This window comes from Bacteroides sp., from assembly GCA_036351255.1.
GTDB lineage: Bacteria > Bacteroidota > Bacteroidia > Bacteroidales > UBA7960 > UBA7960.
Map to the genome: position 1 here is coordinate 1 of JAZBOS010000104.1, position 52,180 is coordinate 52,180.

The 52,180-nt window shown below is 49.2% G+C and carries 52 protein-coding genes; 31 read left to right on the top strand and 21 right to left on the bottom strand.

Features of this window, described 5'->3' with window-relative positions; translation table 11 throughout:
• The 5 genes from V2I46_10175 to V2I46_10195 all read left to right on the top strand — a co-directional run.
• A partial coding sequence (locus V2I46_10175; GenBank protein MEE4177864.1) for a molybdopterin dinucleotide binding domain-containing protein occupies window positions 1-449 on the top strand: 449 nt, incomplete at its 5' end.
• 22 nt (window positions 450-471) lie between these two features.
• Window positions 472-1,092: a DMSO/selenate family reductase complex B subunit gene (locus tag V2I46_10180; GenBank protein MEE4177865.1), complete on the top strand. Its 621-nt coding sequence runs from the start codon at window positions 472-474 to the stop codon at window positions 1,090-1,092.
• Entirely contained in the window at window positions 1,093-1,956 is an 864-nt protein-coding gene (locus tag V2I46_10185) for a DmsC/YnfH family molybdoenzyme membrane anchor subunit (GenBank protein MEE4177866.1), read from the top strand.
• A gap of 3 nt (window positions 1,957-1,959) precedes the next feature.
• Entirely contained in the window at window positions 1,960-3,666 is a 1,707-nt protein-coding gene (locus V2I46_10190) for a nucleoside-triphosphatase (protein MEE4177867.1), read from the top strand.
• 11 nt (window positions 3,667-3,677) lie between these two features.
• The gene (locus V2I46_10195; GenBank protein ID MEE4177868.1) at window positions 3,678-4,259 is read left to right on the top strand and encodes a molybdenum cofactor guanylyltransferase; all 582 of its coding nucleotides are present in this window, start codon (window positions 3,678-3,680) and stop codon (window positions 4,257-4,259) included.
• Window positions 4,260-4,311: 52 nt separating this feature from the next.
• On the opposite strand, the gene V2I46_10200 is transcribed toward V2I46_10195, so the two are convergent.
• Window positions 4,312-5,193 carry a M15 family metallopeptidase gene (locus V2I46_10200; protein MEE4177869.1) on the bottom strand — a complete coding sequence of 294 codons (882 nt, stop codon included), beginning with the start codon at window positions 5,191-5,193 and terminating at the stop codon, window positions 4,312-4,314.
• A gap of 154 nt (window positions 5,194-5,347) precedes the next feature.
• Here V2I46_10200 and arfB point away from each other — a divergent pair, with 154 nt between their 5' ends.
• On the top strand, window positions 5,348-5,761 hold the full coding sequence (gene arfB, locus V2I46_10205) for an alternative ribosome rescue aminoacyl-tRNA hydrolase ArfB (GenBank protein ID MEE4177870.1): 414 nt from the start codon (window positions 5,348-5,350) through the stop codon (window positions 5,759-5,761).
• Here arfB and V2I46_10210 read toward each other — a convergent pair whose 3' ends face one another.
• The 6 genes from V2I46_10210 to rsmG all read right to left on the bottom strand — a co-directional run bounded on the left by V2I46_10210 (window position 5,762) and on the right by rsmG (window position 15,408).
• Window positions 5,762-7,783: a S9 family peptidase gene (locus tag V2I46_10210; GenBank protein ID MEE4177871.1), complete on the bottom strand. Its 2,022-nt coding sequence runs from the start codon at window positions 7,781-7,783 to the stop codon at window positions 5,762-5,764.
• A gap of 120 nt (window positions 7,784-7,903) precedes the next feature.
• Window positions 7,904-9,190 (bottom strand): hypothetical protein, encoded by a 1,287-nt coding sequence (locus tag V2I46_10215; GenBank protein ID MEE4177872.1) that lies wholly within the window; start codon window positions 9,188-9,190, stop codon window positions 7,904-7,906.
• 20 nt (window positions 9,191-9,210) lie between these two features.
• Entirely contained in the window at window positions 9,211-12,621 is a 3,411-nt protein-coding gene (locus tag V2I46_10220; protein ID MEE4177873.1) for a CHAT domain-containing tetratricopeptide repeat protein, read from the bottom strand.
• Window positions 12,614-13,486 (bottom strand): hypothetical protein, encoded by an 873-nt coding sequence (locus V2I46_10225; GenBank protein ID MEE4177874.1) that lies wholly within the window; start codon window positions 13,484-13,486, stop codon window positions 12,614-12,616. The genes V2I46_10220 and V2I46_10225 overlap by 8 nt, the downstream gene beginning before the upstream one ends.
• A 193-nt stretch (window positions 13,487-13,679) precedes the next feature.
• Window positions 13,680-14,696, bottom strand: coding sequence for a recombinase RecA (gene recA / locus V2I46_10230; protein MEE4177875.1), 1,017 nt, complete (start codon window positions 14,694-14,696; stop codon window positions 13,680-13,682).
• A gap of 88 nt (window positions 14,697-14,784) precedes the next feature.
• A complete protein-coding gene (rsmG, locus tag V2I46_10235) occupies window positions 14,785-15,408 on the bottom strand; it encodes a 16S rRNA (guanine(527)-N(7))-methyltransferase RsmG (GenBank protein ID MEE4177876.1) in 624 nt (207 codons plus the stop codon).
• A gap of 154 nt (window positions 15,409-15,562) precedes the next feature.
• Between rsmG and V2I46_10240 the strand changes: the two genes are divergently transcribed.
• The 3 genes from V2I46_10240 to V2I46_10250 all read left to right on the top strand — a co-directional run bounded on the left by V2I46_10240 (window position 15,563) and on the right by V2I46_10250 (window position 17,526).
• Entirely contained in the window at window positions 15,563-16,558 is a 996-nt protein-coding gene (locus V2I46_10240) for a glucosaminidase domain-containing protein (protein MEE4177877.1), read from the top strand.
• A 69-nt stretch (window positions 16,559-16,627) separates the two neighbouring features.
• A complete protein-coding gene (locus V2I46_10245) occupies window positions 16,628-16,912 on the top strand; it encodes a LysO family transporter (GenBank protein MEE4177878.1) in 285 nt (94 codons plus the stop codon).
• Window positions 16,909-17,526: a lysine exporter LysO family protein gene (locus V2I46_10250; protein MEE4177879.1), complete on the top strand. Its 618-nt coding sequence runs from the start codon at window positions 16,909-16,911 to the stop codon at window positions 17,524-17,526. The genes V2I46_10245 and V2I46_10250 overlap by 4 nt, the downstream gene beginning before the upstream one ends.
• Here V2I46_10250 and V2I46_10255 read toward each other — a convergent pair.
• The 5 genes from V2I46_10255 to V2I46_10275 all read right to left on the bottom strand — a co-directional run bounded on the left by V2I46_10255 (window position 17,518) and on the right by V2I46_10275 (window position 22,578).
• Window positions 17,518-19,695 (bottom strand): ComEC/Rec2 family competence protein, encoded by a 2,178-nt coding sequence (locus tag V2I46_10255; protein MEE4177880.1) that lies wholly within the window; start codon window positions 19,693-19,695, stop codon window positions 17,518-17,520. The two genes, V2I46_10250 and V2I46_10255, sit on opposite strands and share 9 nt — an antisense overlap.
• 47 nt (window positions 19,696-19,742) lie before the next feature.
• Complete coding sequence (gene lpxB, locus V2I46_10260) at window positions 19,743-20,867, bottom strand: lipid-A-disaccharide synthase (GenBank protein ID MEE4177881.1); 1,125 nt, start codon at window positions 20,865-20,867, stop codon at window positions 19,743-19,745.
• 18 nt (window positions 20,868-20,885) lie between these two features.
• Entirely contained in the window at window positions 20,886-21,158 is a 273-nt protein-coding gene (locus tag V2I46_10265) for a hypothetical protein (GenBank protein ID MEE4177882.1), read from the bottom strand.
• Window positions 21,151-21,921 (bottom strand): 5'/3'-nucleotidase SurE, encoded by a 771-nt coding sequence (gene surE / locus V2I46_10270; GenBank protein MEE4177883.1) that lies wholly within the window; start codon window positions 21,919-21,921, stop codon window positions 21,151-21,153. Before surE ends, V2I46_10265 begins: the two co-directional genes overlap by 8 nt.
• 78 nt (window positions 21,922-21,999) lie before the next feature.
• On the bottom strand, window positions 22,000-22,578 hold the full coding sequence (locus tag V2I46_10275; GenBank protein MEE4177884.1) for a DUF502 domain-containing protein: 579 nt from the start codon (window positions 22,576-22,578) through the stop codon (window positions 22,000-22,002).
• Window positions 22,579-22,743: 165 nt separating this feature from the next.
• Between V2I46_10275 and V2I46_10280 the strand changes: the two genes are divergently transcribed.
• From V2I46_10280 to V2I46_10290, 3 genes are all read left to right on the top strand, one after another.
• Window positions 22,744-23,421: a zinc metallopeptidase gene (locus V2I46_10280; protein MEE4177885.1), complete on the top strand. Its 678-nt coding sequence runs from the start codon at window positions 22,744-22,746 to the stop codon at window positions 23,419-23,421.
• Window positions 23,422-24,044: 623 nt separating this feature from the next.
• Window positions 24,045-24,305: a hypothetical protein gene (locus V2I46_10285; protein ID MEE4177886.1), complete on the top strand. Its 261-nt coding sequence runs from the start codon at window positions 24,045-24,047 to the stop codon at window positions 24,303-24,305.
• Window positions 24,306-24,534: 229 nt separating this feature from the next.
• Window positions 24,535-24,759, top strand: a complete 225-nt coding sequence (locus V2I46_10290) for a hypothetical protein (GenBank protein MEE4177887.1) — start codon at window positions 24,535-24,537, stop codon at window positions 24,757-24,759.
• Here the strand turns inward: V2I46_10290 and V2I46_10295 are convergent.
• The 8 genes from V2I46_10295 to V2I46_10330 form a co-directional block, all read right to left on the bottom strand.
• Window positions 24,725-25,324: a Maf family nucleotide pyrophosphatase gene (locus V2I46_10295; protein MEE4177888.1), complete on the bottom strand. Its 600-nt coding sequence runs from the start codon at window positions 25,322-25,324 to the stop codon at window positions 24,725-24,727. The genes V2I46_10290 and V2I46_10295 overlap by 35 nt on opposite strands.
• Window positions 25,311-26,267 carry a geranylgeranylglycerol-phosphate geranylgeranyltransferase gene (locus V2I46_10300; protein MEE4177889.1) on the bottom strand — a complete coding sequence of 319 codons (957 nt, stop codon included), beginning with the start codon at window positions 26,265-26,267 and terminating at the stop codon, window positions 25,311-25,313. The genes V2I46_10295 and V2I46_10300 overlap by 14 nt, the downstream gene beginning before the upstream one ends.
• A gap of 18 nt (window positions 26,268-26,285) precedes the next feature.
• Window positions 26,286-26,807, bottom strand: a complete 522-nt coding sequence (locus V2I46_10305) for an HAD-IIIA family hydrolase (GenBank protein MEE4177890.1) — start codon at window positions 26,805-26,807, stop codon at window positions 26,286-26,288.
• A 116-nt stretch (window positions 26,808-26,923) separates the two neighbouring features.
• The gene (gene ccsA, locus V2I46_10310; GenBank protein ID MEE4177891.1) at window positions 26,924-29,314 is read right to left on the bottom strand and encodes a cytochrome c biogenesis protein CcsA; all 2,391 of its coding nucleotides are present in this window, start codon (window positions 29,312-29,314) and stop codon (window positions 26,924-26,926) included.
• Between the two features lie 111 nt (window positions 29,315-29,425).
• Window positions 29,426-30,832, bottom strand: coding sequence for a DUF5723 family protein (locus V2I46_10315; GenBank protein MEE4177892.1), 1,407 nt, complete (start codon window positions 30,830-30,832; stop codon window positions 29,426-29,428).
• Between the two features lie 19 nt (window positions 30,833-30,851).
• Window positions 30,852-32,438 carry a hypothetical protein gene (locus V2I46_10320; protein MEE4177893.1) on the bottom strand — a complete coding sequence of 529 codons (1,587 nt, stop codon included), beginning with the start codon at window positions 32,436-32,438 and terminating at the stop codon, window positions 30,852-30,854.
• Between the two features lie 97 nt (window positions 32,439-32,535).
• Window positions 32,536-35,259: a hypothetical protein gene (locus V2I46_10325; protein ID MEE4177894.1), complete on the bottom strand. Its 2,724-nt coding sequence runs from the start codon at window positions 35,257-35,259 to the stop codon at window positions 32,536-32,538.
• A 23-nt stretch (window positions 35,260-35,282) separates the two neighbouring features.
• The gene (locus tag V2I46_10330; GenBank protein ID MEE4177895.1) at window positions 35,283-38,132 is read right to left on the bottom strand and encodes a S8 family peptidase; all 2,850 of its coding nucleotides are present in this window, start codon (window positions 38,130-38,132) and stop codon (window positions 35,283-35,285) included.
• Between the two features lie 119 nt (window positions 38,133-38,251).
• On the opposite strand from V2I46_10330, the gene V2I46_10335 reads away from it, so the two are divergent.
• Window positions 38,252-39,295 (top strand): anion permease, encoded by a 1,044-nt coding sequence (locus V2I46_10335; GenBank protein ID MEE4177896.1) that lies wholly within the window; start codon window positions 38,252-38,254, stop codon window positions 39,293-39,295.
• Window positions 39,296-39,313: 18 nt separating this feature from the next.
• Here the strand turns inward: V2I46_10335 and V2I46_10340 are convergent, their stop codons facing one another.
• Window positions 39,314-39,769 (bottom strand): type I restriction enzyme HsdR N-terminal domain-containing protein, encoded by a 456-nt coding sequence (locus V2I46_10340; protein MEE4177897.1) that lies wholly within the window; start codon window positions 39,767-39,769, stop codon window positions 39,314-39,316.
• Between the two features lie 91 nt (window positions 39,770-39,860).
• On the opposite strand from V2I46_10340, the gene V2I46_10345 reads away from it, so the two are divergent.
• From V2I46_10345 to V2I46_10430, 18 genes are all read left to right on the top strand, one after another.
• Window positions 39,861-40,643 carry an AMP nucleosidase gene (locus V2I46_10345; protein MEE4177898.1) on the top strand — a complete coding sequence of 261 codons (783 nt, stop codon included), beginning with the start codon at window positions 39,861-39,863 and terminating at the stop codon, window positions 40,641-40,643.
• Window positions 40,644-40,664: 21 nt separating this feature from the next.
• Complete coding sequence (gene holA / locus V2I46_10350) at window positions 40,665-41,711, top strand: DNA polymerase III subunit delta (protein ID MEE4177899.1); 1,047 nt, start codon at window positions 40,665-40,667, stop codon at window positions 41,709-41,711.
• A 1-nt stretch (window position 41,712) separates the two neighbouring features.
• Entirely contained in the window at window positions 41,713-42,120 is a 408-nt protein-coding gene (locus V2I46_10355; GenBank protein MEE4177900.1) for an EVE domain-containing protein, read from the top strand.
• Between the two features lie 5 nt (window positions 42,121-42,125).
• A complete protein-coding gene (locus V2I46_10360) occupies window positions 42,126-42,632 on the top strand; it encodes a CvpA family protein (protein MEE4177901.1) in 507 nt (168 codons plus the stop codon).
• A 44-nt stretch (window positions 42,633-42,676) separates the two neighbouring features.
• Entirely contained in the window at window positions 42,677-43,234 is a 558-nt protein-coding gene (locus V2I46_10365; GenBank protein ID MEE4177902.1) for a hypothetical protein, read from the top strand.
• 37 nt (window positions 43,235-43,271) lie between these two features.
• Entirely contained in the window at window positions 43,272-44,372 is a 1,101-nt protein-coding gene (locus V2I46_10370; GenBank protein ID MEE4177903.1) for a hypothetical protein, read from the top strand.
• Window positions 44,373-44,501: 129 nt separating this feature from the next.
• A complete protein-coding gene (locus tag V2I46_10375; protein MEE4177904.1) occupies window positions 44,502-44,933 on the top strand; it encodes an SRPBCC domain-containing protein in 432 nt (143 codons plus the stop codon).
• A 415-nt stretch (window positions 44,934-45,348) separates the two neighbouring features.
• Window positions 45,349-45,981, top strand: a complete 633-nt coding sequence (locus tag V2I46_10380; protein MEE4177905.1) for a DUF134 domain-containing protein — start codon at window positions 45,349-45,351, stop codon at window positions 45,979-45,981.
• Window positions 45,978-46,295 carry a NifB/NifX family molybdenum-iron cluster-binding protein gene (locus V2I46_10385; protein ID MEE4177906.1) on the top strand — a complete coding sequence of 106 codons (318 nt, stop codon included), beginning with the start codon at window positions 45,978-45,980 and terminating at the stop codon, window positions 46,293-46,295. Before V2I46_10380 ends, V2I46_10385 begins: the two co-directional genes overlap by 4 nt.
• Window positions 46,296-46,320: 25 nt before the next feature.
• Entirely contained in the window at window positions 46,321-46,737 is a 417-nt protein-coding gene (locus tag V2I46_10390) for a DUF5320 domain-containing protein (protein MEE4177907.1), read from the top strand.
• Between the two features lie 169 nt (window positions 46,738-46,906).
• The gene (locus V2I46_10395) at window positions 46,907-47,284 is read left to right on the top strand and encodes a NifB/NifX family molybdenum-iron cluster-binding protein (protein MEE4177908.1); all 378 of its coding nucleotides are present in this window, start codon (window positions 46,907-46,909) and stop codon (window positions 47,282-47,284) included.
• A gap of 35 nt (window positions 47,285-47,319) precedes the next feature.
• A complete protein-coding gene (locus tag V2I46_10400) occupies window positions 47,320-47,763 on the top strand; it encodes a CGGC domain-containing protein (GenBank protein ID MEE4177909.1) in 444 nt (147 codons plus the stop codon).
• The gene (locus V2I46_10405) at window positions 47,756-48,646 is read left to right on the top strand and encodes an ATP-binding protein (GenBank protein MEE4177910.1); all 891 of its coding nucleotides are present in this window, start codon (window positions 47,756-47,758) and stop codon (window positions 48,644-48,646) included. Before V2I46_10400 ends, V2I46_10405 begins: the two co-directional genes overlap by 8 nt.
• The gene (locus V2I46_10410) at window positions 48,621-49,490 is read left to right on the top strand and encodes a 4Fe-4S binding protein (GenBank protein MEE4177911.1); all 870 of its coding nucleotides are present in this window, start codon (window positions 48,621-48,623) and stop codon (window positions 49,488-49,490) included. The genes V2I46_10405 and V2I46_10410 overlap by 26 nt, the downstream gene beginning before the upstream one ends.
• Window positions 49,487-50,431 (top strand): radical SAM protein, encoded by a 945-nt coding sequence (locus V2I46_10415; GenBank protein ID MEE4177912.1) that lies wholly within the window; start codon window positions 49,487-49,489, stop codon window positions 50,429-50,431. The genes V2I46_10410 and V2I46_10415 overlap by 4 nt, the downstream gene beginning before the upstream one ends.
• Window positions 50,428-51,042, top strand: a complete 615-nt coding sequence (locus V2I46_10420) for a DUF169 domain-containing protein (protein MEE4177913.1) — start codon at window positions 50,428-50,430, stop codon at window positions 51,040-51,042. The genes V2I46_10415 and V2I46_10420 overlap by 4 nt, the downstream gene beginning before the upstream one ends.
• Before the next feature lie 22 nt (window positions 51,043-51,064).
• Window positions 51,065-51,871, top strand: a complete 807-nt coding sequence (locus tag V2I46_10425; GenBank protein ID MEE4177914.1) for an Mrp/NBP35 family ATP-binding protein — start codon at window positions 51,065-51,067, stop codon at window positions 51,869-51,871.
• A 26-nt stretch (window positions 51,872-51,897) separates the two neighbouring features.
• A partial coding sequence (locus V2I46_10430) for an FAD/NAD(P)-binding oxidoreductase (GenBank protein ID MEE4177915.1) occupies window positions 51,898-52,180 on the top strand: 283 nt, incomplete at its 3' end.

A 52,180-nucleotide genomic window follows, 5' to 3' on the forward strand; every position in this document is an offset into this window, starting at 1 on the left:
ATACCATTCCTGCCGTTCCGAAGTACATACAGGAATGGGAAAGCCCTTTCGGGGAAGAGGCCCAAAAGTTTCCGCTGCAGGCCCTTGGACATCATTATATGCCGCGGGTGCACTCTACCCACGATGGCATCGACTGGCTGGAAGAAGCCTTCCCGCAAAGGGTATTCATGAATCCTTTGGATGCCGAACCACGTGGCATTAAGGATGGGGATATGGTAATGGTATACAACGATCGCGGAAAACTGGCCATCCCCTGCCGGCTCACCAAAAAAATTATGCCCGGGGTAGTCAATATCCCCCAGGGCGCCTGGTGGGCGCCAGATGAGGATGGCGTCGATCGCCGCGGCAATGTCAATGTACTGACCAGCCACCGCTGGACGCCCCTGGCTTTTGGGAATGCACAGCATACGATCATGGTGGAAGCCCGGAAAATGAAAAGTAAAAAATGAAAAATGAAAAATTTTAAGGGGTATGGAAAAGCAGCTGGGTTTCTTTTTTGATGCGTCGGCTTGTTCGGGTTGTAAGACCTGCCAGGTGGCGTGCAAGGACAAGAACGACTCGCCGATGGGGGTGCGCTGGCGCAGGGTGTATGAGGTGAGCGGAGGCGAATGGGTACAGCAGGGTGCAGCCTGGGTGCCCGAAATCTTCTCGTGGCACGTCTCGATGGCCTGCAATCATTGCCAGGATGCCATTTGCCTGAAATCCTGTCCCAACAAGGCCATCACCCGGAATGAGCTGGGGGTAGTGCTGATCGATGCCCGGAAATGCATGGGCTGCCGCTATTGCGAATGGACCTGCCCCTATGGCGCACTTCAGTTCGATACGGATCAAAAGATTATGACCAAGTGCAACTTCTGCATCGACTACCTGGAACAAGGCCAGCCCCCTGCCTGCGTGGCGGCCTGCCCCATGCGCGCCATTGATTTCGGCGATTTGGAAACCCTCAGGGAGCGCTATGGGAGCGTCAACGAGGTTTTCCCCCTCCCAAATAATACCTATACTGATCCGGCTTTGGTGGTTAAACCCCATCCGGGGGTTAATATCTCAGAGAAACATAAAGCACATATCGCTAACATTGAGGAGGTCAGATAAATGCAAAGCAACGAATGGCCATTGATATTTTTCACCCTGCTTTCGCAATTAAGCATGGGGATCATTTTTTCTGGCCTGGTGATTTTCCTTTTCGTAAGGACCCAGGACCTTACCGCCGGGGGTGAGCTCAGGCGCCTGGTAAGTTTCACGGCCATGGCAGGTATGGGAGTTGCGCTGGTGCTTTCATTCCTTCATCTGGGCAGGCCCCTGCATTCGGTCTTCGCCCTCGGGAATTTTGGCAGCAGCTTCCTGAGCCGGGAGATCCTGCTGGTATCCCTGTTCCTCTTCAGCCTTGCCATGCTTTGGAGTTCGGCCCGTTTCGGCATCCCTTCCCCAGCTTCTTTTAAGATCCTTTACCTGGCTTCTCTCATCGCGGGCATCACCCTCATCTGGACAATGGCGCGCCTGTATATGATTCCTACAGTGCCAGCCTGGAACACGCCCCTGACGGTGGTGAAGTTTTTCAACAGCGGGCTGTTGCTGGGTGCAGGAGTAATGATCTGTATGGTTGTTTTCCTGCACGCCAAAGGCCTTGAGGTATTCCAGGTTCGGATGGTGGTCAGCATCCTGTTTTTCGTGGTGGCCCTTGGGGTTTTCATACATCTTCTCACCACCCTGATCCCCGCTGAGGTGCAGCAAGCTTCCTCCTTCCCTGCCCCGGTGGTCCCTTTTGCCTGGAAGGCTGCCCGACTGCTGTTTCTGATTCTGGGTTTCTCGCTGCTGGCCTGGTGGTACCCGGGTTTTTTGAATTTGAGTGCCCGGGGGGCTGCCGGATGGGCCTACCTGGCCTTTGCGCTGTTGGTCCTTTCGGAGATCTGCGGACGTTATATTTTTTATGCATCCTATTTCCGGGTGGGGGTATAGGCTTTGACAGATCAAAACCGTGACATATGGCTAAAAGCGGCCGTGGTAGGAAGCCTGTGGGGCGCCTCAGAGATCGTACTGGGCTCTTTCCTGCACAACTTGCGGATCCCATTCAGCAGCAACCTGCTCACGGCCATTGGCATCTTGCTGATGATAGCCGGTCACCGCCTGTGGCCACAGCGCGGACTGATCTGGCGGGCAGGCATCATTTGTGCTGCCCTTAAAACCTTATCCCCCAGCCACGCCATCTTTGGGCCGATGATCGCCATCAGCGCCCAGGCCTTACTGATGCAGGGAGCCGTAGTGCTGGGCGGACGCAACCCGGCAGCTTACCTGGCAGGCGGGGGACTGGCGATGAGCTGGAACCTGGTGCAACGCATCCTCACTGCCCTGATCGTTTATGGGGCATCGATGGTGGACCTGTATCAGCGAACGGTGGATTATCTCTTTGTGAATACCGGCCTTAGCTTCCCGGGATACTGGACCCCCTTGTGGGTTCTGGCGTCCTTGTTTTTTGCCGGCGGGATGCTGGCGGCCGTGCTGGGCATCATGGTGTCCAGGTCCACAAAAAAAACAAACCCCATTGCCTGGGACAGCCTTTCCCCTTCAGGTTTGCGGCAAAAGCACGAAGCAGATATCCCTAGCCATTCCTCCACCTGGACACCTCTGCTGATTCTGGCCATTCTCATTAGTGCCCTGCTCCTGCTGCAGAAACTGTCTGCCTTACCCTCCATCCTGATGGTGACTAGCCTGTTAACCATTGCGGCCTGGTATGACCGAACTTTACTGAGGGGGGTATTGCAGAAACCCGGTTTCTGGATTGGCCTGTTTATCCTGGCCCTGCTCTCAGGCCTGCTGCTTGGCAAGGAGCCCAGCCAGCACTGGCTGAGCGTTGAAGGACTGCAAACCGGCATGAATATGGGCCTGCGGGCCCTGGTAGTCATAACCGGCTTCAGGGCACTGGGGCGGGAGCTGCGCAATCCTGCCCTGACGCGATGGTTCAGGCAGCGAAACCTGGGCAATTTCCTGATGGCCTCACGCATTGCTTTTCAAACTACTCCCCTCTTGCTGGAGATCCTCCCAAAAAGGGAATCCTGGAAAAGGCCCGGAGATGCCCTGCAGCAACTGGCAGGCAATCTTGAACCTGCTCTTGAGTATATGAAAAGCCGGCAGCCGCAACCCGGGGTTGTCATCCTGACGGGCGGGCGGGGATCGGGCAAAACTACCACCGTACTGAACCTTGCGCAAAGGCTCCGGGAGGAAGGACACAGCATTGCAGGCATTGCTGCTCCGGCCGTTATGCTTGAAGGCAAAAGGACCGGCTACCTGATTCGTGACCTCTCAACAGGGCAGGAAGTACCTTACGCCACCCGAACAGGGGAAAGCCACCAGGACAACCCCATTCCCTTTTCCTTTTTGGAGGATGGACACGATTTTGGGATTCAGGTCCTGAAACGACCTGCGGCCTTAAAAAGCGACTTGCTGATCGTGGATGAAGCAGGCCCGCTGGAGCTGAAAGGGAAAGGCTGGGCAGAACCCCTGCGGGATCTATTATCCAGACGCATCGGGCCTACCCTGCTTGTGGTCAGGCCATCGCTCATAGACAGCATCACCAGCCTTTGGGCCCTGGGCGATCCTGTAATGCTTGAGGTTGAAGAAATGCCTGAAGAAGAAATACTTGGGAAGATCAGAGAAATCCTGACAAGCTAAAACATCCAGGAATGAAAATGCATAATCAGATAGAGGAACTCACGGGGGTGGTCCTTGCCGGGGGAAAAAGCAGCCGCTTTGGCACCGATAAGGGGTTGTTCCCTTACCACGGAAAGCCCTTGGTGCAGCGCGCCATCGAAATCCTGCAGCCTTTTTGCGGGGAGGTGCTGGTAAGCACCAACCAGCCTGAAGCCTATGCTTTTACAGGACTTAAAACCATTGTGGATTTTTATCCCGATTGTGGTCCGCTGGGTGGTATGCATAGCGGACTTTCGCACGCAAAGGGAAAGGTGGTTTTCTTCCTGGGCTGCGATATGCCCGGGGTGAAGGGCATAGTCTTTCCCTTCTTGTTGTCTCATCTTGGGAATTACCAAGCCGCCGTGCCATTGAATAATGGCTTTCGCGAGACCCTTTGCATGGCCATGAAAAAAGAATGCCTGATCACAGTAGAACAGGCCATTCAGCAGAAAAAATTCAGGATACTGGATATGCTTGAAGGGCTGAAGGTGTCCTACCCGGAACTAAGCAACCAGCCCTTTTACCATAAGGAAATGTTTCATAACATCAATTACCGGGAAGATCTGAAAGAGTAAATAGTGATGAATGGTGAGTGTATGAGAAGCTAATCATTAACTTTAATCATTTTTAATTTTTCATTTTACATTTTTCATCTATTCCTAATACATAATTTTCAATCACCTTGAGTTCTTCTGCGGTTTCCCATCCATCAAAACCTTTCAAATGATCGTATTGGACGCTTGCTTCAAAAGCTGAAAGATATTTTGCAGCTAAAGGCTTATATGACCAATGCCACTTTTCTTCTTCATAGCCCTCAGGGCGCTGTGCATTGCGGGCGGTATAGGGCTGGCAGAAGCCATAGCGGGAGGCATTGGCCAATAGCCAGTCGTAAACATTCTTGCCCTGCCCCAACTCAAAATAGCTGTTCACCAGGCTGTTCAGGTCGATATCGGTACCCCAATGGTGACGGGAAGTCCCTGGCATGGCGCTAAAGCGAAGGATCTCACGGGCACGCTCCACGGGGTCGGCGATACTGGTTGCACGGATGTTGCCTTCGAGTATTTGCCTGCCATTCCATTTGTCGTTCCATATGCGGCGCTGATGGCTGAAGGTACGCATGGCAGAAACGATGGTCAGGTTCACCCCATCAGCTTGAGCCGCTGAGTCCATTTTCACAAAGGCTTCATAGGCTTCACGGTGCATAAACATTCCTGAACGGTTTGCAAAACTTTCCTCAATCCGGACAAACTGGTCATTGGTGGCGGGATCAAGGTTTCCCAGCAAAAGCTCAAGGGGAATTGAAGGGATCTGACTTTCGGAAGGGGTTTCCATTTCACTATAGGTTTCTTCAGTTTGTAGAGAGGATTGATCAATGGTTTGGGTGGAAGCAAAGAAGCCAGGGTTTGGCATAGGCTTTTCCTGCTTAAAAAAGAGGAACACGGCAGCCAGGATTACTACCAGGGATATTGCCAGCCAGTCATAGAGCCTGTTGTTTTTATTTTTCTTCAAAATGTTCAAAGCTTTTGTTAAACAAATTTATCCAAATTCATCGGAAATGAACACCCGAAGCTTGTTGTTTCAATCTTTCAACTTGTTTTATCTTTGGTAATTGTTATTCCTATTGCCGGAGTTCGCAAATACCCCGGCCTTTAAAACCCGTTGAATGATGAACTTCCCTCCTGTTGCTGAGCGAAATTTTCTTCCCGAGCTCCGTTTTCAGACTGCACGCAGCAGTGGGCCGGGCGGGCAACATGTGAACAAGACTGAAACCCGCGTGGAGCTTTACTTTCATATTGAAAATTCTGCCTTACTCAATGAGGAAGAAAAGGAACGGATCCTGCAAAAACTCAAGAAGCGCATCAATGCGGAAGGTGAATTAATGGTCAGTTCCGAAAAGACCCGATCACAGGCGAAAAACAAGGAAGACTGCATTGCGAAGTTTTATGAATGGGTAGAAAAAGCCCTTCATATCCCCAAGAAACGGGTTCGCACCCGTCCCACGGGCGCCAGCGTAAAAAAAAGACTGGAGACCAAGCGCCTCCAGTCTGAGAAAAAAAACTTACGTAAAAAGCCCTGATTATTTAAGCCACTGATCAAGCCACTTGAAGAACTCACGTTGCCAGAGGATGCTGTTCTGGGGCTTGAGCACAAAATGGCTTTCTTCGGGGAAGAACATAAAGCGGCTGGGGATGCCCTGCAGCTGGGCTACATTGAAGGCCTGCATCCCCTCGGATTTGGGCACGCGGTAATCTCTGCCCCCGTGAATCACCAAGATGGGCGTATCCCAGTTACCCACGAAGTTGTGCGGAGAGAAATCGTAGCTATGCGGTTGGGGCTTCTCCCAGTAAGCGCCGCCCAAATCCCAGTTGGCAAAGAACATCTCCTCTGTACTGGCATACCAGCTCTCGAAGTTAAACATCCCGCAATGGGCGATGAAAGCCTTAAACCTCCCGTTGTGGTTGCCTGCCAGCCAGTAAACGGAGAATCCCCCATAGCTTGCCCCTACGGCACCCAGACGGTTCTCATCCACATAAGGCTCGGCCGCAACGGCATCGATGGCACTGAAATAATCTTTCATATTCTGCCCACCATAATCCTGGCTGATCTGGTCATTCCACTCCTGTCCGAAGGTAGGTAAGCCGCGACGGTTGGGGGCCACGACAATGTAGTCGTGGGCTGCCATGATCTGGAAATTCCAGCGGTAGGAGAAATACTGGCTCACTGCATTCTGGGGGCCTCCCCCGCAATACAGCAGGGCGGGGTATTTCTTATTGGGATCGAAGTTGGGTGGGTAGATCACATAAACAAGCATATCCTTGTCGTCGGTGGTTTTCACCCAGCGTTGTTCCACACGGCCCAATTCGATGCGATTCAGCACCTCCGCATTTACAGAAGTGATGGCTTCCTGTGCAGCGCCCCTCAGGCCTGTCTCTACGCGGTAGATCTCAGTGGGCATCGACATGCTCATGCGCTGGGCGATAAGGTATTTCCCTGCCAGGGCAACAGATTGATAATCGTGCATACCGCTAGTAATCTGGTTAATTCGACCACTGCCCATATCCAGGGAGTAAAGCTGATAGGTGGCATTTACCCCGCTCAGAAAATAAAGCATTCTGCTGTCAAGTGACCAAACGAAGTGGTCGGAGCTCTGGTCGAAGCCTTCTGAATAATCGTGCCAGTTGCCTGTCTGGAAGTCCATGATCAGGATGCGGTTCTTATCGGCTTCAAAGCCTGGCCGTTCCATGCTCTCCCAAGCCATATAGCGGCCATCGGGTGAGAAGACCGGGTTTTTATCGTAGCCCGGATTGAATTCCGTCAGGTTTTTAGTCAGCCCTCCAGCCAGTTCATAAAGGTAAACATCGGTATTGGTGCTTACAGCCCATTCCTTGCCTTCAAGCTTTTTGCAGGTATAAGCAATGGCTTTGCCGTCGGGAGTCCAGGCAATCTGTTCATTGCCTCCAAAGGGCGCCACGGGGGAGTCATAAGGTTGCCCTTCCATAATGTCCCAATGGCGGCCGATCATCCCGTCCATATAAGGAGCAAGGAAGATGTGGCTGTAATAGGCATCGGACCAGTCGTTCCAGTGCCTGTACATCAGGTCGTCGTAGATTAGGGCATTTGCCTTGGGAAGATCTGGATGGAGATCCTGAACAGTGGGAAGCATCTTCACTGGTTTGGTAAAGAAGATGTGCTTCATATCAGGCGAATACCCGAATCCGGTGATCCCGCCGGCAATCTCAGTAAGCTTCATGGGGTTGCTGCCATCGGGTTCCATTTCCCACAATTGCCCGTCGCGGATAAAACCGATCTTCAATCCGTCGGGCCTCCAAACGCCATTGGCCTCACTAGCCTCAGAACGGGTGATGTTGCGGGCTTGTCCACCCTCGACCGCCACGACAAAAAGGTCGCGGGTTCCGCTATTGGCTTCAATGTCATAAGAAGTCACCCCATACAGGACCTGGCTTCCGTCGGACGACACCTGCACATCGCTGATGCGGTTCAGCGCCCAGAGGTCTTCTGGAATCATGGCTTTGCGCTGAGCCGGCAGCGTGACCGAAAATGCCAGTAAGAGGCTGGCAAGTAGGAGAAGTCTCTTCATGTTGTTTTGGTTTTATGTGATGCGATTCAACGGGTTGATTTCCGACCATAAAAATAGCAATATAAAAAAGGCGAGGAAAGGATATTCACCGTAAATCTTGCAGTTCATGAGGGACCTGCCTTAAACTTCCTGCTGTTCACGTTTCTTGCGCAGAATGGCCCCTGTAGTCTCTATCAGGCCAAAATAACTGAGCAGAATCAGGATATGAATGTAATGATGAAAAAAAATCATCGAAACATACACCAGGGCCAGGATGACAAAATAGCTCCATTTCTCAAGGACGAAAAACCAAATGCGCTGAAACAGCGATTTGCCTTCCGGCAACTCCCTTTTATAAAAAAAGGTATGATAGGTTACATAAAAGAAGACCACAAAAAGCAGCAACAGGTATCCCAGGGCAATGATATTGTCACCATTCCTGAGGGATTCAAGGATATTGATCAATACTATGGGCCCGGCGGCAAAGGCAGAGATGGTCTGATGCACATCATAAACACCTTCAATATCGCCAATGACCACTACCTGCCCCTCGCCAATGAAATAATCTTCGAAAAGGCCCAAATGAAAATAGCTCAGCCCTTCCACAAAATCCGACTGGATGTATCTGAACTCCGGAATGATGGTGTTTAGCGCCCAACGGCCGCCAAGCGTATAATAGGGAATGAACCACAACTTCTTTTTTTCCATGGTTTTTCCGGAAATACCTTCGAAGGCTACCAGGGGAGCCTGCTTGTGCTTACCATAAAGGATGAAGGAATACTTCAGAAATTGTTCATTGAGATAAGAAGAGCGGTATTGAGAAAGCCCTGTGGTACCCTCAAATACCGGGGGCACCATCGTTCTTTCCTGGTCGTTGTAATAGGCAGGCATCACAAACTTTTGCTTAGCCGAAAGGCTCTGGATGACTTCCTGCAAAAGGCTGTCGGCTTCAACATCGGCTGAAGGAAATTCAAAAAACACATCACAGAGCACAAAAGCGATCTTGTCGGAATGTTCATCCAGGATCTTCAGTTTCTCAGCCAGCAGCCTCCTGTCGGTAATGACCGTGTTAATGGTATTATCGTTATCCAAAGGCATCAGGGCATTATTTTTGGATGTATTGATTACCAGGTATCGGTCAGAAATATTATCTGGAGGAGGCTTCCGCAAGACCACATCATTCACAAAGGCCCGCATGTTCATATGGTCGTTCATGAAGCCGAAGCCATCCATCACGTTCACATAGCCCAGCCAAAGCATCACCAGTGCAATCAACCATATGGAATGCAATGCCGACCAGGCAGCATGTTTCCAGTACATTCCCGGAAAGAAAAAATGAATGGCCTTACTCAGTCCGGCCTTCAGCAAACCTAAACGCCAAACAGAAGCTTTCTGTTTTGTTTTACCCGGGTTTCCTGTTTGCCTCATAGGAAAAAAATGGTTTATATTTAACGAATCAGCTCAAACCCAGCCCAGAGGCTAGGTTGATCCGGGTACTGGCTTTTCATCTCCTGCCTTGCCTTTTTTAAGGCTGTTTCGATGGAATCGCCCACCACCAGCCTGGCATAAAACAGGGTCATAAGCTCCATGGTCTCAAAATCGGGAACCTCCCAAAGCGATACAATCAGATTCCTGACCCCTGCCATAAACATGGCCCGTTGTAGACCAAACACGCCTTCATTTCCCTTGATGTCGCCCAGGCCCGTTTCACAGGCGGAAAGCACCACCAGCTGGGTTTTTTCCAGATCCATATTCGACAACTCATAGGCTGTCAGGATGCCATCCTCTGCACCTGTAGGAGGTACTCCCCTGACCCAGGACTGGTTGGCCCCGGAAAACAACAGACCGCTGCGCAGCAAGGGATGGTCCGCCAGACTAAACACCTGCTGGGTGCGAGGATCCAACATATCGCGATGGAAATTCTCATCCCCTTCCGGAGGGAAACTAAAGCCATGGCTGGCCACGTGAATGATAGCGGGTGAATGCCCGCTGAGGGCTTTAAAGGACTCTTCAGTTGCTTCCTGACCTGTAAGCGTCAATGAATAAATATGCCCGCGTGATAGCAATTGACTAATTTGTTCAGCTTCAGCATGTGTGCCGGGCAAGTAAGTCCATTCTGAACCCCTGAAGCTACGGGTGGTTGCTTCATCACCTGCCTCGGACAGCGTCCCATGCTCGTAATTCCCTGCTAATCGGGCCAGGGTAGCCGTATCGGTATTGTAATCAATGCCGCCGTAGAGAATACCTGTTTCCGCGCTGAATGAAGTCTGGGCATCAACAACGTTCCGAGTGGAGGCAAGGTTATGCAAAATAAATTTGTCAGACAACACACCACCTTTAGGCATAGGAATGGCAGCAAAGGAAAAGCGGTGCAGCAGTCCCGTTGGAGAGAAGTAAATGCTTTTCACTCCTTCCAGTAGCGGCTGCATAGGTTCAATCAGCAATTTATAAAGGCGATCGTTGCCGGGGGCATAGACCTGATCAGGATGTTGTGTGGTGAAAGGTTCCAGCTCACGTCCCACCGTCAGGAAGACCATTCGCGGGTATTCGTAATCGGGGCGCAGCACCAATCCACAATAGAAAATGGAATCCGTTGGCCGTAAAAGGTCATAATACCGGAAGCTCAGGAATTCAATGGTTGCTTCTCCCTGGCTTAGGGCCTCGCGAATCTGCCGGAAGGAAACAGCCTCTGCTTCCATCCCGGGAAAAGAATTAGCGCCTGTTTCCGACACCTCCGCAAGTCTTCTCTTGATCCGCTTTTGCAAGGAATCGTATGTTGCTTCCAATTCTTCAGGATCCTCAACCCGCTGATCCACAGGCAGGGCATACAAAGCCTCAATCTCTTCCCGCAGGTTTTTCTGACTGTTAGAAAGATCATTCAGCAAACTGTCCTGGCTCTGAGCCACCATTTGCTGTACCTTTTGTGCTGACTGAAGAAGCAAACCCTTCAGGAAAAGCTGATTGTCATATGCCTGACCAGCAAGAGAAGGATGTTCTTCCCCCTGATGCAGATACAGCCTGTGGTAGAAGTCAAAATACCTGCTGATGTTCAGTTCAATATATGATTCAAGCTCCCTTTCCGACCAATGGAGCAGATTTCGGTCCACCTGAGTCAACAGGCCGGCATTGCCTTTCAGCGCCAAATCAACAGAGGCGTCCATCTGCCCGTCGCCTTCCAGGTATAAAGCAAGGTTATGTAAATTGGCCAGGTAATCAGGATGGTGGCTTTCCTTACGCAGCGCATAACGGTCCAGACTCTTTCGGGACCAATCAATGGCTTCTTCATAATGACCTGTTTTGGCATAGACCATCGAGAGGTTACCCATCAAATTGGAATATTCCCTCATTTGATCGAAACCGGATTCCTCCATCAAGCGGATGGCTTCCAGGTAATGTTTTTCAGCCAGTTCCATCTTTTCCTGATACCAATAGTTGGTAGCCAGGGTACCCAGCCCGATGGCATAATCAACTTCATTATAACCACCTCTGGGTAAAGTTGCCTGGCCTCGCAGCAAGTATTCTTCAGACCTTTCATATTCCTCCTGAAGCATAAGGGCAATGCCCAGGGTACTCAAACCAGAGCCATAGGCTGGATGATTGGTTTTCCCAGATCGCTCTAACCTGCCTACGCCTTCTTCCGCCCTTTTGGTGGCACGTTCAATATTATACATCTTCAAATCAATCCCTGCAAGGGTGATCAGCGTGGATCCGATTTCCTCATCCGATTCAGGTTGGGTCTTCAATAAACTCTTCAGGTATTCCGACAGGTGGTCTTCAGCCTGATGAAATTCTCCCACCTGGCTATAAATACTCCCCAAAGAAGAAATTATGCTCAGATAAATGGAATTGTCTTCACCTAAAGGCTCGAGGAGAACCTTTAAACGCTCGTGAACCATAATAAGCTTTTGCCAGTTAAGATACCCAAAGTAAAATTCCAATAACTTTCCAAGGATCTCCATTTCCCCTTCCAGGGTTCCGGGGGTGTTCAGTGCCAGCAATTCACTGTAGAGGGGTTCTGCTTCTTTGTGGTAGCCCAGATCCCAGAACTGTTTGGCAAATGTAAGGATCACCTGTTGATACTCTTTTGAGTCAGCACCATAATGTTCACGGGAAAAAGGTACAGCTCCCAGGTAGCTCTGCACCGCCTGCTCTTTGAGTCCGGCATTCCAGTAAAGGTCACCCAGCTGAACCTGAAGGGATATTTTTTCCTCCACGACCCGGTCGCCATGGGTCAGGTAAAGCGCTGCGAGAGCCTCCATGTATGGAATGGCCTGCTGATACTCTCTTTCGTTATTATATTTCTGGAAAATGTGATTGAGTGCAGTGGCATATCCACTTTCATAAGGATCAGGCAGCGTTTTGTAAACCTCCAGAGCCTTGCTGTAATAGCTCCTGGCTGCCTCGGGGTGATTAAAGTCGTGATAAAGCAAACCCAGGTAAAAATACATATACCCTGCCCTTTGGGTATTTCCCAATTCCTCAAGGATATAGGTAGCCGCCAGGTAGAACTTCTCTGTATTTTCAAAATCATTATAGACATCTAGGTAGTTATCGCCAATGCGCTCCAGGCAAATGGAGGTGGACAGGGAAATATTCAGTTTGATATCCAAGGCCTTGTTCAGGTAATCCAGAACCCTTTGCGCAGGCCAGTGACCTTCAAATTGAGTCACATCGCCAGTCTGGACCCAGTAGGTCAGGGGTTGACCGTCCTTGTAATACATCGCTTGGTTGATAGTACCGGACGCATCATAACCTACCTGCATTCCTTCCTTCTTGTCCTGCCCTTTAACTGTTGCCGGAAGGAGAAACAAGAAGGGGATAAAGGTTGTCAGAAAACCTTTCATAATCGGATTAGTCATACTGTAAATAGGCCTTTTCAATCTTTTCTTTAAGCCATTCACGGGCTTCTTCAGGAGTAAAAATACCAAAGGCCTGTTGTATTTGACGCAAGGTTATCAGGTTAGAAACCAGCATTTGATAAACAGCATCCTTGTCCATCACCAGGCCTTCAAAGCGTGCCGAGGCAAAAAAGGCAATGATATCATCCAGAAAATACAGCCTGAAAGGGGCAATATCAGGTTCAAGCGGGGTGACCTCACCATTAGTGACATCGACAAGAAATAGCCTGATTTCATTCATTTCAAAAGAGTTCAGGGTTTCATTCCCATCCGGGCCAATTCCACCAAACAGATGGCTGCGGGTCAGGAAAAGGGTATCATTCTGCCCCAAAACCTGCTGGCAGGTTTCCCCCTCAAGGTCATACTGTGCAACCAATTGGATTGGTCCACTGAACCGGTATTGTTCAAGACCGCGACACAGTACAGTATCTTCCGTAAGGAGGACAAGTGCAGACTCCCCGGGCGAAAAGGCTCTTTGGAATTCAAAGTCACTGCGAATGTATTTCACTCCACGGGTGGCAAGCATCAGGTCACGACCCGGCTTCACGGCCTGGGCAGGGATTACTACGATCTTACGACGACTGGCATCAAGCAACTGCAAAAAATCCTGGTCAGCGCCAAAGTCAAGCTGACCTGCCTCCTCCTGCATATTGGAGGCGACATCAAGATCCGGAAGCTCCAGCCGGTCTCCTCGTTTAAGTTCCTGCCCCTTGTATGAAACCTTGCCCCTGACCATCACCACCTCATAAGGAAGTTGGGCAATCACAAGACCATGAAGGCTTAAGGCAATGAACAGGAAGAACAATCGATAAAGCGTGGTTTTCATTTTGGAAAATGATTTGAAATCCCTTTGAAACGCAAGTATTGCGCGCTAAAAACGTCAAATATACTAATTAATGAATTCCTCCACTGAAACTACCCATACAAATCAACAGCAAGCCAGCTAATTTAAATCAAATCTAAATAATAAATAAAAAGGGGCCACCGGGGCCCCTTAGTCAGTTTTTTCGAAAATAAACCTATGCAGTTTCCTTTATCGCCTCCCTGATTTTATTTTCTATCTCTTCTGAGAGTTCGGGATTGTCAAGGAGCAGTTGTTTTACGGCATCCCTGCCCTGCCCCAGCTTGGTCTCCCCATAGCTGAACCAGGAACCGGACTTTTTCACAATGTTGTGATCCACGGCAAGGTCCACAATCTCACCCACTTTCGAGATGCCCTGGCCATAAATGATATCGAACTCGGCCTGACGGAAGGGCGGAGCTAGTTTGTTCTTCACCACCTTCACACGCGTTCGGTTGCCCACTGCGGTATCGCCTTCCTTGATCTGGGATATGCGACGGATATCAAGACGCACGGAGGCATAAAACTTCAAGGCATTCCCACCGGTAGTGGTTTCGGGATTACCAAACATGATGCCGATCTTTTCGCGCAGCTGGTTGATGAAGATGCAGCAGCAACCGGTTTTGTTGATGGTACCGGTAAGCTTTCGCAAGGCCTGCGACATCAGCCTGGCTTGTAAACCCATCTTCGAGTCACCCATTTCCCCTTCGATTTCGCTCTTTGGGGTCAAGGCAGCAACCGAGTCAATGACGATGATGTCAATGGCCCCTGAGCGGATCAGGTTCTCAGCAATCTCGAGGGCTTGTTCACCATTGTCGGGCTGGCTCACCAGCAGGTTTTCAATATCCACGCCCAGTTTCTTGGCATAGTTGCTGTCGAAGGCGTTTTCGGCATCAATAAAAGCGGCAATGCCCCCGGCCTTTTGTGCTTCCGCAATGGCGTGAATGGCCAAAGTGGTCTTCCCCGAAGATTCAGGGCCGTAGATCTCTACCACGCGTCCACGTGGAAGGCCTCCGGTGCCCAAGGCCAAATCCAGTGTCAGAGAGCCTGTGCTGATGGCCTCAACGGGCACAACCGCCGAATCTCCAAGTTTCATAATGGTGCCCTTACCGTAAGACTTCTCGATCTTATCCAGTGTCAACTGAAGGGCTTTTAGCTTCTCGGCGTTCACGCCATTCCCCTTTTCTTTACTCATACAAATGTTTATATTTCAATAAGTTACTGCAATTATTCTGAACCTCCAAATATATTAAAATTTTTCCTTTCCCGAAACTTTTTTTCCATTAGGGCCTTCCAATATGAACGACTTTCTTGGTTTCAAAGAAGGGTTCGTCAAACCATTGGCTCAAGGCAAACACCTGTGAAGGCCAGGCTAGCTGTTTCAATTCTTCCTCAAAATCGCCCCCTTTCAGGTAGAGTATCCCATTGGAAAGACTCTGTTCCTTGCCCGGACGGATCAACTGTTTCACCCAATCCAAAAAAACAGGCAAGGCTGTAACGGCACGACTCACCACAAAATCGACCTTCTCGCTAAGTGTCTCGGCCCTTGTCTGAAGAGCTCTCACGTTTTTAAGTTCCAAGGCATTGGCCACTTCATTCACAACCCTGATCTTCTTTCCAATGCTATCCACAAGCAAAAACTCAGACTGTGGAAACAGAATTGCCAGTGGTATCCCGGGAAAACCTCCCCCAGTCCCCACATCAAGCACTTTGGTTCCCTCCTTGAAACGGATCACTTTAGCGATTCCAAGTGAATGCAGGACATGATGCATCCAGAAATGTTCCATATCCTTGCGCGAGATCACATTGATCCGGTCATTCCACGACTTATACAAGGGCAATAAAGCCCTAAATTGATCATATTGAACGGATTCCAGATCCGGAAAATATGTCCTGAAAATTTCCATTGCTTGCCAAGTGCTTTGATCAGATGCCTGACGGCCTTAAAAACACAAAGCTAATGAAAGCAAAGGAGCCTTTAGCCACAAAAAAAATATTATTTTCAATGAAACGTTGATTAATGAAATGCCGTATCATTACTAAACACTAATCTGCCGTTCAATGCGATATCCGACAAAAGCCCTGTTTCAAAAGCTTTTCGTGTTTTCCATATTGTTTTGCCTGTTGTTTGGAGCCCATGCTGAAGGTCAGCGAAGCATGACCCGTGACGAATACATCGCCACCTACCGCGACATTGCCATCGATGAAATGCGGCGCAACGGCATTCCTGCCAGCATCAAGCTCGCCCAAGGCATCCTCGAATCGGGCTTTGGCAACAGCGAGTTGGCGCGTATAGCCAACAATCACTTTGGCATCAAATGCAACGGCTGGACCGGTCGCACCATGCATCAGGATGATGACCGCAAAAACGAATGCTTCCGCGCCTACGAGGACCCCTTCGACTCCTACCGCGACCATTCCCAGTTTTTGCGCACGCGCCCCTGGTATGCTTCCCTTTTTGAGCTCGACCCTACAGATTATAAAGCCTGGGCTTATGGCCTGCGCCGCGCCGGATATGCCACCAACCCCCGCTATGCCCAACTGCTGATTCGCGTAATTGAGGAAAACGACCTGAGCCAATACGATAAAATGGCCTTGAGCATGGTTAACCAATTGCCCGAAGTTCCTAATCTCCGCACGGCTGGAAGCCGCCCTGCAAGCCCGGCACCCACCCAGACTGCTGAAGATTTTGCGCCCCTTACCTTTGAGACTTACCGGGTGATTAAAACCAACAACCGCATCAAATACGTGGAAGCCCGCCCCGGCGACACGCCCGAAAGCCTCGCCCAAGAACTGGATATACGTCCCTGGCAAATCCTCCGCTACAATGAACTGGAAGAAGGTCAGCAAATTAAACCCGGCCAGATCTTATACCTGCAACCCAAACGTAAGCAGGGCGCCAAAGCGACACATATCGTCCAACCCGGTGAAACCATGTACGACATTTCCCAACTGCACGGCATCAGGTTGGATCACCTCCTCAGCCGAAACAACATGGAGGACTGGCAACAACCCGCAGTTGGCCAGAAGATATTGCTGAGGGGAAGAGCAAGATAAAACGTCCCTGAATAAAAAGCGCTCCAAGCGCTTTTTTTTATTTCCTTTGCAGGGCAATCCGAAATTCTTATGCTTGAAATTCTCCTTTTAATGGCCCTTGGAATGCTGGTGGGATATTCCCTTCGCGGGAAACAAAAAGCCATTTCGCGAATAGAAACAGCTATCCTCTGGAGCATTTTCCTGCTTTTATTCTTCCTTGGTTTATCCATTGGGGGCAATGAAGTGATCGTGGCCAGCCTGCCAAAGCTGGGCCTCAACGCCCTGATCATCACCCTGGGCGGAGTAGCCGGAAGCCTGCTCGCAGCCTGGGTAGTCTGGAAACTGGTCTTTGCCAGGGAAAGGAGGAAAGATTGAGGGCCAGCCTGATCATCCTTGCCTTTTTCGCTACCGGATTATTGGCGGGCGTTCTGGGCCTTTTGCCTGCCAGCCTCAATGGGCAGGATCTGAGCACTTGGGCCCTTTACCTGCTGATGTTCCTGGTGGGCATCAGCATCGGCGCCGACCATCGCGCCCTCGATGCCCTGAAGTCGCACGGTTTAAAATTATTCCTGGTACCCCTGGCGACAATCATTGGAACCTTTGCAGGCGTAACAGTCATCCATATCCTCACCACCAACCTGTTGCTGGGCGAGAGTCTGGCTGTGGGCGCAGGCTTTGGCTATTACAGCCTGTCGAGCATCATCATCGGCGAACTGCACAGCGAGGCACTGGGCGTCACTGCCTTGCTGGCCAATGTGATGCGCGAGATCATCACCCTGCTAATGGCACCGTTCTTTATGATATGGTTCGGAAAGCTCGCCCCCATCACCGCCGGAGGCGCCACCAGCATGGACACCACCCTGCCCATCATCACCAGAGCCTCGGGTAAAGACTTCGCCATCGTTTCCCTCTTCCATGGCATGGTGCTGACCATACTGGTGCCCTTGCTGGTCACATTCATTGTCTCCCTAATCCCAGGCTTACAATGAAGTGTAATCCTTCCTTCTTTTCTTTTTAAAAGGATTACCCCTGCTAAGGTCTGCCTGATAAGCCCCTTTATCCCAAACATTCCAGCATTCTATACCTGCCAGTTTGCATGCCTCTTCCCAGCGCAGGTTCATCCAGTGATAGTTCGAGCCATCCACGATAACCAGGCCAGGCAGCAGGCATTCCAGGATCTTTTGGGGATCGTGACGGGGATTATTGTTAATGATCAGGTAATCGATTGGAAAGCCCGGTGCAGGAAACTCTTTCGGACATTCCTGATTGAGTACAAATAAATTCTTTTCTCCAAAATGAATGAATGGTCCCTTGCAGGAAAACTGATCAGCTGCAATAAGGGAAGCTTCCTTTCCGGAAACATGCACCGGTAAAACATTACGCACACCCAGCCTTAAACGGTTCCCTTCCGTCTGATAAACCATTTGCTCAGATGAGATCTCCTGATCCGCGCAAATTAAACAAATCGCCAGTTTTCCCCCGATGAAATCGATGGCTCCCGCACGGTTCACGGCATATACAACCAGGCTTTGCTGCTTCAGGTTAAGGATACTTCGAACCGAGAACGAGGTCATTACAAGCAGAATCGTGATCAAGGCCAGGGGAAGCATTTTCCTTCGTCCTTCTACCAGGAACAAGCCCAGGAAAAACAACAGCAGGAGCAAAACCATCACTTCGGGCAGGTTGATGTACACCCCATTCAGGGTGGAATGCGGCAGGCCCTCAATGAAATGCACTGCATGCTGTACGAGGAACACCAAACCAAAAAGCAGCTTTCCCGAAAGCGCGCCCAGCAGCGGGATGACCGAAAACACCAGGGCGCCAAGAGCTGCATAAATTATCAGCCCTGCCAGGGGCACCACGATCAGGTTGGTGATCAGGAAATAATTGGGAAACTGGTGAAAGTAATACAGGCTAAGGGGGCCAGTGGCAAGTTGGGCGGCTAAAGAAACGCAAAGCAAAGCCCAGGCCTTGTCGAGCAAGAAGTTCTTAAAACTGAGCAACCTGTAAAAGAAGGGCTGCAGCGCCACAATGCTGAACACGGCGAGATAGGACATCTGAAATCCCACCTGTGTAACGATCCAGGGGTTAACAATCATCAGCAGCAAGGCAGATGCCGCCAGGTTGTTATACACGCTGGTAGTCCGTCCAAGGCCCTGTCCCACCGCCACAAAGCTGAACATAATGGTGGCACGCAGCACCGAAGGAGAAAAGCCGGTGATAGCTGCATAAAACCATAGCATAAGAAGCAAGAGCGCTGTCTGAATGCTTCTCCCCTGCCTGAACCTGCGCAGAAACCCGAGCAAAAATTTCATCACCAGGTAAATGATCCCCACGTGCAGGCCCGAAACACAGAGCACGTGCATGGCGCCGGCACCGGCAAATTCACGCTGCAGGTCTTCGTCAAGATATTCCCGGTAGCCCAGCACCAGGGCGGAAACCACTGCAAATTCCCTGTCACCCAGGCCTTGCTTCCTGAAGACTTCCAGGGCTTGCTCCCGCAAAGCCAGTGCTCCCTTCACAACAAAAAAGCCCTTGCTTTCCCCAGTCTTCTGCCAGGTTCCCTTAGGCCGCCAGCACTGATGGAAGATATTTCGGTGAGCAAGAAACTGCTGGAAGTTGAATTCACCCGGGTTCCGGGGTGCCTGCACTTCCCTAAAGTCATTTTTCACAAGCAAGTAATCTCCATAGCGAAGACCTGCTGCCAGGCTGTCCTTCTCAAGGTATAGCATCAGTTTTCCCGAAACGTTCTGCTGAAGGCTGTCACCCATCACCCGCTCAACTCCGGCAATGACCTGGAAAGAATTGGCTTTCTCCGCAACAGGGTGCTGAACCCTTAACAAAAGTAAACCACCGGCATCTGCGAAACGGCTGAAATGATCCGGACGCCTGAGTTGATGATGATTTTGTGAAATATGATAGCCTGCCGTGAAAAGAAACACAAAAGCCCAGGCACCGAACACCCATCGTCCAGAAAAAATGGAGGAAAATACTTTACGGGCCAGTATCCCCGATATGAATAAAAGAAGATAGGTATATAAGAATGTTTGTGAGGGGAAACCACAGGATGCCGTCAGGTAAGCAAGAATTCCGGCGGTAAAGGGCACGATCAGTCTGGCCAGGGGGATATGTGCTCCCACGCTCATCTCACCCCGCAAAATTAAGGCGTTTTTACATATACCGCAAGAGCATTCTGTACTGATTTTTAATTACCTGCCTGGAGGAAATCGATAATATGGGAGGCAGCGTCTTCGCTGGCGCCTTTATCTCCCAACTTATGCCTCAGTTCGCTGTATCCGGAAAGGATTTTCCCGACATAATCCTGGTCATTTAGCAAACGGTTGAGTTCCTGCTTCAGGTCACGGGCATTAAAGTCATCCTGGATCATTTCGCGTACCAGCGGGCGATCCATTACCAGGTTTACCAAGGAGATATACTTCACCTTTACCAGCCTGCGGGCAATGAGGTAGGAGATTCGGCCGGCACGATAACAAACGGCCTGGGGCACTCCAAACAAGGCTGTCTCAAGGGTAGCAGTGCCAGATGTGACCAGGGCAGCACGGGCATGCGCCAGCAGGCGGTAAGTCTGGCCAAAAAGAATCCTGATATTGGTCCCTGCCGTCAGCTCCTGATAATAGCTTTCGGGATGGGCCTTCACCCCTGCCACCACGAACTGGTATGCGGGAAAATGCCTGACCATAGAAGCCATCAGCTTCAGCGATGCCGACAGCTCCTGCTTGCGGCTGCCGGGAAGCAATGCCACAATGGGCCTTTCGGCAAGTTGATTTTCCTGAAGGAAATCCCCCAGGCTGTCATCGCCTGTGTATTCTTCCAGGGCATCGAGCAAAGGATGCCCCACATAGTGGACCTCCACCCCGAAACGCTCATAAAAAGTCTTTTCAAAGGGCAGGATCACCAGCATCCGGTCCACATCGCGCCTGATCTGTTTTACGCGCGACTGTTTCCAGGCCCAGATCTGGGGCGAGATATAATACACCACCCGGATGCCCTGTTCCCTGGCAAACTTGGCCATCCTGAGGTTGAAGCCAGGATAATCTATCAGGATCAGCACATCGGGTTTCCACTTCAACAGGTCTTTCTTACACAGGGCGATGTTACGCAGAATGGTGCGAAGGTTCAGCAACACCTCCAGAAATCCCATGAAGGCCAGCTCGGTGATATGCTTCACCAGCTCACCCCCTTGGGCCACCATACGATCGCCGCCCCAGATGCGAAATCGGGCATCGCCGTCACGGGCCATCAGCGCCCTCATTAGGTTGCTGGCGTGCAGATCGCCCGAAGCCTCTCCGGCAATGAGGTAGTATTTCATAAGAATTGCTTGCTGAGCTTACATGAACAAGAAAATAGCCAGGAAAATCAGGAAGGTCACAAGGATAATGCCCCTGCCCGTGCGGTCATACTTCAGTTTCACCATATAATACCTGAACACCAGCAGGTTGGCGGCAATGCCCACCAAGCCAGGAACCTGCGGATTAGGGGGGTACAACAGGCCCTCTGTCCTGCCCCAGAAACCCAGGATCAGGATCGTCAGTCCGTATAACACCAGCGGAAGCAGGACTCCAATGAGGATTCCCAGGATCCAGTCGTCTTTTTTAAACATCGAATTGCCAGGTTTTTATTTCCGGAATGATTTGATGCGCGGTAAAGTCAAACTGCGTAGGCACAAGCGAAATATAATTGTTCTTCAGCGCCCACTCATCGGTTTCGTTGCTGTTCTCGTGAAGCTCAAAGCGTCCGGTGAGCCAGAAATAATCTCTCCCCCGGGGATCCTGGCGATGGTCGAATTCCTCATCCCAGTTGGCATTCGCCTGACGGCACACCCTGATACCACGAATCTGGTCTTCGGGTATTGCAGGAATGTTCACATTCAGGCAGATCCCCGATGGCAGGCCTTTTTTCAGCACGTTGCGGGCAATCTCCTGTACATACTTTTTGGCGGCATTGAAATCGGCGTCAAAGCGATAGTCGAGCAAGGAAAAGCCAATGGAAGGAATGCCTTCCATGGCCCCTTCAATGGTGGCCGACATCGTTCCGCTATATATAACGTTGATGGATGAATTCGAGCCGTGGTTGATGCCCGACACAATCAGGTCAGGCTTGCGATGCAAGACCTTGTTGACCGCGATCTTCACACAGTCAACGGGAGTGCCGCTACAACTGTACTCTTTATGGTCGCCATCCACGCTGATCTTCTCAAGGCGCAGGGGGCTTTCGAGGGTCACCGCATGCCCCATCCCGCTCTGTGGACGGTCGGGGGCAACCACCACCACATCACCCAGTTCCAGCATAAAATGCACCAGGTGCCTGATGCCCGGGGCCATCACCCCATCGTCGTTGGTAACAAGAATAATCGGTTTCTGCATATATAAATTTTTCTTAGGCAAAGCTAATCAAAACCGGGGGTTTTTCAAGGCAAAATCCCTGGCAAAACCCAAAGAAAACTACACCCTGGTCACCCCTCCCGAGACGATGAACTTCATCGCCTCAGTGGAAGGAACATTTAGCGGAGTCACCTGATCAGCGGGGACCAGGAACAATTCGCCCGAGAAGTTATAGGAATGCGGCATGTAAACCGCCACCATCCCGGCTCCCAGCCCAAGAGCCGACAAGTCCTCCTCCGTAAGGAAACCCATCTTCACCACCTGGTTCTCCTTGTTCATCATCACCAGAACAGGGCGCGTGAACTTCTTTTTCTTGCCCATAAAGGCTGACAATAAGTCCTGGAGGGAGGAATAAAGAATGCGGATCAATGGCACCCGGTCCAGTAAGCTGTTTACCAGCTTCGAAAGCCGGGTACGAAGCAGCAGCGACCCCACCGCTCCGGCCAGGGTGATAAAAGCCAACACCAGTAGCAGTCCCAGACCCGGTATTTTCAGCGGAATCAAACCATCAAAAAAGAGAAGCACTCCCCATATAACATAAAGCGTAATGGAAATAGGGGCCACCAAAAGCAGGCCCTGCAAAAAGAACCCAAGAAGTTTACGAAAAAACTTTCGGGATGTTGAAGTTTGTGATTGCATAGAATGGTTTTTTATTTCAAAGGTAACCCTGAAACAAATGATGAGTTCACAGGGTTTAACGATTTTTAACGCAGGTCAAAATGGCAGTAAATACGCTGTGGCCTGTTTTTTGACTAATTTTGATTAAGAAAATCCTCAAAAGTAACTCATTAAAACTGAAACAAGATGCCGGGAATTTATATCCTTTTCTTTGTGTTCATGCTGCTTAGCTGGCTTGTGTCGGCCCGCTTGCAATCCCGTTTCAAAAAATACTCAAAGGTGGGTTTGCGCTCCGGCCTTTCGGGCCGTGAAGTAGCTGAAAAAATGCTTCACGAAAGCGGTGTTGAAGGCGTGCGGGTAATCTCCACGCCTGGGCGGCTTTCCGACCACTATAACCCCCTCGATAAGACCGTGAACCTGAGTCCTGAAGTGTTTAGCGGACGAAGCGTAGCAGCCGCCGCCGTGGCAGCCCACGAATGCGGCCACGCCATACAACACGACAGGGCTTATGCTTTCCTTCAAATGCGCTCGGCTTTAGTGCCCATTATCAGCGTCAGCTCGAAGTATATGCAGTGGGTATTGCTCGCGGGTATTCTCCTGATCCAGACCTTTCCCGCCGTGTTGCTGGCCGGTATCATTATGTTTGCCCTCACCACCCTCTTCAGCTTCATCACCCTGCCCGTCGAATTTGATGCCACCCGCCGTGCACTAGGCTGGCTCACCGACTCGGGGATGGCCGTTGGTGAAGAATACAGCAACGCCAAAGACGCCCTCAAGTGGGCTGCCCTTACCTATGTGGTCGCAGCACTGGCCTCACTCGGAACCCTGCTGTATTACATCATGATCTTTAGCCGGAGAAATTAATCAAATCCGGAATAACCTATTAAACCGCCCTGGTCTTTTTGCCCGGGCGGTTTTCTTTTTTCTTGACCCCATTTTCTTTAATATATTGACCTTATCCCCTGCCCGACCCTTACCAAAGACCTACCATGGTCGTGTCAGGTAAGGCCCCGTATGACCCAGGTAAGACCATTACAAGAGGATGGTACGACGATGGTGTCATCATATATTGTTTTTTTAAACCAAATCATTAATTTTTTACAACAAAAATTCTGTTTTGCTTAGATCGGGACCCCATTCATGCCCATCAGGGAATTATGACCCTGAGGTAAAAAACTATTCATTATCAATGTATTATGATCCACAAGAAAGCAGCTCTTCCTACCCCCACATGTTCAGAAGGCCCCATGAAAATTTTCCAAAGCAATGATCCAAAACATTTGATGTATCAGCCTTTGAATTATCCAGAGAATGGAGTAAATTGCATGTAATTAATTGTCTTCTTCCAGTGATTTAATTTCCAGATGTTGCAATCAAGAGAGTGGATGATTCTATATGGCATGCGGAAGATTTCTCTGCCAAGGGTCTGAAGAATGACCATCTTTTTGAAAGGATTTCCAGAAAAAGTAGAACAAAATTCAAGGATCATGGAAAATGTGCTTATTGTTATTGCCATTATCGGGGTCACCGTTTATGTCGTTTCAAGCATGATGATGGTTGATTACCTAAAAAAAAGAGGGGAAAAGATTAACTATATCTGGATCAGGTTGTTCCTTTTTTCCTATGCAGACAAGTACCAGAAAATGACAAAAGAAGAGACTGGCAAAATAGGCCCCCTGTTTTATGTCTGGATCACTTCGATCAATGCGGCCCTTGTTTGTGTTATCCTGATAGCGTTTGTAATTTAGGTAAATCCTTTAAATCAGCCCAAACCAAAGCGTTTTTAATGGATTTCCTGGTATTTGCCACATCCCAGAAAAATCCATTGAAGGCCTTTATGCAATCCTATTTTTTCCGAAAAACAAAACGGAAAGAATCCTTTTCAAAACTTCGTGTCCGGTTTAAACTATTATCAATCTGAAAAAAAATCCAAATGCCAAATAATGCCTCGAAAAAAAACGTTAGCCTATAAAAACCATGAAAAAGATTATCCGTTTCTTACGTGTTTTCCTGACAATCTTATTGATTCCGGGTGCTTTTTTTGCTTTTCTAGCGGGCACCGATATTTTCCATGGAATAGAACCCGATCTGACCTTGGAATGGACTATTTTCAGCAGTTTTTTCTACTTGTGCTGTTTCTTTTTTTTGGTCAACCTGGCAGATTTAATTATTGGTGCCCGAGAAGAGCCTTTAGTTCGGTAAACACCCTTTCAACGGGTAATCCGACCACATTGAGGTAGGAGCCTTCGATGTGGTGAATACCCACGTGGCCGATCCATTCCTGGATGCCGTAAGCGCCGGCCTTGTCGAAGGGTTTGTAGGTCGTTACGTAATACTGAATTTCTTCCTCTTTCAGCACCCTGAAAAAGACGCGGGTGGTCTCAAAAAACGATTTTTCTTTTTCCCGGTGGCGGATGCATACCCCCGTGATCACCTGGTGGTCCTTGCCCGAAAGGCTGCGCAGCATCCGGACTGCGTGTTCGTGATCACCAGGCTTGTTGATGATCTTGCCATCATCGACCACGATGGTATCGGCAGCCATAATCACAATGTTCTCCGATTTCAGTTCTTCGGCGAAAGCACCTGCCTTTTCACGGCTTAATCGCAAGGCCACGTCCTGGGGGCAAAGGCCGACAGGAAAATCTTCGGAAATGGGTTTCACCAACACCCGGAAAGGAATGCCAGTTTGGGCCAGCAGATCGCGCCGCCGGGGCGACTGGGAGGCCAGGATGATATCAAAGGATTTCAGGCTTTCAAAAAATTGCATCAGACCCGATAAAGAAATATTGAACGATCATTGACAACACCCCTGCCAGCATGATCAGTTTCAGGATTTGCTGAATATTACCAAAATCAAGGACCCCCAAGGCTTTGCTTACGTGGTAAAAAACAAGGGAGAACGGGATTACCACAAGAACCAGAAAATAGGAGACAATAGTAAAACGGCCCTGATAACCCAGGTAAACCATATATGCAACGATCATCAGGATTGTAAAAGCCATAAGAGCCATGACCACCATACGGGTGGTTTCAAGCCCGGAAACGACAGCCAGCGAGCGGCAGCCTGTTTTTTTATCGCCTACATAATCTTCCATATCCTTCACGATCTCGCGAATAAGTGAAGTCAAGAATGCAAAAAATGAATAAAACCTGACGAAGAAATTCACCTGCATCATCTCGCTGGTAATGGTTAATTGCAAGCTAGCGGCGCGGTATTCGACCAGCCATACCAGCGGGATGACCATTGCCGAGAGCAGGGCAATAGTGATATTTCCCGTAAGAAAACTGCGTTTGAAACGAACGCTGTATAACCAGAGGGCCATTGGCACCGCAAGGAATATAAAGGCCAGGGGCCAGTAACGTATCTTCCACGAGAGGTAAAGAGCCAGCGCAACTCCCATGACATTAAGGAGCGTATGGAGCAGGATGGTGGTGCGGCGGGTAATCAGGCGCCCCACGATGACCTTGTTGGGCTTGTTGATGCGGTCGACCCTCAGGTCAAAATAGTCGTTGATGGCATAGCCCGCAGCACTGATGAGCATGGTAGCCAGCACGAGCAGAAAAAAATCAGTGTTGGAAAGGGGTAATGCATGGTCTGCAGTGCGGAAAACCGGCAAGATGATACAATACCTGAAAAGGACCTGGGTAAGGGCTACCATAACCAAGTTGTACCACCGCACCAGGATAAGAAAAGCGCCAAGTTTCTGCATAACTCAGAAAATCCTTTTTTACCAGTGGAAGCCGTCGTCGTTAAACCAGGTACCATGTACTTTCATCACCTGCTCGATGACATCGCGCACGCAACCTTCGCCCCCTTTAAAGGCCGAAATATATTTAGAGATGCCTTTGATCTCTTCAGCAGCATCGGCCGGACAAGCAGGCACCCCAACCATTTGCATGACCTCGTAATCGGGGATGTCGTCGCCCATATACAAAATTTGTTCTGGCTTTATCTTCTTTTCGTTGAGGAATCTTTTAAACACTTCCAGTTTATTGCTCACGCCGAGGAAGATATCTTCCACACCAAGCAGGGCAAAGCGAGCCCTGACGGCCTTGCAGTTGCCGCCCGAGATGATCATGATCTGGTACCCTTTGCGAATGGCCAGCTGAAGGGCATAACCGTCCTTGACATGCATACTGCGCAGCATCTCATTGTCGAGGGTCAGCAACACGGTGCCGCTGGTCATAACGCCGTCCACGTCAAACACGAAGGTCTTTACGGAAGAAAGCAGTTGCTTGTAATTTGTCATAGTGTTTGTGTTTTTAAGATCTGCAGGCTAATACACTGGAGACATTAAAGTTAAAACAATTTATTGGTTTATGCATAAGCGCTTCCCTGAAGGAGAACACTTTGCCTGATTTCAGACTATTCCTTTGCATCGCGGTTTTTCCAGCGGTGACGGAAGGCTATTAAAAAGCCCAGGAGCATGACAATTATACTGAACCACAAGAGGTTGATGAATGGAAAAATGACTGTTTTGATGATGACAAAATCGGGGCGTGCTTCAAATACCTCAAGGATAATGTTCAATGGTTTTTCGCTCACTTCCCTGAAACGGAACTTCAGGCCGAGGTCAAAAACTTCGGCATCCTGATGGAGCATGACTCCTTCACGGACCATAAAAACCGGATTCACCTCATAGCGTTGCCCGAAGAGGGTGATCAGTTCCATCCTGGCAGTGATGCTGATGTTATCGGGATCCAGGACACCCCCCGGGGCTTCCACTCCCCAGAGCACCAATTGGTGGTTTTGTACCTGTAAAGTATCGTTGATAGCTACTTCGGCTTCCTGCAGCAGGCTCTGCCCGGCAAGCTGTTGTCCTTCAACAGGCAGATCCGCAAAGGTCACATACGTGAAGATATCGCGCGTCAGGCTATAGCGCGAATAAGGTTCATACACATTGCCCATCCGCTCGTTGAGCAGGACAGAGGGGTAAGAACTGAATACCTGGTAAAATTCCCCTTCGCGGTTTTTCTTCAGGAAATCGATCTGGTAAACGATCCTGTCTCCTGACTGCGTCTTGTCAGTATAGGTCACGTGAAATTCACCCATAGGCAATATCTCGTCGCGCACCAGCAACAGGTTCTCGCTTGAAGGGAATCCGGCACCCAGGTCATAACCGGAAGTATTCTCAGAGATGACCTCCTTTTTTGAGAAGGTCAGCATCAGGGCAAGCAGGAACAGGGCTACGCCCAGATGGCTGATCACAGCGCCATTGGTGACATATTGCCGGTAAAAGCGCAGCACCAGGTCGAGGGCAGAGAACAGGGCAAACAAGGCCGAAAAAGTATATAGGACATAACCTGCCAGGGTAATCTCATAAAACACCACAAGAAGGATGGTACATACTAGGGCCAGTGCAGCGGAAAGCACAACGGAACGCAGGAATTTCCTCAGGTCATTCTTGCCCCATTTGATGAAATGGGTCACACCGATAAGGAGTGCCAGCACAATGGCAAAGGGCAACTGCCAGGCATTGTAATGGGCCACTACATCGGAGGGGGGTGCCAGATTCGTTCCAATCAGACGGTTCAGCACAGGAATGGAGGTGGTGAAAATAATTTGAAAGGCAGAAAGCACCAACACAAGAGCACCAATAAACAACCAGAACTCGCGGGTAAAAGGCTCATCGCTGTCCTTGGAGGGCAGGTGGCGGAAGTTCTTAATGAGCAATACCAAGCCCAGAATCAGAAAGGTGAAAATATACACCAGCAACTGTTTTCCCATACCATCATTGCCAAAGGAATGCACAGAGGTGTCTGACAGGACACCGCTGCGTGTCAGAAAAGTGGAATAGATGACAAGGATAAGCGCCAGGATGGTAAACAGAAAGGTCGGGAACAGATTGTTTTTCCTTTTAGAGGCAATGAGCATGGTGTGGAGGGCAGCCACCAACACCAGCCAGGGCACCAATGAAGCATTTTCGACAGGGTCCCAGGCCCAGAAGCCACCAAAGGTAAGGGATTCATAGGCCCAGACACCACCCAGCAGCAAGCCTGCCCCAAGGAAGAGTACCCCCAGCAGGGTCCAGGGCAGGGCCGGACGGATCCATTCGTGATATTGTTTTTTCCAGAGGCCTGCCAGGGCATAACCGAAGGGTACGAGGATGGCAGCAAAACCAATGAAAAGAATAGGGGGGTGCGAGAGCATCCAGAAGTTACGCAGCAAGGGATTTAATCCATTGCCATCTAATATCATTGAAACATAATTGGGGTTTTGGAAGAGTGGGTCGCTGGCAAACTCAGGTAAGCTGCGCAGAAGGGCAAAGGGATCCATACCGATTTGAATGCTTCCGAAGCGCCAGCCCAACATCATGGAAACCATGAAACCCTGGGCAAGGGAGAAAAAGGTCATCACTGAATTCTCCCAATTTTTGGCATACCGGATCAAAAGGTTCCCAAACAGGGCCTGACATAGGGTCCAAAACAGGAAGCTCCCCTCTTGCCCCGCCCAAAAGCTTGAGATCATATAACCAAACCCGAGGTCGTTCTCGACATGGGCCCAAACGTAACGATACTCATAAAAGCGATTCAGGAGGATGTAAAACAGGAAAAAAGAAGCTACCAATACGAGGACACTATGGACGCGAAAAACAATCCTGCCCCAGTGTCTCCACTGGCGGCTGTCGCTGCGTTGTGAAGAGGCAGCCTGAAGATATGCAAATGCTGCAATGAGTGCGGAAAAGAATGCAAGCACAAGGGCAAAACGGCCCATATTGCCTGGAAACAAATGTTCACCCAGGTATTGAATATCCATATTGAAATTGAATTATGTTGGGAGCAAATATACCCAAATATTCCAAAAACCGTTACGCAATAACCAAAAAGGGTCATTCCCGGCAATGGCTCTTAGAAATTAAAGGGTTTTTTACAAGGATAAGAAAGGCATCACCTGTTCTTTCCGTGGGCGATACCCAAATACCCAATTGAGTCCCGCATGCAGGGTAGTCACCTGAAGTGTATGTGGCTGTATTGCCCCGAAGAAGTTGTTGCTAATCAGGTATACCTGCAAGGGCCCAAGGTTAACGTTGAACCCAAGGCCCACATTCGCATAATTCCATTGAATCACGGAATATGACAAGGCCAGGCTAAAAGCATGAATGGGCCTAACATTGTAGGAAAACGTAAAGGAAGGAAGAAACTGTCCATTATATATCTCGGTTCGGTTCAGCAGGGCCAGCTTGTGACGTGGACTCAGGTCGAAAGCCACAGATGCATAAATTTTAGGCGACAGTACCTGGCGAAAACTATTTGTAGTTTCTGTAATATCGAAAACGCTTTTCAGGGAATCGAGCAGCTGGTCAAAACCATCGCCCTCCTCCCCTTCATCCGAGAAAAATTCCTCCAGGTCAATGCCCCCAAATTCGAATTCGCCCTGCATCTCAAAATTCTCGACACCCTGTTGCCAGTTGATGGCACCAATATCGGTGGCACTTAAGGCCAGCGTGAGACGCTCGGTAGCCATAAAGGAAACCCCCAGGTCGATGGCTCCCCCGCGATTCCCGGTATTGGAAAAATAATCGTAAAGATCAGGTTGGAACTCAAAATTCTCGTCAAGGGAATCCAGGGGGCTGAAGGGAACGGGCGAGGATACGTTAACAAGCAAATTGGCATTCAGCAGCAATTCATAAGTTTCGGCCGCGGTATTCAGGCTGAGATCGCTGCGTTCAAACGAGATGCTTGATAATCCCTGAAGAGCCTTTAGCCGGATGCCTGCATGAAGCCGGTCGGTAATCTCCCGTGAGTAGCTCAGGGCATATTCCCGATAATGCGCATAATCAAATCCCAAACCCGAAAAATTTCCCGGGCGGCTCTCCTGAAGAAAATGGTCATTGCCCTTTAAAAGGAGGGTAAAGAAATCCTGAGGAAAGCCAAAGCGGGCACCTGTATTTTCAGTGATAGAAAAGGTAAGATAGTTCCGTTGAGCACGGAATCCGAAGGCTAGAATCTCAGCGCGTGCCTCACCATCCAGAAATTCGTGATTCCCCAATTTACCAATAAGATGGTCCTCATCCCAGTAAAAATCATCGTTGTCATTCTTGCGGAGAAAATCACGCAGGGCAAAGCCGCTGTTTCCTGCCCCGACATATATCGATGACAGCCCGGGCATGCCTATGAAAAAACGCGGTTGCGGCATGAGATCAGGATTGCTGTAAGTCGATTGCGGAATGCCCTGAAGCCAGTACAGGGTATTGTAATACTGCCCGTAAACATTGCCCTGAGCTATAAAAAATACAAACAATGGAAACGCCAGTTTAAGCAAATATCGTTTCATATTTTCTTATCCTATTGAATTAAAACTCAACAACCACTTTTCCTTTTACCCTGGCACCAATGCTTACCTCCAGGGTCTGATCATCATAGATTCTTACCGTGTTTTCACCCTGATTGGCCGTTGACACCCTGGCCGATAGTATGAGATGCTCACTGTTCAAAAAAGCAAGGGTCTGAGCTTCACTAAGCATAATTTTCGTATAGGTACGTTCCGAGGCAATCACATTGCCCTGGGAATCGGTTTGTGCGGACTCAATCAGCTTATAATCTATCATGCCTTCAAAAAGAATGGCGTTGACCTGATTAAGGGAATCTGCAAATTCAACCTGGAGAAAAAGTTCTGCCGGCAGCCCATTGATCACATCCACGGCAAGTTCTATCCATTCCACCTCGGAAATGGAGTCATTGCGCGAAAGCTCCAGGGTATCCTTCAAACTGAAGCCGCTGGCAGTGCCATTCAGGGGAAGTTCAAGTTCAACCTGAACATCAAGCTGACTCTGATCGAGGACAAAGGCTGTTACCTGGTCAGGGTTTAACTGTGCGGTAAAACTGGAATAAAGGGTTTCGGGTTGATAGGCCACTCCTTCCACCACATTGGAATTATCCTTATCCAGAATCAACTCAGAATAGGCTTGTTGTCCCATCTGGCTGAGGTCAGGTCCCCATATCGTCCAGGGGTTGGGATAACCTGTCAAGGTGAATTCATTGTCATCATAGCGCAGCAAAAGATCATTGGCCTGAACTTCAATATCAAAGCCAAAAGAGTTGAGTGCATGTAACCGAACTTTGGGGTCAACAAATTCAACCTCTCCCTCCATATCGCTATCAAAAAGGCCAATGTTCACCCCAAGACCTCCAAGGTTAAGTATCCTGGTGGCCAGTATCCCGACTATCTTTTGAATTTGCATGTCCAGAAAATCCTGGCTCACCTGAAACGTATAAGGCGCATTGTTGGGGTTACCTGATCCGGTGAAAACCACCTCATAGTGGACATCAAAGCGATTGAATTCAGAACCTGAAGAATAGAACTGAAAGGTATAACCGGCAAGGCTTTCCTGTGTGCTTGAGCCCGCCTCAATCGTCATGGAAAAAGGCTGACCGTCCTGATTATAGGATTCCGGGATGGTGAGCGTTATTAAGGCCTGATAACCATCCGCTGCCAGTCCTTCGGCAGATACCCCGGCCATTAGCATCCCGCCTTTGAAAACGATGGAATCCAGTTGGTCGTCATGCCCCGTATTATAGCTAAAGGAACGGGTGATGCTCTGAGCGGCATTTTTCCCAGGGGGAGAAGCAGCAAAATTGGCAGAAAACTGGGCATTGGGAATCTGAAGGAACATCCCCCCATTGCCAGATACCAGGTGGTCGCTGTATACCAGGCTGATCAGGTTGTCTTCTCCAACCTCTATCAGGTCATCATCCTCCTCAGGGATCATATCAGAAATGGTCAGGGTGGAATGAACCAGCGGAACTGCAAATACCGGCTGGTATGTATAGTCGGGCAACTGATCCATTTCAAAATAGCTATAATCGCAGGAGGGCAAGAGCCCAATAAGAACCCCTGCAATATGCAGCCACGATCTGGTCTTCAAAAAATTCCGTTTCATATTGAATGGTTTTTGAAAGATATCCTTTCCATTCGCGAAAGTATAAAAAAATTGCAGTTTGCAGGTCAATAGATACCAACAGTTTGACAATAAGCCCTTAATTCCCTCCGAAGCCTGAGAGCAGGTAGACCATCAGACGGTCACCCTCCACGGTAACCAAGTTCCAGGACTGATCCTGCAGAAGGGATTCTAGAAAAAATCCCTTTTCTCCACGGATCGGGAAAGGGGCTACCAGCTCACCCTCCCTGTCAAAAAGGTACAATTGTCCTTGTTCAGTAGTTGTCAGGCCAATATAATCCTCCTCCCTTGCCCTGATAACCTTTAAAGGCAAGGAAGCCCCGCCTGAAAGCTCCTGAGAGAACAAAGGGGTTCCCAGCCGGTCAAAAGCCAGCAGCTTGTTGTCGTAAGTAAAGATATAGGCTGGGGGCTCCCCGCTTCCGCGATCCAGAAATAGAAATCCTGCCCCACCCTGAAGGCTGTCGAGCGCAAAAGCCTCCAACTCTCCTTTCTCGTCCATTTGGAGCACATTCCCTTCTATTCCAAGCGCAACAAAACGATTTTCATTATCCCTCTGCAAAGTAAAAATGGGATTTTGGGGCACCAGGCGAAAAGCCTGGGGAACATTTAACCGGACCTTACCACGGCGGTCAAAGAAATAGGCTTTGCCCGCTTCGTCCAATACCAAAAGGTAATCGCGACTACCCAGTTTCAGGTATTGAAGCGGGGCGCCTGCAGGTTCTTTCAGTTTAGGAAGGGACCAACCGCTCAACCGCCTGCCATCAATGTCCAGGTTATATACCCTAAGATCGTCTCCAGTAAACAGGATGCGGTAATTTCTGTCGCCATCATAATCCAGAACGGTAATGCCCCAAGTAGCTTTAACTGGAAGGCGCCTGGGATATCCCTCGACATCCTTTCCATTGCGGTCAATCAGGTGTATATGGCTTGGTGTGCTGAACAAGTATTGTAAGCGCCCGTTTTTATAACGGTCCACCTGGTATATGGAAGAACTCGCAAGTCCGTTGATTGGCTTCTTCCACAAAGCTTGTCCGAAACGATCCACCAGGTATAAGTTCCCATCCATATCCTGGATAATTATTTCTTTTGACCCGTCCACGTGATTCTTAACGCTGAAGGGGGAAGTATGGGCTACCGTATCGAGCTTAAGCTCCCACAGGTGACGGTGAAGCGTGTTCAGCCCTGCAGAATGGCTGTGCAGGGAAACATTGGAGAAAAACAAACCATCCCGGTGTGAAGCAAACTGGGCAGTCAGTCGATCAAGCGGGAATGCTCCGCCTCCGATCTGAGCAAGCAACCGACTCACCCCTGTCTGCCAATCCGCTTTCAGCATGCCTGCCAGATAAGGGACATTGACCATATACAGCACATTGGATGCTGGCTGCTGAAAAATGAAATCTTCTGACAAACGGGGTTCCTTCCCGATCACCTGCCCGTAATGGATTTGCATCAGGGCTTGTTTGACGGCATTCGAACTTGTCCCTGCCAGCAGAACTGAATCGCGCAAGGCAACAAAGGGTCTTTCGGCAGGCAACAGACCCCGGGTCAGGGATTGAATCAGACCAAGGTGACTAAACTGCCAGATCACCTGGTCAAAAACCGTATCTGCAGGAACAAGTGTTGCATCCTTCCCTCCCCATAATTGAAGGTCGCTAAGGCTATCCCAGAGCCTCTGCGGCTCGTTCACCTGAACCAGCGAAAGACAGCTTTCCTCAGGCTTCATTCCGGGTGCGTAAAGCATAACGGAAGCCATCGATCGGCCCAGAAAGGGAAAAAGCCTGGCGAACATTGCAGAATCCATTGGTTCTTGCCCGTTCGGCATGGAATGGATAGCCCTTAATGAGTCAGCCAGGGCTTTCGGTTTTCCCTGGTTCAGGATGGCAAAACCCGCAGTGGCCGAAGGGATGTATTGCAGCAAAAAGGGATCAGAAGGAGTTTGTCCCTGGAGGTGTTCCAGGAAGCCGTTTTGGTCTTTGCCATTGCGGGCAAAGCCTGTAAGACGGATCTCCTCGCCCAACAGGACCAAATCCCATCCCATCCAGCCAGAAAAAGCCTCGCAGGGCATCAGGGAAGGAGAATCGAGGGTCAGGAACAACTCAAATACTTCACACAGGCGATGACCATCAAAGAAAACATTGTTTGCCCGCTTTCCTGACACCTCACGGATATGCTCCAGGTCAGACGATGTCACCAGTGCGCTGCCCGAGATATCCTGTGTAATAGCATGTTCAATGAGTCTTTTTCCCGGGCTAAGCAATAAAGAACCTTTATAAAATGTAGCATAAACAGGCTTCTCATCCTCTTGGTCCAAAAGAAATACGGAAACCCCAAGAAAATCAGATGCTTTTTGTCCGGAGCCTTGTTCCCACCTGCCCTCAATCATTCGCTGAAAAGGCCTGAGGCGAACATCCGGGTTAAACCTTACCTGCAACAAAACCGGCATTTCTCCGCGCATGGTGGTGTGGACAGATACCAACACACGGGCTTTCTTAAAAGCAACCTCAAGATCAGGACTTATTGAAATCAATGAATCCAGCATGCTAAGTTTTTCACTGAACCAGTACACCTCCTGCAATGACTTTAATTCATTCCAGGCCAGAGAATCGGAAAGAAAAAAAGAAGCGATTTCATTTGTTTCCCTCACATCAACGACCAGCCAGGCATCGGAAGGAATCAGTGCAAAAGGATCCAGGTTGCTGATCTCGCTGCGACGCTCAAAATGCAGAAGTAACCCCCAAAGGATGGCGACAATAAAGATGACTGCAATGAAAATGGCCCAGGCATCAAACTGAAATTTCCTCATAATCGAGCCGTTGGAGGGATGGTTTATTCGAGCCTCATCAGAATCAATTGTTCTTTTTGCAATTTGTTTTCCAATTGAAGCACATAGCTGCCGGGCTCAAGGGAAGACAAATGAAAACGAAATTCCTGCAAGCGCCCGGCTTCCGTGTGGATCTTTTTTTGCCAGACCTTACGCCCTTCCAGCGTTGAAAGGGACACACCGGCTTCACCAGAAAAGTCAGAAAGCAATTCCATTGTAAAGCCTTCCCTAAAGGGATTGGGGTAGACCCGTCTGATCTGCTGTGTCGAATTGCTTACAAGAGGAGATGGAATTCCTACCTGGTCAAGCCCGTGGTATCTGTCGTAGGCGGCCTCGGCACTGGCCTGTAAATCCATCAGGTGGTCGCCAGCCAAAATGGCAAAGGCAACCAGCAGGGTATCACCTGCAGACAGATAATGCGGCCCGCTCGATACCAGCGTGGAAACCTCGTTGTCGGTATCAAAAATTCCTGCCGTATTCCTGTTGGTGCGCAAGGCATTATATTTTTCAAAATTAGTAAAGCCATCACTGAGGTTGATGCTCCCATTGGCACCCTTGTTGTCGAAGGCATAATGCCTCATTTCCCCTTCAGTGAGCAGGCTGACCCCGGAATAATGCCCCCCCTCGGCCGAGAAAGCGTAACCCATCCGGTTGACTGGGTCAAAGGCAGCCCTGTGGTTTTTAGGGTCATTGTTTAGCCAGTTGGCAAAAAACCCTGCATAAAAATTAGATAAGTCCTGGCCACTTTGATTGATCAACTGGTATTCAATAATCAGGAACTTGTCCCTGGGGGCTTCTTGCCAGGCAAGTAAATGGTAATTTACATCGAGGCCAATGGTGCTCAGGCCGCCATCACTATCGTTAAAGCTACCTTCCACTTCCACATCCGCTTCCTGGGGATCCTCCAAAAGCTCCGCCGCTTGCACCGTGACCAGAAACTGGTTGAAGGTACCCGAGGCGGCCCCATAAAGGTTATCGACAACTTTATTGGTATTAAGGCCGGCCATAAATCCTGCAGCCCTGATCCTATTGAGCCCGTTGCGATACACAAAGCCAAGTCCCTGGCTGTAACTGGGATAGTTGAACCCCAGGGTTCCACGGGATGTAATGGTGGTACTCAATTGGTTGACGCGCAGGTTAATAAAATCAACATTAAAAAGCAGGCTGAAAAACTGGCGCCCGGCATAATCCCCTTCCGCATTGAAAAATTCGACCATAAAAAACACCCTTTGGTTCAATGGCATCCCCAACTGGAGCTGGAGTAAAAAAGGCTCGGCCTCATTGGCAATGATTTCGCCCGTCTCCATGGCTCCAAGGCTGATCTCGGGGTTCTGAACCACCACCCAATTGGAAAGGGAGGTCAGGCGGGCACTGATATTACCAGAGGGAGCCAAGAGGTTTTCAAAGCGGGAAGCAAGGGTTGCATTCTGTCCACCCTGGTATTCACCATAACTTTCAGGATCCTGCAGTGGACCAAGCAGTTCAACATAAGAATGGCCGGTTTCGGTAAGCGCCCGGTACATATTGAGGCGCCCTCTTCCCAACAACCCCGCATAGGATTCATTTCCCGCAAGGGTATCTATGTTATCGGCGGTGACCTTTAACTGTGCCCCAATTTGGCGGGCACTGTAATCCGGGAAATGATGCCTGAGAATGGCAGCAGCTCCCGCAACCGCTGGTGTAGCCATGGAGGTTCCGCTGGAAGTAATGTAGGTGGCATTGACAAAGGTTGACAGAATGGTCGCTCCGGGCGCGGAAAGATCTACAAAGACATTGTAGGAAGAGCCACTCCACTTGAGGTCACTGCTGTTGGTGGCTGCCACACTCAGCACATTTTCATAGGTTGCAGGGTAAAAGGGAATCTGGTTATTATCGTTCCCGGCCGCAGCCACCACGAGTGCATCCCGGTTAAAGGTGGCATAATTCACGATATCCTGACCGTATTGACCAGCTCCTGAAGTCCCACCCCAGGAGCAATTGATCACCGAAGCCCCACGATCGGCCGCGTAAACGATTCCTTCGTACGACATGATGAGGCGACCCAACTCGTCATCTATCTTAACGGTCATAAACCGTGAATGATATCCTGTACCGGCAATCCCTGTGCCATTATCGGCCGAGGCCGCGGCAATGCCTGCCACGTGCACCCCATGACCGCTGTAAGAATATTGCGGATCGTTGTTGTTTAATGCCAGGTCCCATCCGTAAAAGTTATCCACAAAACCATCGTTATCGCTATCCTCACCATTGATGGTATCATTGTAATTATAGGCAATGGCGTTGATCAGGTCGGGGTGAAAGCGGTCGTTACCCGTATCGACAATGGCGATGACCACCGTAGTGTCGCCTTTCGAAATATCCCAGGCATCAAAAGCCTTAATGCGCTCCAAACTGTATTGCGAGCCAATCATGGGATCATCGGGAACGTAAAGCAGGCTGGGAAGCACCTTTGGCTCGGCATATTCCACCAGGCCCGTGGCATACAAGGCGTCAATGGCCTCCCAAAGACCTTGGCCATCACCAAGCTCAAGATGATAAATCCGCGAGAGGTCGGTCAGAGGCTCACCCCGCTGATTGTATTTTTGCGCGGGAGGCTGATGTGTTGGGAAAATCTTTTTAAGCCCGGTGGCCTGGTAACGGGTGGCCCAGCTTTTGAAAAGGGGGTGGTCGATCTGATGAGTCTTGGCAACTGCCGCAAGCTCAGGTTTAATCTTAAAGATCATTTGTCCCTCAAGATAATCTCCTTCTGCTCTATCCCTTTTTTCGATAAGGATTGAAGGAGGTCCTGACCAGGCCGGGAGGAACCATCCTGCCAACAGGAAGCATATCAAAAATGACTTAATTTTTCCCGACATCCGTACTTTTTTAATGGGATAAAATTAATCAAAAGAGGATAATACGGCAAATTTTATCCTCAAACTTATTTGTTTGCAGGCTTATTTTCTAAATTTGCTCCCGAAATCAAACCAGGGTTATGATATCACCCTTTTTCAGCCACTTGCTGATCCCCTTTCTGGTGGCCATGTTTCTGGCCATAAACATGGGAGGCAGCGGCACTGCCCCCAGTTTCTCCGCCGCATATGGCGCAAACATCATCAGGCGATTTTCCATCCCCGGCCTATTCGGGATCTTTGTCTTTATTGGCGCCCTTGTGGCAGGCAAAAAAGTCTCCATTACAATGGGGCGCGAAATGCTTGATCCCGATGAAATGACGCTGGTGGTGACCACCATCGTCCTGCTCTCTGTGTCATTATCCCTTTTCTTTGCCAACCTCCTTTCAGTACCCCAGTCTACCAGCCAGTCTGCTGTATTTTCCCTGGCAGGCGCCGCCCTTTACCTCAAGGATTTCAACACCCGAAAACTGTTTGTCGAGATCATCCCCATCTGGTTCCTGCTGCCCTTGATAGGGTTTTTGATGATGCTGGCCATTTGCGCCCTTTATGACTATGCAACCCGGCGCTGGCCTTTTCTAAAACAAAGGCTGGTAAATCCGAAGGTCAGCCGATTCCTTGTATTGTTTTCTGCCTGTTACGTGGCATTCGCCATCGGGGCAAACAATGTGGCCAATGCTTCGGGTCCCCTGGCGGGAATGGTAACCAATGAATTGGGCATAGACCCTGCCGATGAAAAAAGTTTCCTCGTCATTGCCATCCTCACAACCCTGCTCATTGCACCCTGCTTTGCCATCGGAAGCTCCCTGCTGGGATTCAGGATCGTTAAAACCACCGGGAAAGGCATTACCTCTTTTGGAAGAAACGGCGCCATCGCTATTTCCTTTGTCACCGCCTCCCTCCTGTTGCTGGTATCGATAACCAAGGGTATCCCCACCTCGCTGGTGCAGCTAAACGCCTTTGCCATCATGGCCCTGAGCATTCACCGGGAAGGCTGGCAAAGAACCATTTTTCACCGCACCCTGCAAAAGTTCTGGACAGTTTGGCTCCTGGCCCCCGCATTCGCTTTTATGGCCTCCTACCTGCTGTTGATGCTTTCTGATAAAATGGGCTGGCTGATATTCTGAGCATTCTTCAAGAAATTTTTATCCTGCAAGGGATTCAAAGTCAGGCACCTCTTCCAGAAAAGCCCATTCATTTCCTTCCCCTTCTTTCCGGCAGCAATAATGCACCAAACCATTGGTCACAACAAGATATTTCACCCCAAAATTGAAGTTGTAGCGGGCAATCTGGTCAAAGACATCCTGGGTCAGCCTGACCGAAGGGGCCTTGCACTCAATCATCATCAGGGGCAGGCCTTCCTTTCCGTAGATGATGGCATCAGCGCGCTTCTGAAGCTGGTGGTATTTCAGCGAAATCTCCACGGCAATCAGCCCCAGGGGATAGTGCTTATGCAAATGCAGCCACGACAGGAAATGCTGCCTGACCCATTCTTCCGGCGTCAGGGTGACATATCGCTTGCGGAAAACGTCAAAGATTTCACGTTTACCACCATCTTCCCTGATACGGAACGGAAATGCCGGTAAATTCAAGGTTTGCATAGATATTCGATGTGCGCGTTGCCAAAATTACTAATTTCGTAAAGCTTTCCTTATTTTTGTCAAATAATGTTTCGCAACTAACTCATTCAATATGAAGACCAGGGAAGAGATCGTGGAGAACTGGCTGTTCCGTTACACCGGCACCCACGTCGAGGAGATGGGCAAATACATCCTGCTGACCAATTTCAACCAGTACCTGCAGATGTTTTCTGAGTGGTTCAATGCGCCCATCAAAGGGCTTAACCGGGCCATGCCCAGTGCCACGCACGAAAAAATCAGCATGATCAACTTTGGCATGGGCAGTGCCAATGCGGCCACTATCATGGACCTGCTAAGCAGCGTTAAACCAAAGGCTGTGCTGTTTCTGGGCAAATGCGGGGGCCTGAAAAAGATCAATAGTCTGGGCGACCTGATCCTGCCCATTGCTGCCATCCGGGGCGAGGGGACCTCCAACGACTACTTCCCCCCTGAAGTGCCTGCCCTGCCGGCCTTTAACCTCCAGAAAGCCGTATCAACAAACATCCGCAACCATAACCTCGACTACTGGACCGGCACCATCTACACCACCAACCGGAGGGTTTGGGAACACGATGAAGCATTTAAAGAATACCTCCGGAAGATCAGGGTGATGGGGGTCGATATGGAAACTGCCACGATTTTCTCGGTGGGATTCTTTAACGGCATTCCTTCAGGAGCCCTGTTGCTGGTATCCGACCAGCCTATGATCTCTGCAGGCATCAAAACCGAGGAAAGTGACAAGGTGGTTTCTCAGAAATTCGTGCACAAACACCTGGAGATCGGTGTGGATTCCCTGAAAGAACTTATCAACCACGGCCTGACCGTGAAGCACCTTAAATTTCATTACGACGAATAAAGCATTGAAGGCAAGCCCGATATGGCCAATCTGAGTTTCGAACAGATCCTGAAAGACATCAAAAACAAGGTGTATTACCCTGTTTACTTCCTGAGTGGGGAAGAACCTTTCTTCATTGATGTGATCGCCGATTATCTCGAAGAGCAGGTCCTCAATGAAATGGAAAAGGAGTTCAACCTGAGCATTCTCTATGGCCGGGATACGGATATCCCCACCGTGCTGAGCGTTGCCAAACGTTACCCGATGATGGCCAGCCACCACCTGGTCATTGTCAGGGAGGCCCAGACCCTGCGAAACGTGGAGCCCAGGGAAGGCCAGAAAACGGTGAATGCTGAAAATGAAGCCCTGCTGAAATACCTCGAAAAGCCTCTTGAGTCGACCATCCTGGTGTTCTGCTATAAATACAAGACCCTTGACCGGAGACGGAAAATCGCAAAAACTATTTTACAGCATGGCTTATTATTCGAGGGAAAACGCATTTACGATAACCAGTTGCCCGCGTGGATATCCGATTATGTCAGGCGAAAGGGATATTATATTGAAAACAAAGCCACGCATATGCTGGCCGACCACCTGGGTACCGATCTGGCCAAAGTCACCAATGAGATCCAGAAGCTGTTTATCAGTTTGCCCAAGGGGTCTGAGATCACCCCTGCCAGCATTGAGGAAAATATCGGTATCAGCAAAGACTTCAACATCTTTGAGTTGCAGGAGGCCCTCGGCGACCTGAACCACACCAAGGCCTACCGTATTGTGAAGTATTTTGGCGAAAACCCGAAAAGCAACCCGATGGTACTCACCCTGAGTATGCTCTACCTGTTTTTTCAAAAGCTTATGCTTTACCATAATTCAGCTGACAAGAGCGAAAAGGGACTGGCATCCGCTATCGGGGTCAATCCCTTCCTGATGAAAGGCTATCATAAAGCCGCAAAAAACTTTCCGCCTGAACGTATTGAACGCATCTTTTCATACCTGCGCGAAAGCGACATGAAATTGAAGGGGGTTGGCAATAAATCGGCGGATCAGGGTGAATTACTGAAAGAACTGACTTTTAAAATCTTGTACTGACATGAACTACTGGCTTGCAAAATCCGAGCCCGGCGCTTATTCCTGGCAAAGGCTGGAGAAAGAGAAAAAGACCATGTGGGATGGCGTACGCAACTACCAGGCCCGCAACAACCTGAAGGAGATGAAAAAGGGAGACCTTGTTCTTTTTTATCACAGCGTCAATGAGAAACAGGTAATGGGCATTTGCAAGGTCGTAAAGGAGCATTATCCCGACCCGACCACCGATGACGACCGCTGGGTTGTCGTTGATGTGGTACCGGTAGAGGCCTTGAAGAAACCCGTCACCCTGGAAGCCATCAAAAAGGATGAGCGCCTTGAGAACATTGCCCTGGTCCGCCAGTCGCGGCTTTCAGTCATGCCGCTGGCCCGCGAAGAATTTGACGCCATTGTTGAACTGGGAAACACCTGATGCCTATGAACTACATTGACCTTATCATTGCCATTCCCCTCCTCTGGGGCGCCATCCGCGGCTTCAGCCATGGGTTCCTGATGGAAGTCGCCACCCTGGCTGGACTGATTGGAGGCATTTTCGTTGCCCTCATTGCTGCCGACGTGGCTGGCCGAATCCTTGCAGGTATGGTAGACTGGAACCCCATCCCCTTCAAATTTTTTGCCTTTGTGGTCGCTTTCATACTGGTTGTAATACTGCTTAAGTTTTTGGCCAAGGTCCTTGAAAACGTCTTTAAGGCCATACACCTGAATCTCTTAAATCGTTTGGGTGGATTGGTGTTCGGAATAATCAAGTTTGCCTTTATCCTGAGCATCCTGATGATCTTTGTCAACTACCTGAACCCACACATCGAACTGCTGTCTGAAAAGGCACGTGAGGGAAGCCTGCTATTGCCCTACATTGAAAAGATGGTCCATTATATACTTCCCGCCAAGGAGTTTATCCCCCTCCCCCAAAGCTGGTCGGTTTAGCATTAGACTTTTCTGACATGACTGAACAGGGAAAAATCTATCTTATGAAAAAACATCTACTCCTGATTCTTCCTTTCCTTTTGTTGTTTGGATGTAAATCCACCAAAATGGCATCCAGTTCATCTGAAACCTCCCCCAACACCATTTTTAATGCTACCCTGGTTTCCCCCAGCCCTTCGGAAAACCCTTATTATCATTGCAAGGATTTTCTGGAAATCGTTTACAACACTTTCACCATCAATGAGATAGAGAACAAATATGCCAGCTGGCTCAGCAAAGAGCTTCAACCCACACAAAACATTCACAATATTCATATTACCGATACCATCCTTTCATATACCTCAGGAAGTAATATCATTAAATTTTACCAGGCCCGGCACACAGATATTCTTTTTATGGTTGAATTAACCGACAGCCGGATTGCATTGTTTGAGAATATTCGCCCCGGAATGTCAAAGGCTGATTTTCAAACCAAGTTCAGCATCAGCCACGAGCTTCCCAATTCCATTAAAATAGGGACACCGGAGGCAGCATCTTCCTTCATTTTTCAATTCAGGAGGGGAAAGCTCAGACAAATAAGCAGTGACCTGTACATTGATTAATTGTCGATTACAGATTTTTAAAAAAAACCTTATACGCATGAAAAGAATCATTACCACCCTTGGAGCCTTTTTCTTTCTGAACCTCCTTTTTGCCCAGAACCACAGCGTGGTCAAAGAGCCCGATGTTTTCCCGGCCCAGCCCCGTCGCGAGATCCGCATGCCACAACTGGAAGGTTATGAGATCATCAAAGGCGATTTTCACCTGCATACCGTGTTCTCTGATGGCTCCGTTTGGCCTGTAGTTCGGGTGCAGGAGGCCTGGCGCGACGGACTCGATGCCATTGCCATTTCCGACCACATCGAATACCGGCCCAAAAAAGCTTATCTGGAGGGAAGCCTGAACCAGGTGCACGACATTGCCCTGCCCGAAGCCCAAAAACACGGCATCATCCTGGTGAAGGCCGCCGAGATCACCCGCATCATGCCTCCAGGGCACCTCAACGCCTTGTTTGTTAAGGACATCGATGCGCTGGACCAAGAGCATTATCGCGATGCCCTGCAAGCCGCCCTCGACCAGGGCGCTTTCATCTTCTGGAACCACCCCGGCTGGCAGGCCCAACAGCCCGATACCTGCCTGTGGTGGGACGAGCACGAAGAGCTGCTCCGCCAGGGCCTGATTCACGGCATCGAGGTTTACAATTTCGACGAATGGTACCCTTTAGCCTTTGACTGGGCCAGGGAAAAAGGACTGGCATTTATGGCCAACAGCGACATCCACGAGCCGGTGCCTTATATGCCCGGCTACAGCGATTATTTTCGGCCTATGACCCTGGTCATCGCACGCGAAAAGACCGAAGAAGCCATGAAGGAAGCCCTGCTGGACAGGCAAACCGTTGCCTTCTTTGCAGGCAAACTCGCCGGCCCCCAGGTGTGGCTCGAGAGAATGTTCCACGCAGCCATTAGCATCGGCAAACCCTTTAACATAAAAGCCGACGGGTCGGCCAGCCTTACACTCACCAACCTGACCGACATTCCAATCGTTCTGCAAAATGAAGCAGGAAGGCCATTCCGCCTGGAACCCCTCAGTGCTATGGTTTTACCCATTCCAAAGGTTTCGCAAAACGAGGCTCTGCCTTTTTTAGTGACCAACTTTTTTACCGGGATGGACCAGCCCCTCAGGGTACAAATAAAATGGTAACTCCTTCCCGGGCAAGAGATGAAATGCGGGTTTGGTAAAAAAATAATGACCCTGCTCCCCATTTCGCCCCCTGGCCCCTTTGCCAGAAAATCATTAACTTTATTTCAGCGATTACAAACCATCTATACAATGAAAGAGATCAGAACACAAATCAGCATTAAAGCCGCACCGGAAAAGATATGGAATATCCTGATGGATTTTGAGGGCTATTCCGCCTGGAATCCATTTATCACGTCCATTAAAGGTGAAAAAAAACCTGGCGAAAAACTTGACGTGACCATTCATCCCCCCGAAGCCAAAGCGATGCGGTTTAAGCCCAGGGTATTGACCCTTACACAGAACAAGGAACTGCGATGGTCAGGCAAGATGATTGCCAGTTTTATGTTCCAGGGTGAACATTTCTTTATCCTTCAACCAAATGAAAGGGGAACCACCGACTTTATCCACGGAGAGAAATTCAGTGGCATAACGGTTCCCTTAATGAAAAAAATGCTGGAAAAGACCCGGGAAGGCTTTGAACTGATGAACCAGGAACTGAAGCTGGTAAGCGAAAGACCCTAGAAATAGGCTTACACTCCGAAAATCCACCAAAAACAATGACATCCTTCCGGCTGCCATTTCACTGGCAGCTTCAACCTGATTTTCTCATTTTAGCCTAAGCAGCTATGCTTACCGGAATCAGGTTATTTAACTGACTGACAACATCTTAATTCGTTTATTTCTCTCTGCTCTGACCCTCCAGATTCATAGTTAATACGGAGTTAATACGGAGTTTATTCGGTTTAAACCGAATAAACTCCGTATTAACTATGAGCGAAATACTAACTCAGAGCCCGATCGTATAGAAAAAATATGGCTAAAAAGAAAGGGTAAAACCATCTTTCAGGCTTTCATTTTTAATGCATATTTTTTTAAAAAAAAGATTTGGATAATGAACCATGGTTCATTATCTTTGTACCGAACAAAAGTTCATAATATGTCACCAAGATCAAAAAGGCTTAGAAAAGTCATCAATCCTCCGCTTGTAAAAGGGTTCAAACCTTACGGGCCGGATACTGGTAAAGGTAAATCCGATCCTGTAATGCTTCATTTAGAAGAATATGAGGCTTTGCGTCTTTGTGATTACGACCTGTACAACCATCACGAGGCATCGGTCATCATGGGGGTTTCGCGGCCGACCTTTACCCGGATCTATTCGACCGCCCGCCAGAAGATCGCGACGGCTTTTGTTGAAGTAAGGCAAATCGCCATTGAAGGCGGGAAGGTATATTTCGATTCCGACTGGTTTCATTGCGGGCATTGTAAATGCTACTTCAACAACCCCGAGAAAGACCAAAAAGTGGAAGCCTGCCCCCTGTGCGGGAACAGGGAAAAGATTACCAGCCTTGAAGGAGACCCCGGAGGCTTTGAGCCAAAAGACCAGGAGGAAGCAGGCCAGGATGTCTGTATTTGTCCGCAATGTGGCTATACATTGCCACATCAGTCCGGGATACCCTGCAGCCATCAGGTTTGTCCCGATTGCCAAATTCTAATGACACGTAAATCAGGCCCCGGCTTTCAGCCAGGAAGGCACCGGGGCGGAAGAAACCCACTAAAAACCAAACAATGAAAGTAGCTATTACCAGCACTGGAAACTCGACAGACTCCAGCGTAGATCCCCGTTTTGGGCGTTGTGCCTATTTTGCCATTTACGACACCGAAAGCAAAGCCATAGCGTTTGTTCCCAATCCAGCAAGAGATGCAGAGGATGGCGCTGGTCCCAAAGCTGTGCAGCAAGTGGCCTCTTATGAGGTAAAAAAAATCGTATCGGGCGAGTTTGGCATGAAGATCAAACCCCTGCTCGACAGTCTGAAAATACAAATGATCGTGGTGAAGGAATCCGACAAGCGTATTATGGACATTATGGAAATGTTGAACCATTAAAAAACAAAGAAAATGCCAAGGATGAATGGAACGGGCCCTGAAGGCAAAGGTCCCGGCACGGGCCGCAGGCTCGGGAAATGCAAAGATGCCGACACTGAAGATCAGCAAGGACACCTTGGAAAAGGCATGGGGAAGCGCCGCAAGGCCGGTGGAGGAGAAGGCCAGGGTAAACGGCTTCAGAGTGGGAAAAAAGAATCTTAACCTGAATAGAAAGGAGGACAATATGCCTGGTTTTGATCAGACAGGTCCCGTAGGACAAGGTCCTATGAGTGGCCGCAGGTTAGGGCGCTGCACCAATTACGGGGCAGGCCCGCAGAATCAGCCTCCCGCTTCCGGTCAAACGGCTGAACCCTTATACCCCGGCAGGGGAATGGGCTTTGGCCGCGGAAGAGGTGGACGGGGACGTGGTTTGGGATTGCAAAACCGTTTCAGAGGAGGTTGATCAAAGGTGAGGGGAGGCAATCCTGTACTCCCCTCATTGTTTTTAACGTTTTTGTCAGGCAGCTTTTTCTGCCTGACCAGGGAAAAACTCATTGAAAACCAGTCATCACTAATGACTTTAAAACACACCAAATAAGTCAAAAACATTCACTTTTTTCAAAAATCATTTTATGAATAAATGTATTGCCATTCCCATAGAAAACGGGGTACTCTGCCCCCACTTCGGCCATTGTGAGCAGTTTGCCATCGTAGAGGTGGAAAACAATGCCATTAAAAACATCAGGGCCATGACCCCTCCCGAACACGTTCCGGGACTGTATCCCAGGTGGGTGGCCGGGTTTGGTGTTACCGACGTGATTGCCGGCGGAATGGGTCAGAAAGCCATTGAATTGTTTAACCAGCAAAACATCAATGTATTTGCCGGAGCACCGGTAAAAAATCCTTCTGAATTGGTCAGTGATTTTCTGGCCGGTAACCTGAGCCTGCAGGCCAACTATTGCGACCACGATGGCCATCAGCATGGGAGTGGCCACGGTTGCAGGCATTGATAAAATTATCTGGCTAACCAAAAAAACATTGTATGATGGAAAAGATCAGGGTTGGAATCATTATTTGCGACAGGTACAGGACTTGTGCCGGGGGCAAGTGTTTCAGGTCATTCAGAAACCGTGAGGGCGCCTTTAGCAGGTATGCCGGGCAGGAGGCTGAAATTGCAGCCTATACCACCTGCGATGGCTGCCCGGGCGGAAACATTGAATATGCGCCTGAAGAGATGAAAAAGAACGGGGTGACCCACGTACATTTTGCCACGGGTCTTCTGGTAGGCTACCCCCCCTGCCCTTACATGGAGCATTTCGAGCAATTTATCCGGGATAAGTATGGCATGAAAGTAATCTATGGCACCCACCCCATTCCCCAGAAATATTTTATTACCCACAAAAACCTGAACACCTGGAACACCCCGTTTTGGCAGGAGGCCATCAAGCCCACCCTTGCCGACGAGAAGACCAGGTTTGCATATGACTGATCATAAACCCTTGAAGATTGCCATTGCCAGTGGAAAGGGAGGCACCGGGAAGACCCTGGTGGCCACCAATCTTTTTCATACGCTGATCAGCAATGATATCAAGACCAGCCTGGTGGACTGTGATGCGGAAGCTCCCAATGCCAAGTTGTTTTTTGAAGGGAAGCTGGAAAAATCTTTTGCGGTGACCCAACAGGTGCCCGTTATCGATGAAAACCTTTGCACCTATTGCGGGAAATGCTACGAATACTGTCATTACAATGCCATTTTCATCCTCCCTCCGGCCAGGGTCATCAAGGTGATTGAAGACCTCTGCCACGGATGCGGGGCCTGCACGGTAGCCTGTAAATTTGGCGCCATCACAGAGAAACCCATGCCCCTGGGAGAGGTCAGGCGATATGCTCTTGAGGGAAGCCAAAGCTTGGTGGAGAGTTGTATGAAGACAGGTGTCTTTTCACCTGTAGCGGTCATTAAGGCTGGCATCAAAGAAGCAGGCAACGGACAAACGGTCATCATGGATGCTCCTCCCGGCACTTCCTGTCCTTTCATTCAGACTGTCGACAGGGCAGATTTCGTGGTGCTTGTCACTGAGCCTACCCCCTTTGGACTGAGCGACCTCAGACAGTCGGTTGAAACGCTGAAACGCATGAAAAAACCCTGTGGCGTCATTGTTAACCGGACAGGACTGGGGAATCATGCCCTTTATGATTTTCTGGAGCAGGAGGACATCCCCCTGCTGATGGAGATTCCCTTTGAACGCAACATTGCTCATACTTATGCCCAGGGCAGAAAATTGAAGGATCTGGATCCCGCTTGGGAAACGCGTTTCCTTAACTTGTTTGAAAAAATCATTCTGGAAAATGGAAATAGCCATCATAAGCGGTAAGGGAGGCACAGGAAAGTCGAGCATCAGCGCAGCTTTTGCTACGCTTGCTGAACCCGTGGTGCTGACCGACTGCGATGTGGACGCTGCCAATCTGTATATTCTGTTTGATCCCGAACACGAGGAAGAGGAGTCGTTTGTTGGCGGAGAAAAGGCCGTCATTGACAGGGAGTTGTGTACCAACTGTGGAATTTGTATTTCCTATTGTGCATTTGAGGCCATTTCCTTTTCTCCGGAAGGGGTCATCATATCGGAAACCGCTTGCGATGGTTGCCACCTGTGTAAACGTATTTGCCCCCACGGTGCCATCCACATGGTCGATAATGATGATAGCCGCTTGTATACGGGAAGTTTTCGCAACGGTCGAATGGTATATGGTCGCCTGGCACCGGGAGAAGAAAACTCGGGAAAGCTGGTGAACCTGGTAAGGGAAAAAGCACGCAAACAATCGAAGGCGTTTGGGATGGAAACCATTATCATTGACGGCCCTCCCGGAATAGGTTGCCCGGTCATTTCCTCCATTACGGGCGTTGACCAGGTGGTTATCGTCACCGAGCCAAGCCTTTCGGGTTTGCACGACCTGGAAAGAGCTGCGGATGTCTCCGGAAGCTTCGGCATACAAACCAGGGTCATCATCAACAAAGCTGATCTGGATGAAGCGATGAGCGACACAATTGAAACCTGGTGCAGGGAACGCGGGCTGGCCGTAGTGGCGCGCATCCCCTTTAACCCTGAAGTGGTTGAAGCCATGGTGAACTGCAAGAGCATATCAGAGTGGGCTCCGGATTCTGAGACCAGTCAAATACTTAGGGAAACCTGGAAAGGAATATTACACGGTAAGTCATGATCATTTTTGGCCCCATACCATCGCGCCGCTTAGGCAAAAGCCTGGGAATCAATAATGTCCCTATGCCAAAAACCTGCACCTACGCTTGTGTTTATTGTCAGGTTGGATCCACCCGTAATCATACCATTGAACGGGCAGCATTTTATTCCCCTCGATTTATTTTTGATGAGGTAAAAAAACACCTGGAGAAAATTCGCCAGGAAGATTTTCCTGATTATCTCTCCTTTGTTCCCAACGGAGAGCCAAGCCTTGACATTCATTTGGGTGAGAGCATCAGGCTGTTAAAAAGCCTGGGTATCCCGGTAGCAGTAATCACCAATGCTTCCCTTTTATCAGACAAGAAAGTGATTGATGAGCTATGTGAGGCTGATTGGGTGTCACTGAAAAATGACAGTGCTGACGAAACCATTTGGAGATCCATCAATCATCCCCATAAGCATCTCCTGTGGGAACCCCTTCAAAAAGGGCTCGATGATTTTGCAAAAGTTTATCAGGGCAAGCTTGTAACAGAAACGATGCTTGTTGAAGGAATCAATGATGCCCCCGAAGTCCTCCGGCATACAGCCGCCCGAATTGCCAGGCTGAATCCATTCAAGGCTTATCTTGCCATCCCCATCAGGCCCCCAGCAAATTCAAAAGTTCATCCACCCTCAGAGCAGGTCATTACCGAGGCCTACCAGATTTATGGTGAACAGGGACTAAAGACCGAGTTGCTGCTAGGATTTGAAGGAACCGATACCGGGTTCACAGGCAATGCCGAAGAGGATATTCTGAATATTTCTGCCGTGCATCCCATTAGGGAGGATACCATGGCTGAACTGCTCAGGAAAAATAAGGCAAGCCCGGAACTGGTGGACAGGCTGATCCAGGAGAGTAGAATTAAAGTAGTTTCATTCAATGGGAAAAATTTTTTCCTTAGAAACATCCGCTCAAGAGCATGATCAGTTTACTCAAGAAAAAATATGGACGGCTTTGCCTTGGATTGAAAGTGGATTACCATGGAAGTGAAACACCAATCCGGTTTCATGATGAACCCTTGAGATTTTGTGAAGCAGTCAATAAAGCTTTTGACAGGCCATTACTGATAAAGCCTGCTGACTTAAGATGCATGGGATCGAAGCGAAGCATGGGACTCACTATGGATGAAAGAGCGCTCGTTGAAAATATACATCAGGAAAGTGGTATTGATCGGGAATTCATCTGGCAAGCAGTCAAGGATATCCCACGTTTGGAGAAACCCATTGAAAACATTTTACTGGGCATTGACAGCCAAATGGAAAAAGAGATACAGCCTGATATGTACATCGTATTTCTTCAACCGGCACAAGCCATGGAATTAATGAAAGATTACGCCTTAAAGCTAAAGGAATTTGCTGTGATCAAGCCTTGTATCTTCATGTCAGTATGCGGCAATGTCTTTGTTAACACGATAAAAAGTCGTGTTTTAAGCATCTCCTTTGGCTGTCCTGACTCACGTAAATATGCGGGATTGACCGATGACCTGCTGGTAGCAGGAATCCCACATGAAAGTTGCAAAAAACTCTTTTCCTGAAAACCGAAAAAATAAAATTTATATGAAACCTGAGATTGAAAAAATAAAACTGGAGAAGGTAAAGAACATCATCGTGGTAGCCTCAGGGAAAGGTGGTGTAGGAAAATCCACGGTAGCAGTAAACCTTGCTGTTGCGTTTGCCCGTAGTGGCTTGCGCGTGGCCCTGGTGGATGCAGACATATATGGTCCTTCCATTCCCCGCATGATGGGGATAGAAAATGAAAAACCCGGGGTAAATACCAGCGATCAGAAGCAGGTGATGCTGCCTATTGAGAAGTATGGGATCAAGGTGATATCGATAGGCTTTTTTATCACCAAGAGTCAATCGTTGATCTGGCGCGGCCCTCTGGCAGGAAAAGCCATTACTCAGTTGCTGGAGGAAACCTTTTGGGATGAGATCGATGTGATGATCATTGATTTTCCGCCCGGAACCGGCGACATTCAAATCACCACCGTACAGAAGATGGAGCTGACGGGAGCGATTATTGTCACCACGCCCCAGGAAATATCGCTGAACGACGCCCGCAAAGCGGCTTCTATGTTCTCGAACCCTGACGTTGGCGTACCAATCCTCGGAGTGGTCGAAAACATGGCCTGGTTTACGCCCGCTAAGCACCCCGATGAGAAATATTTCATTTTCGGAGAAGGTGGTGGTAAAAACCTGGCCCAGGAATTAAACACCCACCTCCTTGGACAAATCCCGCTGGTTATGGAGGTGGCCGAAGCTGCTGAAAAAGGACTGAGTGTTTTTTCACAGGGTGACCAGGGAGCAATCAAGGCTTTTGATGAGATTTCTGAAAAAATCATAAACAACTCTTTAACGCTTTAACCCTAAATTTTAAAAAAATAGTTGAAATGAAAAAAACCGATGTATTGATTATTGGAGGCAGTGCTGCTGGGATGGTAGCTGCCCTGACAGGAAAATCATCCTGGCCGGATAAAAAGTTCATCCTGGTGAAAAAGCTAAAGGATATGATGGTACCCTGTGGTATCCCCTACATCTTTGGCACCCTGGAAAACAGCAACCAGAATATCATGCCCGTTGACAATATGATGGAAAAAGCCGGGATAGAGTCGATAGTCGATGAAGTGACTGCCATTGATAAAACGGAAAAAACCGCTACCCTGAAAAGCGGTG

Bases quoted from the DNA above. Each gene is read 5' to 3' on its own strand.
- V2I46_10180 (MEE4177865.1), top strand. From the start codon at position 472: ATGGAAAAGCAGCTGGGTTTCTTTTTTGATGCGTCGGCTTGTTCGGGT.
- V2I46_10185 (MEE4177866.1), top strand. From the start codon at position 1,093: ATGCAAAGCAACGAATGGCCATTGATATTTTTCACCCTGCTTTCGCAA.
- V2I46_10195 (MEE4177868.1), top strand. From the start codon at position 3,678: ATGAAAATGCATAATCAGATAGAGGAACTCACGGGGGTGGTCCTTGCC.
- arfB (MEE4177870.1), top strand. From the start codon at position 5,348: ATGATGAACTTCCCTCCTGTTGCTGAGCGAAATTTTCTTCCCGAGCTC.
- V2I46_10210 (MEE4177871.1), bottom strand. From the start codon at position 7,783: ATGAAGAGACTTCTCCTACTTGCCAGCCTCTTACTGGCATTTTCGGTC.
- V2I46_10215 (MEE4177872.1), bottom strand. From the start codon at position 9,190: ATGAGGCAAACAGGAAACCCGGGTAAAACAAAACAGAAAGCTTCTGTT.
- V2I46_10220 (MEE4177873.1), bottom strand. From the start codon at position 12,621: ATGACTAATCCGATTATGAAAGGTTTTCTGACAACCTTTATCCCCTTC.
- V2I46_10225 (MEE4177874.1), bottom strand. From the start codon at position 13,486: ATGAAAACCACGCTTTATCGATTGTTCTTCCTGTTCATTGCCTTAAGC.
- recA (MEE4177875.1), bottom strand. From the start codon at position 14,696: ATGAGTAAAGAAAAGGGGAATGGCGTGAACGCCGAGAAGCTAAAAGCC.
- rsmG (MEE4177876.1), bottom strand. From the start codon at position 15,408: ATGGAAATTTTCAGGACATATTTTCCGGATCTGGAATCCGTTCAATAT.
- V2I46_10240 (MEE4177877.1), top strand. From the start codon at position 15,563: ATGCGATATCCGACAAAAGCCCTGTTTCAAAAGCTTTTCGTGTTTTCC.
- V2I46_10245 (MEE4177878.1), top strand. From the start codon at position 16,628: ATGCTTGAAATTCTCCTTTTAATGGCCCTTGGAATGCTGGTGGGATAT.
- lpxB (MEE4177881.1), bottom strand. From the start codon at position 20,867: ATGAAATACTACCTCATTGCCGGAGAGGCTTCGGGCGATCTGCACGCC.
- V2I46_10265 (MEE4177882.1), bottom strand. From the start codon at position 21,158: ATGTTTAAAAAAGACGACTGGATCCTGGGAATCCTCATTGGAGTCCTG.
- surE (MEE4177883.1), bottom strand. From the start codon at position 21,921: ATGCAGAAACCGATTATTCTTGTTACCAACGACGATGGGGTGATGGCC.
- V2I46_10275 (MEE4177884.1), bottom strand. From the start codon at position 22,578: ATGCAATCACAAACTTCAACATCCCGAAAGTTTTTTCGTAAACTTCTT.
- V2I46_10280 (MEE4177885.1), top strand. From the start codon at position 22,744: ATGCCGGGAATTTATATCCTTTTCTTTGTGTTCATGCTGCTTAGCTGG.
- V2I46_10285 (MEE4177886.1), top strand. From the start codon at position 24,045: ATGGAAAATGTGCTTATTGTTATTGCCATTATCGGGGTCACCGTTTAT.
- V2I46_10290 (MEE4177887.1), top strand. From the start codon at position 24,535: ATGAAAAAGATTATCCGTTTCTTACGTGTTTTCCTGACAATCTTATTG.
- V2I46_10295 (MEE4177888.1), bottom strand. From the start codon at position 25,324: ATGCAATTTTTTGAAAGCCTGAAATCCTTTGATATCATCCTGGCCTCC.
- V2I46_10300 (MEE4177889.1), bottom strand. From the start codon at position 26,267: ATGCAGAAACTTGGCGCTTTTCTTATCCTGGTGCGGTGGTACAACTTG.
- V2I46_10305 (MEE4177890.1), bottom strand. From the start codon at position 26,807: ATGACAAATTACAAGCAACTGCTTTCTTCCGTAAAGACCTTCGTGTTT.
- ccsA (MEE4177891.1), bottom strand. From the start codon at position 29,314: ATGGATATTCAATACCTGGGTGAACATTTGTTTCCAGGCAATATGGGC.
- V2I46_10315 (MEE4177892.1), bottom strand. From the start codon at position 30,832: ATGAAACGATATTTGCTTAAACTGGCGTTTCCATTGTTTGTATTTTTT.
- V2I46_10320 (MEE4177893.1), bottom strand. From the start codon at position 32,438: ATGAAACGGAATTTTTTGAAGACCAGATCGTGGCTGCATATTGCAGGG.
- V2I46_10325 (MEE4177894.1), bottom strand. From the start codon at position 35,259: ATGAGGAAATTTCAGTTTGATGCCTGGGCCATTTTCATTGCAGTCATC.
- V2I46_10330 (MEE4177895.1), bottom strand. From the start codon at position 38,132: ATGTCGGGAAAAATTAAGTCATTTTTGATATGCTTCCTGTTGGCAGGA.
- V2I46_10335 (MEE4177896.1), top strand. From the start codon at position 38,252: ATGATATCACCCTTTTTCAGCCACTTGCTGATCCCCTTTCTGGTGGCC.
- V2I46_10340 (MEE4177897.1), bottom strand. From the start codon at position 39,769: ATGCAAACCTTGAATTTACCGGCATTTCCGTTCCGTATCAGGGAAGAT.
- V2I46_10345 (MEE4177898.1), top strand. From the start codon at position 39,861: ATGAAGACCAGGGAAGAGATCGTGGAGAACTGGCTGTTCCGTTACACC.
- holA (MEE4177899.1), top strand. From the start codon at position 40,665: ATGGCCAATCTGAGTTTCGAACAGATCCTGAAAGACATCAAAAACAAG.
- V2I46_10355 (MEE4177900.1), top strand. From the start codon at position 41,713: ATGAACTACTGGCTTGCAAAATCCGAGCCCGGCGCTTATTCCTGGCAA.
- V2I46_10360 (MEE4177901.1), top strand. From the start codon at position 42,126: ATGAACTACATTGACCTTATCATTGCCATTCCCCTCCTCTGGGGCGCC.
- V2I46_10365 (MEE4177902.1), top strand. From the start codon at position 42,677: ATGAAAAAACATCTACTCCTGATTCTTCCTTTCCTTTTGTTGTTTGGA.
- V2I46_10370 (MEE4177903.1), top strand. From the start codon at position 43,272: ATGAAAAGAATCATTACCACCCTTGGAGCCTTTTTCTTTCTGAACCTC.
- V2I46_10375 (MEE4177904.1), top strand. From the start codon at position 44,502: ATGAAAGAGATCAGAACACAAATCAGCATTAAAGCCGCACCGGAAAAG.
- V2I46_10380 (MEE4177905.1), top strand. From the start codon at position 45,349: ATGTCACCAAGATCAAAAAGGCTTAGAAAAGTCATCAATCCTCCGCTT.
- V2I46_10385 (MEE4177906.1), top strand. From the start codon at position 45,978: ATGAAAGTAGCTATTACCAGCACTGGAAACTCGACAGACTCCAGCGTA.
- V2I46_10390 (MEE4177907.1), top strand. From the start codon at position 46,321: ATGGAACGGGCCCTGAAGGCAAAGGTCCCGGCACGGGCCGCAGGCTCG.
- V2I46_10395 (MEE4177908.1), top strand. From the start codon at position 46,907: ATGAATAAATGTATTGCCATTCCCATAGAAAACGGGGTACTCTGCCCC.
- V2I46_10400 (MEE4177909.1), top strand. From the start codon at position 47,320: ATGGAAAAGATCAGGGTTGGAATCATTATTTGCGACAGGTACAGGACT.
- V2I46_10405 (MEE4177910.1), top strand. From the start codon at position 47,756: ATGACTGATCATAAACCCTTGAAGATTGCCATTGCCAGTGGAAAGGGA.
- V2I46_10410 (MEE4177911.1), top strand. From the start codon at position 48,621: ATGGAAATAGCCATCATAAGCGGTAAGGGAGGCACAGGAAAGTCGAGC.
- V2I46_10415 (MEE4177912.1), top strand. From the start codon at position 49,487: ATGATCATTTTTGGCCCCATACCATCGCGCCGCTTAGGCAAAAGCCTG.
- V2I46_10420 (MEE4177913.1), top strand. From the start codon at position 50,428: ATGATCAGTTTACTCAAGAAAAAATATGGACGGCTTTGCCTTGGATTG.
- V2I46_10425 (MEE4177914.1), top strand. From the start codon at position 51,065: ATGAAACCTGAGATTGAAAAAATAAAACTGGAGAAGGTAAAGAACATC.